Below are 55,916 nucleotides of genomic sequence, written 5' to 3'. Positions count from 1 at the left end.
GCGACAGTTGCTGCAATTGCTGGCAAGCGGTAAAGAAGCGCAGTTCCCGGTGCGTTTTATTGAAGGTTCGCGTCTTACCGAGTGGTTAGCCGAGCTACGTAAAGCGCCATACCTGAAACACACGCTGACCGACGATCAATTTGCCACCGTTGCCGCTGCGCTCAAACTCGATGTCAGCCAACTGGAAGGCAGTTTCTACCCTGATACGTATCTCTACACCGCCAATACCAGCGATGTGGCGCTACTGGAACGTGCCCATGCGCGCATGAACAAGCTGGTTGATGAGATTTGGCAGGGACGCATGGAGAATCTGCCTTACAAGAAAGAGCAGGATATGGTCACCATGGCGTCGATCATTGAGAAAGAGACTGGCGTGAGCGAAGAGCGCGCGCGCGTGGCGTCGGTGTTTATCAATCGCCTGCGTACCGGGATGAAACTGCAAACCGATCCCACGGTGATTTACGGTATGGGCGACAGCTACACCGGCACGCTAACCCGTAAAAATCTGGAAACGCCAACCGACTACAACACCTACACCATTAGCGGTTTGCCGCCGGGACCGATCGCGATGCCGGGCCGTGCTTCACTGGAAGCGGCTGCACATCCGGAAAAAACCAATTACCTCTATTTTGTCGCGGATGGCAAAGGTGGACACACCTTTACCACCAATCTGGCCAGCCACAACAAAGCGGTACAGGTTTACCGGCTGGCAATGAAGGAAAAAAATGAAAAGTAAGTTTATCGTCATTGAAGGCCTGGAAGGTGCAGGCAAAACCACCGCGCGTGATGCGCTGGTTGCCGTGCTGCATGAGCATGGCATTCATGATGTCGTCTTCACGCGCGAGCCGGGCGGTACGCCGCTGGCAGAACAATTGCGCGTGTTGGTCAAGCAGGGCATTGATGGCGAGCAGGTGACCAATAAAGCTGAGCTGCTAATGCTGTACGCGGCACGCGTGCAGCTGGTAGAGAACGTGATCAAACCGGCGCTGGCACGCGGTGCCTGGGTAATCGGCGATCGTCACGATCTCTCTTCGCAAGCCTATCAGGGCGGTGGACGCGGTCTGGATGCGCAGCTGATGACCACGCTGCGCGATGCGGTGCTGGGCGATTTCCGTCCCGATCTCACACTCTATCTCGACGTTACGCCAGAAATTGGCCTGCAACGCGCCCGCGCTCGCGGTGAGTTGGATCGTATCGAGCAAGAGTCGTTGCGATTCTTCAAGCGCACGCGTGAACGCTATCTGGCTTTGGCTGCTCAGGATCCCTCCATCCTGACCATTGATGCGACGCAAAATATTGCAGACGTGACATTGTCACTTCAAGGCGCCTTGCGTAGCTGGTTGGCAGGCCAATCCGCATGAACTGGTATCCGTGGCTGAACCAGCCTTATCGACAAATCATCGCCCGCCATCAAAGCGGCCAGGCGCATCACGCCTTGCTGGTGCAGGCCATTGAGGGCATGGGTGACGATGCGTTGATCTGGGGCGTAAGTCGTTGGTTGATGTGCTTGCAGCCGGAAGGATTAAAAAGCTGCGGCCACTGCCATGGCTGCCAGTTGATGCAGGCGCACACGCACCCGGATTGGTATCGCCTTGAAGCCGAAAAGGGGAAATCCTCACTCGGTATTGATGCGGTGCGCGACGTCACTGAAAAGCTGTATCACTTCGCCCAGCAGGGCGGCGCAAAAATCGTTTGGTTGCCCGATGCGGCGCAGCTCACGGAAGCTGCCGCCAACGCATTATTGAAAACGCTGGAAGAGCCGCCGGCGAATTGCTGGTTTTTCCTCAGCGTGCGCGAACCTTCGCGCCTGCTGGCGACGCTGCGCAGTCGCTGCATGACGTGGCATCTCTCGCCGCCAGAAGAAGCACATAGCCTGCAATGGCTGCAGAAGCAGCAACCGCAGCCGCAAGAGAAGCTGCGCGCCGCCTTACGTTTGAGTAATGGCGCTCCCGCCGCCGCCTTGACGCTGCTGCAGCCCGAGCGCTGGCAGGCGCGTGAAACGCTGTGCGAAACGCTGATCAAAGCGCTTAACGGCGATGTGCTGCAGCTGTTACCCGCGTTGAACAGCGAAGATGTGGCCGTACGTCTCAGCTGGCTGATTTCGCTGCTGGTGGATGCGATGAAAGTGCAACAGGGCGCCAGTCAGTGGCTGAGCAACGGCGATCGTCCGGATGTGGTCACGCAGTTGGCGCAAAGAATGAATAGCAGTGCGCTCAACAGCAGCGCGCAGCAATGGATGCAGTGCCGCGAACAGCTGTTACATGTCGCCGCACTCAACCGAGAATTAATGTTGACCGATCGTTTACTCGCCTGGGGACGTTTACTGACTCCGGCAACGGTCGGCTAAGCGAAAAGAGAGCTCTATGTTTATTGTCGATTCCCACTGCCATCTTGATGGCCTCGATTATGAAAAACACCATCGCGATCTGGATGATGTCATCGCCAAAGCGGCGGCGCGCGATGTGAAGTTTATGCTGGCGATTGCCACCACCTTGCCGGATTACTACAAAATCAAACAGCTAGTAGGCGATCGTGAAAACGTCGCGCTGGCCTGTGGCGTGCATCCGCTCAATCAGGAAGCGCCTTACGACGTCGAAGAGTTCCGCCGTCTGGCTGCCGAAGATCGCGTAGTGGCGCTGGGCGAAACCGGGTTGGATTACTTCTATCAGCAGGAAACCAAAGCGCAGCAGCAAGCCTCGTTTCGTGAGCACATTCGCACTGGTATCGCACTGAATAAACCGATCATTGTGCACACGCGTGATGCGCGTGAAGACACGTTGGCGATTCTGCGCGAAGAGCAGGTGGAGAAGTGCGGCGGCGTGCTGCACTGTTTTACCGAAGATAAAGAAACCGCAGTCAAACTGCTGGATCTCGGTTTCTATATCTCCTTCTCAGGCATTCTGACTTTCCGCAATGCCGAACAGATCCGCGATGCGGCGCGCTATGTGCCGCTTGATCGCATGCTGGTAGAAACCGATTCGCCGTATCTGGCGCCGGTACCACACCGTGGCAAAGAAAATCAGCCAGCGTTTACGCGTGATGTTGCGGATTACATGGCGGTATTAAAAGGCGTGGATATCGAAACCCTCGCCGCTGCCACCACTGAAAACTTCTCCCGCCTGTTCCACATCCCGATGAGTCGTCTCGGCGGCTAACCGCTTTATTTCAAATGCTGTAATTAATCAAAAATCACCCAACTGCACTGCGTCTGACTGGACGCAGGTAGTGATTTATTGCTGTTTATTAGTGCAAGTCAGTAAGAAATGACTGAAAGGAAGGGGTCACACTTAGCGAAATGTGATGGCCGTCAATTTAACAATTAGCGATTTATTTTACTCTTCGTAATAAATCAAAAGACGCTCAGCGTTACCCCGGCGAAGGATCCTCCCCCCAAGCCATGCGCACTGCGCAAAAAATTGCACTCATACTCAGGAGTTTCTATGTTCAAGAACGCATTTGCGAACCTGCAGAAAGTAGGTAAATCGCTGATGTTGCCGGTATCGGTTCTGCCGATTGCCGGTATTTTGTTAGGTGTTGGTTCAGCAAACTTCAGCTGGCTGCCGGAAGTGGTTTCCCACGTCATGGCCGAAGCGGGGGGGGCGGTGTTTGCCAATATGCCGCTGATCTTTGCAATCGGTGTGGCGCTTGGCTTTACCAATAACGATGGCGTGTCTGCGCTGGCGGCTGTGGTTGCTTACGGCATCATGGTGAAAACCATGGCGGTGGTTGCGCCATTGGTACTGCATATGCCTGCCGGAGAAATCGAGGCCAAGCATCTTGCCGATACGGGTGTGCTCGGCGGGATCATTGCTGGCTCCATCGCGGCGTATATGTTTAACCGCTTCTACCGCATCAAACTGCCTGAGTATCTCGGCTTCTTTGCCGGCAAGCGCTTTGTGCCAATCATCTCTGGTCTGGCCGCGATTTTCACCGGTGTGGTGCTGTCATTCATTTGGCCGCCAATCGGTACCGCAATTCAGGACTTCTCACAGTGGGCTGCGTACCAAAACCCCGTCGTCGCCTTTGGCCTTTACGGTCTGATTGAGCGTTCACTGGTGCCGTTTGGTCTGCACCATATCTGGAACGTCCCTTTCCAGATGCAGATTGGTGAGTTCACCAATGCCGCAGGTCAGGTTTTCCACGGTGATATTCCACGTTACATGGCGGGCGACCCAACGGCAGGCAAACTGTCAGGCGGCTTCCTGTTCAAAATGTACGGTCTGCCAGCAGCAGCGATTGCTATTTGGCATACCGCCAAACCAGAAAACCGCGCCAAAGTGGGCGGTATTATGATCTCCGCCGCGCTGACCTCGTTCCTGACCGGTATTACCGAGCCAATCGAGTTCGCTTTCATGTTCGTGGCGCCGATTCTGTATGTGATCCACGCGATTCTGGCGGGCCTGGCCTTCCCAATCTGTATCTTGCTGGGTATGCGTGATGGCACCAGCTTCTCACACGGTCTGATCGACTTTATCGTGCTGAGCGGCAACAGCAGCAAAATCTGGCTGTTCCCGATTGTAGGTATCATCTACGGCCTGATTTACTACACCGTGTTCCGTTTCCTGATTGTGAAACTGAATCTGAAAACCCCTGGCCGTGAGGACACCGCAATGGAGCAGAGCAGCGCAACCGGCAGCGAAATGGCGGGCAAACTGGTTACCGCGTTTGGTGGTAAAGAGAACATCACTAACCTTGATGCCTGTATCACGCGTCTGCGTGTGAGCGTGGCGGATGTCGGCAAGGTTGATCAGGCTGAACTGAAAAGCCTTGGCGCACGTGGTGTGGTAGTAGCAGGTTCAGGCGTTCAGGCGATCTTCGGCACCAAGTCCGATAACTTGAAAACTGAAATGGATGATTATATCCGCAGCATGTAATGGTGTGTTCTAACAGCACGCACATGCGTTGATAGCAGGAAGAGGCGGCAGAGGAGTAAAGCGTCCCGCGACAAGGATGTCGCGGGCCGAGCCCCAGGGACGGTTTATGGCGACTTTACGATCTGACGCCTCTTCCAGCGTAAGCTCTTAAACCCTCAGACGAGGGTTTTTTGCTATAAATAAACCCGCAAATACTCCGTCAAGCACAGCAGCGCCATCGCCTGACCATACGGCATCGAGGTGAGCGGTATCTGACGGTAATACTCCAGATCGCTGCCCATCGCCGTTCCGAACGACACCTGCTTCAGTTCCCCATCCTCATCGATATTACCGATCACGCCACGCAATGCTTTCTCCGCCAGCGGCAAATACGCGGGCGAGAGGTAGTGTTTGCGCACCGCTTTAAGAATGCCATAGGCGAAACCGGCGGTGGCGGAGGCTTCAGGATAGCTGTTGGGATCGTCGAGCAAGGTGTGCCACAAACCGCTGCTGTGCTGACAGGTGCTCAGCGCCTTCACCTGGCTCTCCAGCACCTGCTGCAGGAAACGCCGCGTGGCATGCTGTTCCGGCCAGTTCATCATCTCGAGGAAATCAGGAATAACGATAGTCAGCCAGCTGTTGCCGCGCGCCCAACGTGCGTTGGCGAAGTTGTGCCGCCCATCAAACGTCCAGCCGTGGAACCATAAACCGGTTTGGCGATCCATTAAATATTGGGTATGAATCAGGAACTGATAGCTGGCTTCTTCGACAAACTCCGGACGATCCAGCAGCTGACCAATCTTCGCCAGCGCCATCACGCTCATCATCAAGGTGTCATCCCACAGCTGCTGGGTGTTTTCGTTGTTGTAGACGATGTGCTGCAAGCCGCCTTGTTCGGTACGCGGCATCTCATACATCACCCATTCAGCCCAACGCTCCAGCACCGGCCGCCATGCGGCATTTTGCGTCTCTTCATAGCGATACGCCAGCGTCAGGAACGGACAAACGGTATTGACGTTCTTGGTTGGCGTGCCTTCTGCCAGCCGCGTGCTGAACCAGTCATCGATGATCTTCAGCGTCTCTTGATCGCCGGTTTGCTGATAGTAGTGCAGCATGCCGTACAGGCCGATGCCGTGTGTCCATTCCCAACCGGCCCAGCCTTTGGTATCGATCACGCGGCCATCATCGAGGCGCAGCAAAAACTCACCGCTGTGATCGGTAATATTCACCAGATTATGGGTTAGCCGCTGAATCAACTGCACCAGCTCTGTACGTGGCAACAGATATTCAGGCTGGCGCAGTAACGCGCTGTGCTTCACAGGAAATACAGTCATGGTTCATTCCTATCGTTAATCAGGGTAGAGAGAGAAGGTAAAGATCGTGGCTGAGTCGGCAGCGGCGGTGCGGCCGCCTTGTGACGGTTGAGATACCCGACGTTGTTATTGCCCCACAGATTTTCATACGGCATACCCGCCAGCATTTCGACCACTTCACGCGCTTGCGGCGTAATGCGTTCCGGCACCACGCGTCCGGCTTCGCGCATTTTCAATGTCTCTTCGCGCAACACCGTGTGGGTTTGCAGGTTGAGCTTGAAGCGCAGTGAAATAATGAAGCCGCAGGCCAGCACGCAAAGTGTGCCCACGCTGAGGATCGCCAGAATGGTATGGCCGACAGCCGGGACTTGTGTGGCCTTGCCGGAAGAGAAGCCCGCCAGCTGCAACACGATACCGACGAACATCACCGCACCTGCTTGTGAGGCTTTGCGCGTCAGCGTCATGATGCCGGCAAAAATGCCTTCGCGACGCTGGCCGGTAATCACTTCATCGACGTCAGCGATATAAGTGTAAGTATTCCACGGCACATAGTTGATGCCACCGCGACCAAGACCAGCAAGGCCAGAAATCAGTACCAGCAGGGCGAAGTTGTCGTTCATGCCGGTGTACCACAATCCGGCGTAGGAGAGGGCGCTCAGACCAAACAGCACCACCACCATACGATAGGCAGGCGCAGGTCCTAGTCGGATACACAGCGGAATCATCGCCATCACCGCAATAAACTGCATCACCGCCATGGTGCCCATCAGGTTGGAGGCGATCTGCGCGCTTTGCATCAGCACAAACACCACATACCAGGTAAACACCGCGTTAAACACGTCCTGCGCGATATAGCCGCCGAGATACATGCCAAGATGCTGGCGGAAAATACGAATGCGCAGCGTTGAGGCCAGCTCGGTGTAGAGGCGTTTCAGGCTCTGCAGCAAAGTTAGCTGTGATTTTTCCTGCTCTGCGCGGCGTGATTCGGCAGAGAAATCGTTGGGATCGCGCTCCCAGGTAAACAGCCACACCAGCGTTAACACCAGCGCACAAATCACCGAGAACACCAGGCTGGCGTAGAAGAAGGAGATCGGATTATCTTTGCCAAACCAGCCAATCAGCACGCCCGGCAGGAACGCCGCCAGAATGGCCGACAGCTGCGCCAAACCAATACGCGCGCCAGAGAAACGGGTTTTCTGTTTGAAATCATCGGTCATCTCCGGCACCAGCGTTTCATAGGGCACCAGAATCATGGTGTAGACCATATCGAACAGCAGATAAGTCAGCAGATACCACCAGAAACTCATGTCGCCAACCCACATCAGGCTGTAGCTGAACACGCACGGAATGCCGAGCAGAATGAAGAATTTGCGGCGGCCAAAGCGCTTGCCGAGCCAGGTCGAACCAAAGTTGTCGGTCAGGAAACCCATTAGCGGGCTCACTACCGCATCCAGCACGCGAGCGGCAGCAAAAATAAAGGTCGCCTGAATCGGCGAGAGCCCACAAAAGGTGGTGTAAAAGTAGAGCAGCCAGGCGGCGGTTAACGCCGTGGTGCCTGCACCGAGGAAATCCCCGGACCCATAGGCCAGATAATGGCCCAGGCCAATCTTACGAGAGCGCATGGCAGGTTCTCCTTGAATTAGTCGGTAAACACATCCCTCATCACTCCGTACAACTTGCTCGGATTGGATTGAAAGTAGAGCGGCTTAAGCGTGCAAACCTTCGTGATTTCGCAATGACTTTCTTGTGGATGGCAAAATCACAAAGAAAATGGCGAGATATCTCTAATTTATAAAACAGCGTTTCATTTTTGTGGTTAATGAGATGTTGGAAATGCGAGTTGCAGCACAATGTGTGGCGAAGGGAGAAAACGGCGTAAAGGCAGTCATTTAATACAGGAAATGTGGTCCTGAGGTTGAAAGAAATGGAATTCCTCACGCATACTGCCTGACTGAACTCAGGCTTAAGGAAATGCACCATGGCTGAAGAAACCATTTTCAGTAAAATCATCCGTCGCGAGATCCCCGCCGACGTGGTTTATCAGGACGAACTGGTCACCGCCTTCCGTGATATCGCGCCCAAAGCGCCCACCCATATTCTGATCATCCCCAACGTATTGATTCCCACCGCCAACGATGTGCAAGCCGCACACGAGCAGGCGCTGGGCCGGATGATCACCGTGGCCGCCAAAATTGCCCGTGATGAAGGCATTGCCGAAGATGGCTATCGTCTGATCATGAACTGCAACAGTCATGGCGGTCAGGAGGTTTATCACATCCATATGCATTTGGTCGGCGGTCAGCCGCTGGGCCCAATGTTGGCCATCTAACTCAGGCGGACAAATTGATGCGTCAATGGCTGAGTGGCTTGCTGTTGCTGACCCTTGCAGGTTGCAGCAGCGATAAGCCGATGATTAATACCTCGCAGTCGCTGGTAATGGAATCGTCTGTATTATCCGCGGGCATTATTACCGATGATCCGAAGTTGACCGAGCAAGATGGTCAGCAGCGTGCCATGAGCGTGTTGTACAACCAGCGGGAAACGCCGGTGAAGGTGAACTATCGTTTCTATTGGTACGACGACAAAGGATTGGAAATCACGCCGGAAGAGCCAGCGCAGAGCCAAATTGTCCCGGCGCACGGCAGCGTAGAAGTGGCCTCACAAATGGGCAATCCGACCGCCAGTAAGGTGCGTCTCTATCTTTATCTTTGAGGAGTAAGCTGTGATTCGCAGTGTAAAACGTTCGGGCGCGTTGTTATTTGCGCTAATGCTCACCGGTTGTGTGGTGAAACAACAGACGCCAGCGCCGGTAGAACCCACGCAGCCAACTACGCCAACGCAGCCGGTTGAACCGACGCCGCAGCCGGTGCCGCCGCCAGAAACCGTACCGCAGCCACCGAAGCTGAAAACCATTAACTGGGATGCCAGCGTCCAGCCGTTGGTCGGCAAGATGGTGCAATCTTCAGGCGTGAATCCTGGCAGCGTATTGCTGGTGGACCGCATCAAGAACAGCACCAACGGCGCGTTGCAAACCGATAAAGCTACCGATGCGATTCAGAATGCGCTGGCCAACAACGGCAAGTTCACGCTGATCACTCCGGAACAGCTGGCGCAGGCCAAGCAGACGCTGGGCTTATCGCCGGATGACAGCCTCAACTCGCGCAGTAAAGCGATTGGCCTGGCGCGCAACGTTAACGCGCAGTATGTGCTGTACAGCAATGCGCAGGGCGATGTGAAAGCTCCAACGCTGCAAATGCAGCTGATGCTGGTGCAAACCGGTGAAATCATCTGGTCAGGAAACGGTGTTGCTCAACCCTGATCCTCAGCTGCAAAACCTGATTCAGCAACAATGGCCGACGGCGCAAGCTGCCGGTCATTTTTTCGCGCTGCCGGGACTGAGCGGGCAAAGCGTGCGTGTGCAGATGCCGCAGGGTGCGTTGCTTGCGCGACGTGCGCCGCCGCAGCCGATCCCATTTGTCGATCGCCAGCGCGAATACCGCATCCTGCAGCAGTTCAGGCATGCAGAGCTTGGGCCGCAGCCGCTGGCATGGCGCGATCCCTGGCTGCTGCAAAGCTGGTTGCCGGGAGAAGCACTCAGCTCCGCGCAGTTTAACGCGCAGCGGGAGGCGATTGTGGTGCTGCTGCAGCGCCTGCATCAACAGCCGCTCACCGGCTATCGTTTACGATTAGCGCCGCTGCTGCAGCGCTATTGGCAACTTTGCCAGCAGCGTCACTGGCGCTGGCAGCGTCGTCTGCAACGCTTATTACAGCAGGGCGAACCGCAGCCGCTGCGCCTGGCACCGCTGCATATGGATGTCCACGCCGGTAACCTGATTGCTACGCCTGCCGGTTTGCGCCTGATCGACTGGGAATATGCCGCCGATGGCGACGTGGCGCTGGAGCTGGCGGCGGTCTGTGCGGTTGATGGCGATACGCGTCCAGCGTGGATTGCCGAGTACGCCGCGCGCGCGAAGTTGGATGAGCACGAACTGGCGCGCCAGATACAGCGCTGGCAGCCGTGGCTGCAATTGCTGATGGCCAGCTGGTATCAGCTGCGCGCTGAGCAGAGCCAGGATGACACCTTACAACAGCTGGCGCAGGCCAGTTGGCACGACCTTTAACGTAGGATTTTAATCATGACCATGAACACGCCTGGACCGCTGATGCTCGACGTCGAAAGCTATGAGCTGGACGCCGAAGAACGCGAGATTCTGCAGCATCCGCTGGTAGGCGGACTGATTCTGTTTGCCCGCAACTTCCACGATGTCGACCAACTGGCAGAGCTGGTGCGCCAGATTCGCGCCGCGTCGCGCCATCGTCTGGTGGTCGCGGTGGATCAGGAAGGCGGGCGCGTGCAGCGTTTCCGCGACGGCTTCACGCAGTTGCCGGCCATGCAATCCTTCGCCGCGCTGCACGATCTCAATAGTGCCGGTGAACTGGCGCAGCAGGCGGGCTGGCAGATGGCGTCGGAAATGATCGCCATGGATATCGACATCAGTTTCGCGCCGGTACTCGACATTGGTCACATCAGCGCGGCGATTGGCGATCGTTCGTTCCATGAAGATCCGGCTATCGCACTGCAAGTCGCGCGTCGTTTTATCAACGGCATGCATGAAGCGGGTATGAAAACCACTGGCAAACACTTCCCCGGCCACGGTGCGGTCAGCGCGGATTCGCATAAAGAGACGCCGCGCGACAACCGCGATGCCGCCACGCTACGTCAGCATGACATGGCGATCTTTAAGCAGTTAATCGATGAGCAACTGCTCGATGCGGTGATGCCGGCGCACGTTATCTATACTGAGGTGGATCCGTTGCCCGCCAGCGGTTCACCATATTGGCTGCAAACCGTGTTGCGCAAAGAGCTCAGCTTCCACGGCGTGATTTTCTCCGACGATTTGTCGATGGAAGGTGCCGCCGTGATGGGCAGCTACGCCGAACGCGCACAGCAGTCGCTGAATGCCGGTTGCGATATGATCCTGGTGTGCAATCAGCGCGCCGGCGCGGTGAGCGTACTGGATAACTTGACGCCGATCGGGGCAGAGCGCGTGACGCAGTTATACCATCAAGGGCGTTTTACCCGTCAAAGCCTGCTGGCAAGCGAGCGCTGGCGGCAAAATCAGCGTCAGCTCAGCGCATTGCAAGAGCGCTGGCTGGCGCACAAAGCTTCGGGCAGATAAGCCGCGCTGCCCGGATTTATTCCACGCTGAGGAAAATCATGATCATCTATCTGCACGGTTTTGATTCCAACAGTCCGGGCAACCATGAAAAGGTGCTGCAGCTGCAGTTTATTGACCCGGACGTCAGATTAGTCAGCTACAGCACCCGTCATCCCAAACACGACATGCAGTTTCTGCTGAAAGAGTGCGACAAGCTGCTGCAACAGGGCGACGATGCGCATCCGCTGATTTGCGGGGTTGGGCTGGGCGGTTATTGGGCCGAGCGCATTGGCTTCCTGTGTGGCATGCGTCAGGTGATCTTTAATCCCAATCTGTTCCCATTTGAGAACATGGAAGGCAAAATCGATCGCCCGGAAGAGTATCTCGATATTGCTACCAAGTGCGTGAATGATTTCCGCGAGAAGAACCGCGAAAAGTGTCTGGCGATTTTGTCTCGTCAGGATGAAGCGCTGGATAATCAGCGCAGCGCGGCGTATCTGCAGCCGTTCTATGAAATCATCTGGGATGACGCAGCCAGCCACAAATTCAAGAACATCGCGCCACATCTACAACGCATCAAGGCCTTCAAACTCCTCGCCTGACCATCGGTGCGCCGTGTGACGCGGCGCATAAAATGTGTAACATTCTGATAATGCTGCTGAAAGATTGATGTACATCAATTTTCTTATGTGATGTCGTTGACGCCGTGATATTCTGCCCTCAGCTCGCGATTTAACGTCGCCAACCCTATGTTTATTAAGGTTTTTATTAACCATTGATTAACTATTGGTTTACAACTTTGAGGGGGTCTTTGTTGACTATATCTATGGAAAAAATCGTTATTATCGGCGGTGGTGCTGGCGGCTTAGAGCTGGCAACGCAGCTCGGTCACAAGCTGGGACGCAAGAAGAAGGCCGAGATCATTTTGGTCGATCGTAATCATAGCCATCTGTGGAAACCGCTGCTGCACGAAGTGGCAACCGGTTCGATGGACGAAGGGATTGATGCGCTGAGCTATCTGGCGCACGCGCGCAATCACGGCTTCCAGTTCCAGCTGGGATCGCTTACGCAAATCAACCGTGAAAACAAAACCCTTGAGCTGGCTGAAATTCGCGATGCGGAAGGCGCACTGTTAGTGCCGCAGCGTGAGCTGGCCTACGATCGCCTCGTTATTGCGCTTGGCAGCACCTCAAATGACTTCGGCACGCCGGGCGTGAAAGATCACTGCATCTTCCTTGATAACCCGCATCAGGCGCGTCGTTTCCACAACGAAATGCTCAACCTGTTCCTGCGTTTCTCGGCCAGCGAAGGCAGCCTGGAAAAAGTGAATATTGCGATTGTCGGCGGCGGTGCTACCGGCGTGGAACTCTCTGCTGAGTTGTATAACGCGGTGAAACAGCTGCACAGCTACGGCTACAAAGGTCTGGATAGCAGCTCGCTGAACGTCACGCTGGTGGAAGCCGGTGAACGCATTCTGCCTGCGCTGCCACCGCGTATCTCGGCGGCGGCGCATCAGGAGCTGACCAAACTTGGCGTGCGCGTGTTGACGCAAACCATGGTCACCAGCGCTATCGAAAACGGTTTGAATACCAAAGGCGGCGAATTCATCGAGGCCGATCTGATGGTGTGGGCGGCCGGTATCAAAGCGCCAGATTTCCTGAAAGAGATTGGCGGACTGGAAACCAACCGCATCAATCAGCTGGTGGTGAAAGAGACGCTGCAAACCACGCTGGATGACGACATCTACGCCATTGGTGATTGCGCCTCCTGCGCGCTGCCGGGTGGCGGATTTGTGCCGCCGCGCGCGCAGTCAGCGCATCAGATGGCATCGCGCGCGCTGGAGAACATCCTTGCACAGCGTAAAGATAAACCATTGAAAGCCTATGTTTATAAAGATCACGGCTCGCTGGTATCGCTGTCGCGCTTCAGCACCGTGGGCAGTTTGATGGGTAACCTGATGCGCGGCTCGATGATGGTGGAAGGGCGCATTGCGCGTTTTGTCTACATCTCTCTATATCGTATGCACCAGATTGCGCTCCACGGATACTTCAAGACCGGTCTGATGATGCTGGTCGGCAGTCTTAACCGCGTACTGCGTCCGCGCCTCAAGCTGCACTGATGATTTTCGGGCGGTGAATGCCGCCCCACGCCACGTCAGCTGCCGTAACCCGCTGAAAACTTCACGTTCAGCTTAAGGTTACGGCACTATTTCACCTGCTCTCAGAACTCTCCTAAAAGCTGGCCCTGATGGGTTTCCGCTGCGTTTCCTCCATTAATCTGATGTTGCAATTACGGTCCATCTGTAAAACTTATTACCAACAAACACGGCGCGGCGCGCACGCCGGTTATGCCTCGGCTACATCAGGATTTCGTAGCGGCAGGAATGCGCGGTAACAACCTTCAGGAGGACATTCCTGTGAATAAATCAATGTTAGCGGGTATCGGTATCGGCGTAGCAGCAGCGTTAGGCGTTGCCGCAGTCGCCAGCATGGATGTTTTCGATCGCGGCCCGCAGTATGCACAAGTCCTGTCGGCGACGCCGATTAAAGAGAGCATCAAGCAGCCGCGACAGGAGTGTCGCAATGTGACGCTAACCCATCGTCGTGCGGTCCAGGATGAGAATCGCATTGCCGGTTCGGTGCTGGGCGCGGTAGCCGGCGGCGTGTTGGGCCATCAGTTTGGTGGCGGACGCGGACGCGATGTGGCTACGGTAGCGGGCGCGTTAGCTGGCGGTTACGGTGGTAATCAGGTGCAGGGTGCGCTGCAGGATCGCGACACTTACACTACCAACGAGCAACGTTGCAAAACGGTATACGATAAACAGGAAAAAATGCTGGGTTATGACGTGACCTACAAAATAGGCGACCAGCAGGGCAAAATCCGCATGGAAAATGACCCTGGCACCCGCATTCCGCTGGACCGTAATGGTCAGCTAATCCTGAATTCGAATCAGGCCTAATTGGGCAAAGATGCATCACAGCAGCAGTAACAAAAAAGCGCCGCAAGGCGCTTTTTTCGTATCACACATCATCTCAGCCATAAGGTCGCCATTTATGGCGACCTTCCGAAACACAACATCAAACCCGATTTTTCGCCAGCTCGCTGACAAAATCCTGCACCCATTCCATACGGATTTTCCGGTCCGCCATGTCGCGGGTGAATTTCAGGCGCGTTGGGCCATCCAGTTTCCACTGCTTAGGATCTTTCTGCAGCAGGCCAATCAGCCAGCCCGGATCAACCTGATTCTGCGGCGCAAACTCAAAGAAACCGCCTTTGTCGCTGGCTTCAATCTTACGAATCCCCAACTGGCGCGCCACTAAACGCAGCCCGGCGATATCCAGCAGATTCCGCGCCGCATCCGGCAGTTTGCCGAAGCGGTCAATCATCTCAACCTTCAGCTCCGCCAAATCCTGCTCATCCGCCGCGCTGGCGACGCGCTTGTAGAGCGACAAGCGGGTATTCACGTCCGGGATAAAATCATCCGGCAGCAGGGCAGGCATGCGCAGTTCAATTTCGGTTTGATTGCTGGTGAGATCTTCCAGCGACGGCTCGCGGCCCGCCTTCAGCGCATCGACCGCATTCTCCAGCAGCTCCATATAGAGCGTGAAGCCGATGGTTTCCATCTGGCCGCTCTGATCTTCGCCGAGCAGTTCACCCGCGCCGCGAATCTCCAGATCGTGGGTTGCCAGCGCAAAACCGGCACCAAGATCTTCCAGCGACGCGATAGCTTCCAGACGCTTCTGCGCATCGGTGGTCATCGCTTTTGGATGCGGCGTCAGCAGCCACGCATAGGCCTGATGGTGCGAACGTCCCACACGGCCACGCAGCTGGTGCAGCTGAGCCAGACCAAAGTGGTCGGCGCGTTCAATGATAATGGTGTTGGCGCTGGGAACGTCGATACCGGTTTCGATGATGGTGGTACACACCAGCACGTTAAAGCGCTGATGGTGGAAATCATTCATCACCCGCTCGAGATCGCGTTCGCGCATCTGGCCGTGACCAATGGCAATACGCGCTTCCGGCACCAGATCGGCCAATCGCTGCGCCGCTTTCTCGATGTTTTCGACGTCATTGTAGAGATAGTAAACCTGGCCGCCGCGCAGCACTTCACGCAGGATCGCCTCGCGCACTACCAAGCTGTCGTACTCGCGCACAAAGGTTTTCACCGCCATGCGTCGTGCCGGTGGCGTGGCGATAATCGACAGATCGCGCATGCCGCTCATCGCCATATTCAGGGTACGCGGAATCGGCGTGGCAGTGAGCGTCAGGATATCAACATCGGCACGCATCGCCTTGATGCGCTCTTTGTGGCGCACGCCAAAGCGGTGCTCTTCATCGACAATCAGCAGGCCGAGATCATGCCATTTCAGGTCGTTCGACAACAGTTTATGCGTGCCAATCAGAATATCGACTTTGCCCTCGCGCGCCTGTTCCAGCACCTGACTCTGCTCTTTGGCGGTGCGGAAGCGCGATAGCATCTCAATGCGCACCGGCCAGTTAGCGAAGCGATCGCGGAAGTTGTCGTAATGCTGCTGCGCCAGCAAGGTGGTCGGCACCAGCACCGCGACCTGTTTGGCATTCTCAACCGCGAGGAACGCGGCGCGCATCGCCACTTCGGTTTTACCAAAGCCGACGTCACCGCACACCAGACGATCCATCGCCAGCGGCTGGCACATGTCGCTCAGCACCGCGTTGATCGCCTGACCTTGATCCGGCGTGGTTTCAAACGGGAAGCCTTCGCAGAACAGCTGATACTGTTCGCGATCGTGCTTAAAGGCGAAGCCGGTTTTGGCCGCGCGCTGAGCGTAGATATCCAGCAGCTCGGCCGCTACGTCGCGCACTTTCTCGGCGGCTTTCTGCCGCGCGCGCGACCAGGCATCGCTGCCGAGTTTATGCAGCGGCGCATTCTCATCGGCGCCGCCGGCATAGCGGCTAATCAGATGCAGCGACGAAACCGGCACATACAGCTTGGCGTCGCCCGCATAGGAGAGCATCAAATATTCAGCCACGATGCCGCCGGCTTCCAGCGTGGTCAGGCCGATATAACGCCCAACGCCGTGCTCCAGATGCACTACCGGCTGGCCGGGATGCAGCTCGGCAAGGTTGCGGATCAGCACATCAGGATTGATGGTGCGGCGATTATCCTGGCGACGGCGACTGACGCGCTCGCCAAGCAGATCGCTTTCGCAGATCAACGCCAGCTGGCGTTGCGTGTCGATAAAGCCGCGCTCGCTGGCGCCAATCATCAGGCTATGCGGCTGGTTGGCGGCCTGATCAAAGTGATCGATGGCCTGTGGGCGCAGTTTGATGCGCGTCAGCAGCTCTTGCAGGCTTTCGCGGCGACCTTCACTCTCCACCGAGAAAATGACCTGACCGCTGAATTGTTCAAGGAACTGACGCAGCAGATCGAGTGGCGCTTTGGCCTGCGCCTGCACGGTTAATTCCGGCAGCGGCTGATACCCCAGATTGGTGTTTGCCGCTTTCTCCGGCAGCGTGTCGCTGCTTAGCTGCATGCGCGGCCAGGCTTTCAGTTCGCTCATTAACGTGTCGGGACGCAGCCACAGCGTAACCGGCTCCAGCAACGGACGCATCGGATCGATACGGCGATTCTCAAAGCGCGCGTTGGCGTCTAGCCAGAAGCGCTCGGCGCTTGCCAGCAAATCGCCGCTGTTGAGCAGCAGCGTGTTGGCAGGCAGATAGCTAAACAGCGTTGGCAATTCTTGCTCAAAGAACAGTGGCTGCCAGTATTCGATACCGGCAGGCAACGTGCCTTTGCTCACCTGCTGATAGACGTGCTCCGGCTCGCGTCGTACGTCAAAGGTTTCGCGCCAGCGGCTGCGGAACAGCTCGATGGCGGCTTTATCCGTGGGGAATTCATGCGCCGGCAGCAGGTTAATCGCGTTGACCGCTTCCAGTGTACGCTGAGTATCGACATCAAACAGGCGCAGGCTGTCGATCTCATCATCAAAGAAGTCGATGCGATAAGGTTGATCGCTGCCCATCGGGAACAGATCGAGCAATGCGCCGCGCGTGGCGTATTCGCCGTGCTCCATCACCTGGTCGACATGACGATAACCGGCCTGCTCCAGCTGATCGCGTAGCGCATCGCGCGACAGCTTTTGCCCTTGCTGCATCACCAGCGCATGGCCGTGCAGGAAGCTGTGCGGACATACGCGCTGCATCAGCGTGTTGACCGGCATAATCAGCATGCCGCGCGTTAGGTTGGGCAGCTGATACAGCGTGGAGAGGCGAGCAGAGATAATGTCCTGATGCGGCGAGAAACTGTCGTAGGGCAGGGTTTCCCAGTCAGCGAGGTTAGTGACCGGCAGATCGGTGAACTGGCGTATCTCCTCCTGCAGACGCAAGGCAGATTGCATATCCGGGGTAATCATCAACACCGGACCGCTATGGCGTTCGGTGATGCTGGCACACTCAAGCGCTTGCGCGGCGCCGACGAGCTGGCCGAGCTGGCGATGGTCGCCGGCTTTGACTGGCAGGGTATAACGACTCTGTTCCGACATGGGATCTCGACATTCTCTCCTTGGATTACAGGGCGTCATCATTCCATAATCCGCCCTGAGGATCATCTGTCGTTTCGGAGTTTCTGCCAGGTCTTCATAATGACGACCCTACAAAACCCCCACGAATCACTTACTCGATTGCTGTGTGTAGTGCATACGCGGGCGATCGACATTGGCCCATGACAGCTCTTTCTCCAGATGGTAGCTGTGATTGCCGTCGTCCCACTTCACGTAATAGCCGGTTGGCGCATCTCCCTGTTCAAAAACGTTAACGATCTCGCCTCTGATCTCTCCCGATTTATGCTTCACGATACTGTTCTTAGGGAATTTGAACATGGTGTACTCCTCGTCGCCTACGGTAATTCACCTTTAAGTCTACGCCAGCCGATGACGAATAAACGTACAAATAACATCATTAATTTGTCGCAATTTTATGCATAAGCAGTGGCTGGTACGGTTTTTGACACAACTTTGCCGCAGACTCAGAGGGTTAGAGGTTTCATAAAGGGGACGCCTCCTTTATCATCCCACTACTTATTTTCAGGCAACTGCCAAGACGGATCTCATGTATCAACCAGTCGCGTTATTCATCGGTTTGCGCTACATGCGTGGACGTGCCTCAGACCGCTTTGGTCGCTTCGTCTCCTGGCTCTCAACTATCGGCATCACGCTCGGCGTGCTGGCGCTGGTCACCGTGTTATCGGTGATGAACGGCTTCGAGCGCGAGCTGGAAGGCAATATCCTCGGCCTGATGCCGCAGGCGCTGGTCACCAGCGACAAGGGCAGTATCAACCCAAAGGAATTGCCAGCCGAGGACCTCAAGCTGCAAGGTGTTAAGCGCATCGCTCCACTCACCACCGCCGATGTGGTGCTGCAAAGCGCGCGTAACGTTTCGGTCGGCGTGATGCTCGGCATCAATCCCGACGAACAGGATCCGCTGACGCCATTCCTCGTCAACACTCAACAAAGCGTGCTGCAAGCGGGCCAGTACAACGTCATCCTCGGTGAACAGCTGGCTGCACAGCTGGGCGTGAAGCGCGGCGATCAGCTGCGTTTGATGGTGCCGTCGGTCAGCCAGTTCACGCCAGTGGGGCGCTTGCCGAGCCAGCGTATTTTCACCGTGGCTGGCACGTATGCCGCCAACAGCGAAGTGGATGGCTATCAGATTCTGGTCAATCAGCAGGATGCCTCACGCGTGATGCGCTATCCGCTCGGTAACATCACCGGCTGGCGTTTGTGGCTGGATAAGCCATTAAGCGTTGATGCGCTCAGCCAGCAGAAACTGCCGGATGGACTGGCGTGGAAAGACTGGCGCGAACGCAAGGGCGATCTGTTCCAGGCGGTGCGCATGGAGAAAAACATGATGGGGCTGCTGCTGAGCCTGATCATCGCGGTGGCAGCCTTCAATATCATTACCTCGCTCGGCCTGCTGATCATGGAGAAGCAGGGCGAAGTGGCGATCCTGCAAACATTGGGTTTGACCCGCCGCCAGATTGTCGCGGTATTTATGGTGCAGGGCGCCAGCGCCGGTATTATTGGCGCGCTGCTGGGCACCGTGCTTGGCGTGCTGCTGGCCAGCCAACTGAATAATTTGATGCCGGTAATTGGCCTGTTCCTCGATGGCGCGGCGCTGCCGGTCGACATCAATGTGCTGCAGGTGATCACCATCGCGCTGGTCTCAATGGCCGTTGCGCTGCTCTCTACCCTTTATCCGTCGTGGCGCGCTGCCGCCGTCCAACCCGCTGAGGCTTTACGTTATGAGTAATACTCCTTTGTTGCAGTGTCGTGACCTGTGCAAACGCTATCAGGAAGGCAGCGTGCAGACCGATGTGCTGCGCAATGTAGCTTTCAGCCTGCAGCCGGGTGAACTGACGGCGATTGTCGGCAGCTCCGGTTCGGGTAAAAGTACCTTGCTGCATCTGCTCGGCGGCCTGGATGCGCCCACCTCGGGCGATGTGATTTTTGATGGTAAATCGCTGAATGCGATGTCGTCCGCCGCTAAAGCCGAGCTGCGTAACCGCGAGCTCGGCTTCATCTATCAGTTCCACCACTTGCTGCCGGACTTTAGCGCGCTGGAGAACGTAGCGATGCCGCTGCTGATTGGCAAAATCGGCAAAGCGGAAGCGGAGTCACGCGCGCGTGAAATGCTGGCGGCGGTCGGGCTGGAAAAACGTGCCGCGCATCGGCCTTCTGAATTGTCGGGCGGTGAACGTCAGCGTGTGGCGATTGCGCGCGCGCTGGTGAATCGTCCGCGTCTGGTGATGGCCGATGAACCCACCGGTAACCTCGATGCGCGCAACGCCGACGCGATTTTTGAATTGCTTGGCGAGTTGAACGTCAAGCAGGGCACCGCTTTTCTGGTGGTGACGCACGATCTGCAGCTGGCGAAACGCCTGAGCCGGCAGATGGAGATGCGCGACGGTGAGCTGAGCGACCAACTGACGCTGGGAGTGATCTGATGGCTTCGTCATTATCCCTGCTGCTCGGGCTGCGTTTTAGCCGCGGTCGGCGGCGTGGTGGCATGGTCTCGCTGATCTCCATCATCTCCACCATCGGCATCGCGCTGGGCGTGGCGGTGCTGATCATCGGCCTGAGCGCCATGAACGGCTTTGAGCGTGAGCTGAACAACCGCATTCTGGCGGTGGTTCCGCACGGTGAAATCGAGCCGGTGAATCAGCCGTTCCGCAACTGGCAACCGATGATCGCGCCGATTGAGCAGGTTGCTGGCATTGCCGCCGCCGCGCCCTACATCAACTTCACCGGGCTGATTGAGAGCGGCGCGAAGCTGCAAGCGCTGCAGGTGAAAGGCGTCGATCCGCAGGAGGAAGCGCGTCTTAGCGCCTTGCCGAGCTTTGTTGCCGGTGATGCGTGGTCACAGTTCGCGGCGGGCAAACAGCAAATCATTCTGGGTGGCGGCATCGCCAAATCGCTCAACGTGAAACAGGGCGACTGGATCACAATCATGATCCCGAATAATGATGGCGAGAATAAGCTGCTGCAGCCGAAACGCATTCGTCTGCAGGTTAGTGGCGTGCTGCAACTGAGCGGCATGCTCGATCACAGCCTGGCGCTGGTGCCGCTGGCCGATGCGCAGAAGTATCTGGATATGGGCGACAGCGTCAGCGGTATCGCGCTGAAGATGAATGACCCGTTCCAGGCGCAGAAGCTGGTACGAGACGCCGGTGAAGTGACGCACTCTTACGTCTATATCAAGAGCTGGATTGGCACTTACGGCTACATGTATCGTGACATCCAGATGATTCGCGCCATTATGTATTTAGCCATGGTGCTGGTGATTGGCGTGGCTTGCTTCAACATCGTTTCGACGCTGGTGATGGCGGTGAAAGACAAGAGCAGCGACATCGCGGTGCTGCGTACGCTGGGCGCCAAAGATGGCCTGATTCGCGCCATCTTTATCTGGTACGGCTTGCTGGCGGGCCTGCTTGGCAGCGTCAGCGGCGTGGTGGTCGGCGTGCTGGTGGCGCTGAATCTCACGCCAGTGATGCGCGTGTTTGAGCACCTTACCGGGCATCAACTGCTGGCGGGCGATATCTACTTTATCGATTTCCTGCCGTCCGAACTGCACTGGATTGATGTGATTTCGGTGCTGGGCACCGCGATTGTCCTGAGCCTGATTGCCAGCTGGTATCCGGCCCGACGCGCGAGCCGTATCGATCCGGCCCGCGTGCTCAGCGGTCAGTAAAGATAAAACCCAGCCGCCATGCGGCTGCTATTATCGGGCAGATTAGCCCGAAAAATACCCGACGCGCGGCGATAAACGCCGCAGATAAGGAGCTTTTATGCGCATACCGCGCCGCCGCCTACGACTCGCCCGCGACAAAAAAAACCGCCGCAAGGTGCATCAGCGCTTTCGTCAGCGCATCTTCGAGCGCGATCGCAAAGCTGAACTGGCCGCGCATCCGCAACCGCGCGTGGTGGTGCTGACCGGCGCGGGTATTTCCGCCGAGTCCGGTATTCGCACGTTCCGCGCCGCCGATGGCTTGTGGGAAGAGCACCGCGTGGAAGATGTCGCCACGCCGGAAGGTTTCCAACGCAATCCGGCGCTGGTGCAGGCGTTCTACAATGCGCGTCGTCAGCAGCTGCAACAGCCCGAAATTCAGCCCAACGCCGCGCACAAAGCGCTGGCGGAACTGGAGCAGGTGCTGGGCGATAACTTCCTGCTGGTGACGCAGAATATCGATAACCTGCACGAACGCGCCGGCAGCCAGCGCGTGTTGCATATGCACGGTGAACTGTTGAAAGTGCGCTGCGTCAGCAGCGGACAAGTGCTGGACTGGACCGAAGATTTAACCCCGGACGATCGCTGCACCTGCTGCCAGTTCCCGGCGATGCTGCGCCCGCACATCGTGTGGTTTGGTGAAATGCCGCTGGGGATGGAGGAGATTTATCAGGCGATTGAGCAGGCGAATCTGTTTATTGCCATCGGCACCTCGGGCCACGTTTATCCCGCCGCTGGTTTTGTCCACGAGGCAAAACTGCAGGGCGCGCATACCGTGGAGCTGAACCTGGAACCGAGCCAGGTTGGCAATGAGTTTGCTGAGCGTCATTACGGTTTAGCCAGCGAAGTGGTGCCGGAGTTTGTGCATACGTTTTTGCGTGGGTTGTATAAGTAGTTTAGTGCGCGCTTTCCCTCATCCCAACCTTCTCCCAAAGGGAGAAGGGGCGAAATAGAACCCTCTCCCGCTTGCGGGAGAGGGCAGGGTGAGGGGGAAGTCGCAGAGGACTAACGTCCCGCCTTCAGCTTCTGGAACAGCGTCTCATACTGCACGCTGGCTTCACCGACATCGTTCTGCCACTCGCCGTTTTTAATCACATCCTCAGCAGGATACAGCGAAGGATCGTTGGCCACTTCATTTGGCAATAGCTTCTTCGCCGCCAGGTTTGGCGTGGGATAACCGATGGTTTCCGCCACTTGCGCCGCCACGTCTGGACGCAGCAGGAAGTTAATCAGCTTCAGCGCGCCTTCACGGTTTTTCGCATTGGCCGGAATCGCCAGGTTATCCATCCAGAAAATCCCGCCTTCCTGCGGCCAGATAATCTGCAGCGGCGTGCCCGCCTGGCGCGCAACGTAGGCGGAACCGTTCCAGATCATGCCAACGTTCACTTCGCCTTCCATAAACGGGTTGCCCGGATTATCGGAGTTAAACGCCAGCACGTTCGGCATCAGCTTTTTCAACTCTTCATAAGCAGCTTCGATCTGTTTAGGATCGCGGGTGTTGCCCGAATAACCCAGCTTGCGCAGCGCCATCTGGAACACTTCACGCGCGTCGTCGGTCAGCAGCAGGCTCTGCTTATACTCCGGCTTCCACAAATCGGCCCAGCGGGTAATGCTTTTGGCATCCACCTCGTCGGTGTTGACGCCAATGGCGGTCGCGCCCCAGATATACGGGATCGAGTAATCGTTATTAGGATCGAACGGCTTGTTCAGCAGGTTAGGATCGAGATTTTTGAAGTTGCTGAGCTGGGATTTATCAATCTTTTGCAGCATGCCTTCATTACGCATCTTGGCGACGAAGTAGGTTGAAGGCACCACCAAATCGTAAGCGCCATCTTTCCAGGTCTTCAGCTTGGCATACATGCTTTCATTGGATTCGTAGGTGGAGTAAATCACCTTGATGCCGGTCTCTTTGGTGAACTGCTCCAGCAGTCCCGGCGGCACGTATTCGGTCCAGTTATAGAAGTAGAGCGTTTTGCCGGCATCCGCCTGCGCGCTCTGCATGCCCAATGCCAGCGCCCCAGCCGCCAGCCAATGAGACCACTTTTTCATCGATTATCCTCTATTTGGTTTTATCACGGAGCAACAGCTGACTGAGCGCCACCAACAGTAGCGACAGCAGCAGCAAAATTGTCGCCAGCGCGTTCACTTCCGGTGACACGCCAACTTTAACCATCGAATAGATTTTTAACGGCAAAATTTCGAAGCTCGGGCCGGTAACAAACGACGATACCACGACATCGTCCATCGACAGCGTAAAACTGAGCAGCCAACCCGCTGCGACCGCCGGTAGCGCCAGCGGCAGCAAAATTTTGCGCAGGATGGTGACTTCGCTGGCACCAAGATCTTTGGCGGCTTCCAGCATGCGCACATCAAATCCTTTCAGGCGCGAATAGACGGTGATCACCACAAACGGCAGGCAGAAAGTGATGTGCGAGAACAGCAGCGACCAGAAGCCAAGCGAAATGCCCAGCAGCATGAACAGCACCAGCAGCGAAATCGCCATCACGATATCCGGCGACATCATCACCACAAACAGCATGCCGCTGACGAACGGTTTACCCCGGAAGCGATAGCGATAGAGCGCGACGGCGGTCAGCGAGCCGATAATCGTGGCGCAGCTGGCGGAGAGCACGCCCATCAGCAATGAATGTTGTGCCGCCTGAATCAGGCTGTCGTTGTTCATCAGCAGGCGATACCACTGCGTGCTGAAACCCTGCCAGTTAATGCCGAAACGTGAACTGTTGAAGGAGTTGACGATCAGAATGATGATCGGGATATAAAACCAGGCGTAAATCACGGCCATGAAGCCGCCACGTAACCAGCGCGCCATCATTGCAGTTCCGCCTTGCTGTTCAGCATACGCGCTGCACGCCAGTAAGCCAGCAGCATCAATCCCATCAGCAGCGTCATCACAATGCTGGTGGCGGCACCGAACGGCCAGTCGCGGATATTGAGGAACTGGCTCTTGATCACGTTGCCAATCAACAGGTTTTTCGCGCCGCCCAGCAAATCTGCCACAAAGAACAAACCCATCGCCGGGATAAACACCAGCAGGCAACCGGCGACAATGCCCGGCATGGTCAGCGGCAGAATGATGCGTAAGAAGGTTTTCAGTTTACTGGCGCCGAGATCGCGCGCCGCTTCGAGGCAGGATTTATCCAGTTTTTCCAGGCTGGAGTAGAGCGGCAGCACCATAAACGGCAGCAGAATGTAGATCAGTCCCAGAATCACCGCTTCGGAGGTGTACATGATGCGAAACGGTTTATCGATCACCCCGAGCCACAGCAAAAACTCATTTAGCCAGCCGCGCGTGCTGAGGAAGATTTTCAGGCCGTAGATGCGGATCAGCGAGTTGGTCCAGAACGGCACAATCAGCAGGAACAGCATCAGCGGACGCAGGCGCGCTGGCAGTTTCGTCAGACACCAGGCAAACGGATAACCGAGTAGCAGGCAGCACAGCGTGGCGATCAACGCCATATTCAGCGAGTGCAGCAGCACGTCAGCGTAGAGCGGATCGAGCAGCCGCGTGTAGTTATTGAGGGTGAAGGCCATACTGACAAAATGCGCATCATCGCGCGTCAGGAAGCTGGTGGCGAAGATCATCAGGTTGGGCAGCAGGACAAACAGCGTTAGCCAGCTGACGATTAGCGCGACAATGACTTTCTGCAGGCGGTTACGCATCAACTTCATACGGCAGCACCACCTCCCAGTTGGCGACCCAGCTGACAGACATTTTCTGGTTCAGCGAGTGATCAAAATCGGGATCGTCTTCGTTGAAGAACTCGCTCACCGTCAGCAGCTTGCCGTTCTCCAGCTCAACGGTGGATTCCAGCGTCATGCCTTTATAGTTGCGCTCGCGCACGTAGCCGATCAGGTTGTCGCTGCGGCTGTCGTGATCGATCTCCTCGACGCGCAGATCTTCCGGGCGCAGCAGCACATGCAGCTTATCGCCCGCGCTGACCGGGAAATCACACTGCAGCTCACATTCACGCCCTTCCACCCGCGCGCGGATAGTGGGCGCATGGTCGCTGTTCAGCACCTCGGCATCGAACACGTTTATCTCGCCGATAAAGCGCGCCACAAACAGGTTGGCGGGCTCTTCGTAAATCTCGCGCGGCGTGCCGTCCTGTTCGATACGACCATCGCGCATCACCACGATACGATCGGACATAGTCAGCGCTTCTTCCTGATCGTGGGTGACGAAGACAAAGGTGATGCCGAGCTTACGCTGCAGCGCTTTGAGCTCGTTTTGCATCTGGCGACGCAGCTTGTAATCCAGCGCCGACAGCGACTCATCCAGCAGCAACACTTTCGGACGATTGACCACCGCGCGCGCAATCGCCACGCGCTGTTGCTGACCGCCCGAAAGCTGATGCGGACGGCGATCGGCAAAACTCTCCAGCTGCACCATCGCCAGCGCATCGTTAACGCGCGTGGTGATCTCGGCCACCGGGGTTTTCTGCATGCGCAGGCCAAAGGCGACGTTCTCAAACACCGACATGTGTGGGAACAGCGCGTAGCTTTGAAACACGGTGTTGATGTGGCGATGCTCGGCGGGCAGGTCGGTGATGTCATTATCATCAAGAATGATGTGACCGCGATCGGCCTCTTCCAGCCCGGCAATCAGCCGCAATATGGTGGTTTTTCCGCAGCCGGAAGGGCCAAGCAGCGTGATGAACTCGCCGTGACGGATGGTCAGGTCAAAGTCAGAGATGATGGTTTTGCCATCGAAAGCTTTACTGATGCCAGAAAGCGTAACCAGCGCAGGCGCGCGTGTTTGCGTCATTTTAGTCACTCAGTCTGATGGTGAATCAGGTTACAGCATAGCCGCTGGTGGCCGCTTGCTGTGATGAAGGGCGCGATGATACCGCAAAAATGTGTCAATGCCATGTTTTGCCACGGATTTACCTTGAAAACGCTGAAAAATGCCGGAGTATGCATAACGGAAAAGTCGGACAGGTGAGCGTGAGCGAATTTTCAGCGCAATTCACGTTGAGAGAGCTAACCTGAAGGATAATGATTTGACGCAACATGGTGCCATCAGGCCACCATGATAATGACGCAGGTTCTTTAGAGGGATGACAGATGGATCAATTACTTGAGCGTTTTCTCAGTTATGTCGCAGTAGAAACTCAGTCAAAACCTCAGGCACGTCAGGTGCCAAGCAGCGAAGGGCAGTGGACGCTGGCGCGTCAATTACAGGAAGAACTCATTGCGCTGGGCTTTGTTGATGTTTCGCTGAGCGATCATTGCTGTGTGATGGGCACTTTACCGGCTAACGTCGATTGGGCCACGCCGGTGATCGGCTTTATTTCGCATATGGATACCTCACCGGATTTCACTGCCAAAAACGTCAATCCGCAGATTATTGAAAACTACCGCGGTGGTGATATCGCGCTGGGTAACGGTGATGAAGTTTTGTCACCGGTGATGTTCCCGATTTTGCATAAGTTGATTGGCCATACGCTGATCACCACCGATGGCAAAACCCTGCTCGGCGCGGATGATAAAGCCGGTATCGCCGAGATCATGACCGCGATGGCGCGTCTGGCAAAAAGTGATACGCCGCACGGCGCGATTCGCGTGGCCTTCACGCCGGATGAAGAGATTGGTCGCGGTGCATCGCACTTCGACGTCGAAGGCTTTGCCGCCGATTGGGCCTATACCGTGGATGGCAGCGATCTCGGCGAGTTTGAGTTCGAGAACTTCAATGCCGCCACCGCGATGGTCAAAATCACCGGTAACAACGTGCATCCGGGCAGCGCCAAAAATGTGATGGTCAATGCGCTGGATCTGGCGATGCGCTTCCACGCGGAATTGCCGGCCAAAGAGAAGCCGCAGTATACCGACGGCTACGAGGGCTTCTTCCATCTGCACACCATCAAAGGCACGGTTGAACATGCCGAGCTAATGTATCTAATCCGTGATTTTGATGCCGACAGCTATGAACAGCGTAAACAACTGCTGGAAGAGATTGGCCAGCGCGTTAGCAAAGGGCTGCAGAGCGAGTGTTCGGTGAAGGTGGAGATCAGCGATAGCTATCGCAACATGCGCGAGAAGGTTGAACCGCATCCGCACATTATTGAGTTAGCGCTACAGGCGATGCGCGATTGTGGCATTGAACCGAACGTCAAACCGATTCGCGGCGGCACCGACGGCTCTGCGCTGTCGTGGAAAGGATTGCCGTGCCCGAACCTGTTCACCGGCGGCTACAACTATCACGGCAAGCACGAGTTCGCCTCTCTTAATGTGATGGCGCAGTCGGTAGATGTGATTGTGCGTTTGGCTGAGCTGGCGGGGCAGAAGAAGAGCTAGGATGGTGGATGGTGCGGGCTGATGCCCTCACCTCGGTCCTCTCCCACGGGGAGAGGAAGACGCTGCCTTATGCAGGCAACGAAGCAACATGTGGCAGCGTTTCCCTCTCCCTGTGGGAGAGGGTCAGGGTGAGGGCACCAGCCCGCAGAGAACCTTACTCGCCGAAGAACCAATATCCGCTATTCACCAACGCCGCCAGCTGCGCCAGCAGTGAAGGGTCGTCCAGCGCATCGCCGAAATCTTCCAGCGTCAGCACGTGATTGTGTGCCAATGCCGCCAGCACATGCGGATGGCTGCTGGTGATCGATTCCCCGTTCACAAACACCACATCTCCGATGGTCAATACACGCAGACCGCCGAGACGCGTCAGCGCATCGCCTTGCTGCAGTGCATCGTAAATCTCATCAGGTTGATACGGCGGCTCCGGCGGCGCGACGTCCAGCTCATGACGTGACTGAGAAATAAACTCGCCAAACCACTGATTAAACTGCTCTGGCTGGTTGATCACATCCATCATCACTTTGCGGATGCCTTCCAGTTCTGATGGCAGGATCTGCGATGGGCATTCACGCGATGGCACATCAGGATCGCTGTAGCGATAGCTGCCCAATTCGTTGGCCAGCATGTGATCGGCAAAACCGCTGATCAGCTCGCGACCGTTCGGTGCGCGGAAGCCGACCGAATAGTTGATGGCGTTTTCCAGCGAATAGCCTTCATGCGGGAATCCAGGCGGAATATAGAGAATATCGCCGGGCTCCATCTCTTCATCGATGATGGCGTCGAACGGCTCAACCTGCAGCAGATCCGGATGCGGGCAGTGCTGTTTCAACGGCACCTTTTCACCCACGCGCCAGCGACGACGGCCGGTGCCCTGAATGATAAACACATCGTACTGATCGAAATGCGGGCCCACGCCGCCGCCTGGCACGGCAAAAGAGATCATCAGATCGTCAACGCGCCAGTCGGGCAGGAAACGGAACGGGCGCATCAGCGCGGCAGAAGGTTCATGCCAATGGTTGACCGCCTGCACCAGCAGCGACCAGTTGCTCTCACCGAGATGATCGTAGCTCTCAAACGGCCCGTGGCTGACTTGCCATTTGCCTTCGTTATGGCTGACAAGTCGGCTATCCACCTCATTCTCCATTGCCAGACCGGCCAGCTCATCAGGAGAAATAGGATCGACGAAGTTTTTAAATCCACGTTTAAGCACCACCGGGCGTTTCTGCCAGTAGCGCTGAATAAAGTCGGGCCAGTTGATATCGAGCTGATAGTCCATAGGGTGAGTCCGTTTGCTGCAAAGAATGATGGCAAGTATAACAGCCCGCGTCCCTTTCTACTCGCGGTGATGCTCGACTTCCTGGCGCTGGAAAATCACCTCCATGCGCGCGCCGCCGAGCGGGCTGGTGGTGGCAATCACCTGACCGGCGTACTGTTCGAGGATGTCGCGCACCACGGCTAAGCCCAATCCCTGGCCGGGGCGCAAGGTGTCGGCGCGCTGACCGCGCACGAAGATCAGATCGCGTTTGCTTTCCGGGATGCCGGGGCCGTCATCATCAATAAACAGATGCAAGGTGTTGTCGGTTTGGCGCGCGGTGACTTCAATAAATTCGAGGCAATATTTGCAGGCGTTATCCAGTACGTTGCCCAGCACTTCCATAAAGTCATTTTTATCGCCGATAAAGGTCAGTTCCGGCGAGATATCCAGCGTGATCGCCACGCCTTTACGTTGATAGACCTTATTCAATGCCGAACACAGGCTGTCGAGCAGCGCCGACACCGAATGCAAATCGCGCTGCAGAGGATTGTGATCGGCCTGCATGCTGGCGCGATGGAGGTAATAACCAATCTGCTGTGAGATGCGGCTGATCTGCTCCAGCATCACCGGTTCGGCCTGCTCAATGGTTAACTCTTTACCATTGCGTAACGATCGCAGCGTACTTTGCAGCACCGCCAGCGGAGTTTTCAAGCTGTGGGTGACATCCGAAAGTGTGGTGCGATAGCGCGTGTAGCGCTGGCGTTCATTGGTCAGCAGCAGGTTGAGATTGCGTACCAGGCTGCGTAGCTCCTGCGGCGGATTGTCATCGAGATTCTCGCGCTGGCCGGTTTCCAGCTCGCGCACTTGCGAAGTGAGATCGCCAATCGGCCGCAGACTCCAGTGCGCCGCCAACCACAGCAGCGGAATCACCAGTAGCAGATTCGCCGCCAGCACATAGCTGAACCACGACCACACCACATCGGAATGCTGCAACTCTTGCGGAATCGAATCGACCACCACAATGGTTAACGCCGGTAAGTTGGTGGTGGCATCGTAGCGATTGACGGCGACCGAATGGGTAAAGGTGTCATTGCTGTCGCTATCCAGCGCGTGTAGCCGCTCTTTCGCCTGCGAGTTATTGCCCATCGCCGCCATGCTGGTGCGATTGCTGGTGTCGATTTCGTAGAAGTCGGGCTTGAGCAGCCATTCACGACGAATCTTTTTGCGGATGTCTGGCACATCGCGCTGTTGCCACAGCAGTTTGCCGTGTTCATCGTAGATAAAGACCAGCGTGGGGAAATTGAGCGTCATACGCTCGGGCTGACCAATGGTGAGCTGATTGTCGTGCCACTGCGCCAGCGTAAAGAACAGGTTGCTCTCGCCGCGCATTACGCGATAGGTATTTTTATCGAAGCTGACAACGTAGCCGACCACGGCGACCATGCCGTAGGAGAGTGACAAAAACAGTACAATCGCGGCCGTCGCCAACAGGAAACGGGCGCGAAGTGAGAAGGGGCGTAAGCGTTGTAACCACGTCATAAATCAGAGATCAAAGCGATAGCCCTGGCCGCGCACGGTGTTGATCACTTCGGTCGGATAGAGTGAGAGAATTTTTTTGCGCAGACGGCCCATCAGCACGTCAATGGTGTGGCTTTCGCGCAGTTCGGCGTCCGGATAGAGCTGCAGCATCAGTGAATCTTTGCTTACCACTTTACCGGCGTTACGAATCAGGGTTTCGACAATGGTGTACTCGAAGGCGGTCAGTTTTACCGGTTCGTCTTGCACCGTCAGTTCACGGCGAGAGAGATCGACCTGGAACGGCGGCATAGAGATAATTTGCGATGCATGACCGCTGTTGCGACGCATCAGCGCCTGCAAACGTGCAGCCACTTCTTCAATGTGGAACGGCTTGGTCACGTAGTCGTCGGCACCGGCTTCCAGCGCTTCCACTTTGGCCTGCCAGCCTTCGCGAGCGGTTAACACCAGTATCGGTTGGCGTACAGCATCGGTGCGCCAGCGGCGAATCAGCGACATGCCATCTTCGTCCGGCAAACCGAGATCGACCAGCGCGATGTCAGGGACATGTTCTTGCAGGAAATAATCCGCTTCTTTGGCATCTTCTGCGGCATCGACCTGATGGCCCATGTCACGCAGCTGCACGGCGAGGTGATGGCGCAGCAGCGCATTATCTTCCACAACCAGTACACGCATAGTATTTCCTTAGCTTCCAACGTAGTGATGATGGAAAGAGTATATGCGAAGCCAACTAAACCATAGAACAACCAGGCGCGCTAAGCGCGCCTGGTTAATGCATTACTTCAAGTCATCAACCATCTGAATCGCACGGCCGAGGTAGTTGGCTGGCGTCATCTGCTTCAGGCGCACTTTTTCCTCTTCCGGCAGCGCGAGGCTATCGATAAAGGTCTGCATGCCTGCGGCATCAACGCGTTTACCACGCGTCAGCTCTTTCAGCTTCTCGTACGGTTTTTCAATGCCGTAACGACGCATCACGGTTTGGATCGGCTCTGCCAGCACTTCCCAGTTGTGATCCAGTTCGTCCAGCAGACGATCGCGGTTCACTTCCAACTTAGAGATGCCTTTCAGTGTGGCCTGATAGGCGATCAACGCATAACCGATGCCCACGCCAAGATTACGCAGCACGGTGGAGTCGGTCAGGTCGCGCTGCCAGCGTGAAACCGGCAGTTTGCTCGCCAGATGCTGCATCATCGCGTTCGCCAGGCCGAGGTTGCCTTCGGAGTTTTCGAAGTCAATCGGGTTCACTTTGTGCGGCATAGTAGACGAACCGATTTCACCGGCGATGGTTTTCTGCTTGAAGTGATTGAGGGCGACGTAGCCCCAGATATCACGATCAAAGTCGATCAGAATGGTGTTGAAACGCGCGATGCAATCAAACAGTTCAGCGATGTAATCGTGCGGTTCGATCTGCGTGGTATACGGGTTCCAGGTGATGCCCAGCGAGGTGACGAACTGCTCGCTCAGCTGGTGCCAGTCCACTTCCGGATAAGCCGAGATGTGAGCGTTATAGTTGCCGACCGCGCCGTTGATTTTACCCAGCACTTCAATCTTGCTCAGCTGACGCAACTGGCGCTCCAGACGATACGCCACGTTCGCCATCTCTTTACCCATGGTCGACGGCGTTGCTGGCTGGCCGTGGGTGCGCGACAGCAGCGGAATGTCACGGTATTCGTGCGCCAGACCTTTAACGGCATCGATCAGTTTGTTCCAGAACGGCACGATCACATCACGACGTGCGGTTTCCAGCATCAGCGCGTGCGACAGGTTATTGATATCTTCGGAGGTGCAGGCGAAGTGGATGAATTCAGACACCGCATGCAGCGCAGGGACATCGGCCACTTTTTCTTTCAGGAAATATTCCACGGCTTTGACGTCGTGGTTGGTGGTGCGCTCGATGGTTTTGATACGCGCCGCGTCTTCTTCGCTGAAATTGGCGACAATGGCATCAAGGAAAGCGTTTGCGTCGGCATCAAATGCAGGAACTTCCTTGATCTCTACAGTCGTAGCCAGTTTTTGTAACCAGCGAACCTCAACCTCAACGCGGAATTTCAGCAAACCAAACTCGCTGAAAATGGCGCGCAGTGGGCTGACTTTATCGCCGTAACGACCATCGACAGGTGAAACGGCGGTCAGAGAGGATAATTCCATCAGTGCAACTCCTGAATCGTTTAACAATTATGCCGGGGCGGCGCTTAATACGCCGGGCCCAGACGGGATAAAATGGTTTTGGCTTCGCTCAGCAAGCGCTGGCGCGAGAACATCAGCTGCAGGCGGCCACCGCCAACCTGCTGCCACAACACCGCAGAGCGAATACCGGCCAGCAGGGCGGCGCGCACTTTACTCTGCACTTGTGAATTCTGTAATACCTGCGGCGAACCGGTCACCTGAATGCGCGGACCCAGTGGGCTAATCACATCGACATAAATGCCCGCCATCGCGCTGGTGATGGTGTCCGATTCCAGCTCGTAATGCGCCAGTTGACGGTCAAGCTGGCCGATGCGCTGTGCCAGCGTGTTCATCGCCGTTTTATTGCCGTGCAGCTTACGCTCCAGCACCATCATGCTTAAGGTGTAGCGCGTCAGTTCTGCGCTGGCGCCCTGACGATTGCTGCTGTTCAGCACCGCCATTAAAGTCTCTAATCCAACCTTCAAATTGGCTTCGTCGTTGCCAAACACCGCCAGCGTTGAACCGGGATTGAGATCGATCAGGCTGCGCAGCGACACGTTCAGTGCCGCGTTATTGCAATGTCCCTGCTGCGCGAGCTGTTGCACCACATGGGCGGCCTGACATACGCCCGCCAGCGCCAGTGTAATCTCATAATAGTTCTTAGCCACGCTTAACTCCTGTCATCGCGTCGGGCAGCGCCGACCTTAGGCTTCTGCCAGAGGCAGGCGTTGTTCGATAATGCCGCCGCCGAGGCACACTTCACCGAGATAAAACACGGCAGATTGACCTGGCGTGACGGCCGCAACCGGCTCGTCAAAACGGACTTCAATACGGTCGTCGCCGTGCGGAATGATTTCACACGGAATGTCGGTCTGGCGATAGCGGGTTTTCACCGTGCAGCGCAGCGGGGCGGTAATCGGCTGGCGATCGACCCAGTGCAGCTGTTGGGCAATCAAACCTACAGACATCAGGCGCGGATGCTCGCCGCCTTGCGCCACGATCAAGCGATTGCGCGCCACATCTTTGTCGACCACATACCAGGGATCGTCGTTGCTCTCTTTACGACCGCCAATACCGAGGCCTTTACGCTGGCCGAGCGTGTGGTACATCAAGCCCTGATGTTCACCGACGATTTCGCCGTCAACGGTTTCGATTTCACCCGGCTGGGCAGGCAGATAACGGCCAAGGAAATCACGGAACTTGCGCTCGCCGATAAAGCAGATGCCGGTGGAATCTTTCTTCTTGGCGGTGATCAGATCCAACTGCTCAGCGATGCGGCGCACTTCCGGCTTATCCAGTTCGCCAACCGGGAACAGGCTTTGCGCAATCTGCTGGTGGCTGAGCGTGTAAAGGAAATAGCTTTGATCTTTGTTGCCGTCGAGGCCGCGCAGCAGGCGGCTTTGACCGTCCACATCCTGGCGGCGCACGTAGTGGCCGGTGGCGATGAAATCTGCGCCGAGATCGTCCGCCGCGAACTCAAGGAAGGCTTTGAACTTGATCTCTTTGTTACACAGGATGTCGGGATTCGGCGTGCGACCGGCTTTGTACTCTTCCAGGAAGTGCTCGAACACGTTATCCCAGTACTCAGCGGCGAAGTTGATTTTGTGCAGTTTTATGCCGAGTTTGTCACACACGGCTTGTGCGTCAGCCAGATCATCGGCGGCGGTGCAATACTCCTCGCCATCGTCTTCCTCCCAGTTCTTCATGAACAGGCCTTCAACCTGGTAGCCCTGCTGCTGCAGTAACCAGGCGGAAACGGAAGAATCGACGCCGCCGGACATTCCGACGATCACTTTTTTCTGGCTGTTGTCAGACATGACGCACTCTTAAATTACGATAAAAACAGGCGGCGCATTCTATCATGCAGAAGCGGGGCGCGCACCCTCATGAAACGGCCACTGGAACGGCGCGACCAGATGCAGCGGATAACGTTCGCCTTGTTGCCACAGCCGCACGCTCTCTGCCACTAGCGGTGAACGCAGGCGATTTGCCGTCAGAATCTGCTCTGGCGGCAGCCACCAGCAGCAATCGATGTCGCGATCGTGCGGCGAGGTTTCAACTTTTTCGGCCAGATCGAGGCCAAACAGGAAACGCACAAAAGGTGTATCGTCCGGGGCAATCCACTGTTGCACGCCGAGGAAATATTCGGGATGGGCGTCGATGCCGGTCTCTTCAAACAGTTCACGCTTCGCGGCTTCGAGCAGGGTTTCATTGGCCTCAAGATGCCCGGCGGGCTGATTCCAGGTAATACGACCGTGCACGCGCTCTTCGACTACCAGCAAATGTCCCTGTGCCTGCACAATGCAGGCGACCGTTACATGAGGTTTAAACATCCTTCCTCCGAAATTGTTAACTAAAAGTTATTAAATGGCTGCGCTGATATCGCGCCATTCACCCGGCGGCAAATCGCCTAGCTGATGTTCGCCCATCGCAAAGCGAATCAGGCGCAACGTCGGAAAACCGATGTGGGCCGTCATGCGCCGTACCTGGCGATTTCGGCCCTCAAACAGGGTGATTTTCAGCCAGCTGGTGGGGATTGCTTTGCGCTCGCGAATCGGCGGCTGGCGCGGCCATAGCCACTCTGGCTCGTCCACTAACTCAATGCCTGCCGGCAACGTTGGGCCATCGTTCAGCGTCACGCCAATGCGTAACAGGGATAAATCCGATTCCTGCGGCGCACCTTCCACCTGCACGAAATAGACCTTTCCGGTGCGCTTGCCGGGCTGCGTCAGCGCGGCCTGCAGCGCGCCATCGTTGGTCAAAATCATCAATCCTTCGCTGTCGCGATCGAGGCGGCCTGCAGCATAAACATCGCCTACCGGCACAAAATCTTTCAGCGTTCGGCGTCCGGCTTCATCACTGAATTGCGGCAAAACATCGAAGGGTTTGTTAAAGAGTATGACGCGTCTTGGGCCTTTCGGACGGGTATCACGGCGCACGGGCTTACGTGCTGGGGCGTTCGCACGCTTATCTTGGTGAATTCGTTGAGAAGTTTTTCGCATGGGCTTTGCAGTCAGAAACATTCGGCGCATTATAGCGCGAAACTACGGTGATTGGCGTAGCGGAAATAATCAAGTAGTATTGACCCGCATCTTACAAATCATTAACAAAAAATCGCTCGAAGGAGAGGTTGATGGAAAGTAAAGTAGTTGTTCCGGCGGAAGGTCAAAAAATCACCCTGGCTCAGGGAAAACTTACAGTTCCGAATAACCCGATTATTCCTTACATTGAAGGTGACGGTATCGGTGTTGATGTTTCCCCGGTAATGTTGAAAGTGGTTGATGCCGCTGTGAAGAAAGCCTACAACGGCGAGCGTAAAATTTCCTGGATGGAAATTTATACTGGTGAAAAATCAGTAGAACTTTACGGCCAGGACGTCTGGCTGCCGCAGGAAACCCTCGATTTAATCAAAGAATATCGCGTTGCCATCAAAGGCCCACTGACTACGCCCGTTGGCGGCGGTATTCGTTCTCTGAACGTTGCGCTGCGTCAGGAGCTGGATCTGTACGTGTGTCTGCGTCCGGTTCGCTACTACAAAGGCACCCCAAGCCCGGTTAAACGCCCTGAAGAAACCGACATGGTGATCTTCCGTGAAAACTCAGAAGATATCTATGCCGGTATTGAGTGGAAAGCGGGCACGCCAGAAGCGGATAAAGTGATCAAGTTCCTGCGCGAAGAGATGGGCGTGAAGAAAATTCGCTTCCCTGAGCAGTGCGGTATCGGCGTTAAGCCATGCTCGGAAGAGGGTACCAAACGTTTGGTACGCGCAGCAGTGGAATACACCATCACCAACGATCGTGATTCTCTGACCCTGGTTCACAAAGGCAACATCATGAAGTTCACCGAAGGTTCTTTCAAAGACTGGGGCTACCAGTTGGTGAAAGAAGAGTTCGGCGGCGAGCTGATCGATGGCGGCCCGTGGATGAAGTTCAAGAACCCGAACACCGGTAAAGAGATCATCGTTAAAGACGTGATCGCGGATGCCTTCCTGCAGCAGATTCTGTTGCGTCCAGCTGAATACGACGTGATCGCCTGTATGAACCTGAACGGTGACTACATCTCTGATGCCCTGGCGGCACAGGTTGGCGGTATCGGTATCGCACCTGGTGCAAACATCGGTGACGAATGTGCCCTGTTCGAAGCAACGCACGGTACAGCACCTAAATATGCAGGTCAGGATAAAGTGAACCCTGGTTCAGTAATCCTGTCAGCAGAAATGATGCTGCGTCACCTGGAGTGGTTCGAAGCGGCTGACCTGATCGTTAAAGGTGTTGAAGGCGCTATCGCTAACAAAACCGTGACCTACGATTTCGAACGTCTGATGGACGGCGCTAAACTGCTGAAATGTTCAGAGTTTGGTGACGCGATCATCAACAACATGTAATTTGCCACTCCGGCAGAAAGCATAACGGGAGCCAATGGCTCCCGTTTTTCATTTAAAATAGTATGAGATTCACAGTTCATATAAAATTTTAATCATTTGATTTTTTTATATATCGCGGCCTGTGCTTGGTCTCTATATAGATTCTTCCAATATATTCCCCTAATACACCGATTCCTATCAACTGAATGCCGCCTAAGAAAAGAATTGATACCAGTAATGACGGATAGCCTGCTACAGAGTTACCCCATACTAACTTGTCAATAATCATCCATGTTCCATAAAGGAAAGATAAGAGAGCTACAAAAAAACCTATATAAGTCCATATTCTCAATGGAAATGTTGAGAAGCTGGTCAGTCCTTCCAGCGCTAAGTTCCAAAGGTGCCAGCCGTTGAACTTCGCTTGTCCTGCAATGCGAACGGAACGACTATATTCTACAATAGCGGCATCACCCTCCACCCAATTTAAAATCCCTTTCATAAATAGATTTCGTTCCTGCAATAGCTTGATGTTTTCGACTGTATCCCGCGACAGTAAACGGAAGTCTCCAACATTTTCTTCAAGCTTTGGTGAGCTAATTTTATTGTGAAGCTTATAAAACAAGGTAGCTGTTTTGCGTTTAAACTGACTATCGCTGCTTCTGTCGACGCGCTTTGCTAACACAATTGGCCAACCCTCCTGCCATTTGCTGATGAGCAAGGGAATGACGTCAATGGGATCCTGAAGGTCAACGTCCACAGGGATTACTGCATCACCGGTAGCATGTTCAAGTCCTGCGAGCAGGGCGGCTTCTTTGCCAAAGTTTCGAATAAAATTAATGATTAATACTGATTCGTCAACAGCCACGAGAGACTTAATGACCTGCTCTGTTTTGTCAGTGCTGCCATCATTAATAAAGATGATCTCTAGATTATATGCAGAGAGTTTTTCTTTGACCGCACGATAAAATATCGGTATTGCGTCTTCTTCATTGAAGACGGGAACGACCAGAGAAATTTTCAATTTTTCACCCTAAAAACAATAAAGTTTGAATAGATGAAGCCGAGAATCAGGCTTAATACCGAGAACGACGTAAGCGTAATGATCGGATTACTCTGCATATGATCGGCCAAGCCACCAATGCCTGCGGCCATGGTACCCATAAAACAGACAAAGATAATATAGCGAGTGGGCGTGGCTTCAGCTTTGAACGTCCAGCGTGCATTAGCAAAGAAAGAGAATGTTACAGCAACAGCGAAAGCAACCAGATTAGCTAACCATTGAGGCATGTTTTGAGCATATAGCGCTGCGAACACCCCCCAGTGAATCAAAGTATTAATGATGCCAACTGAAAAAAAGCGGGAAAATAATTTTATCATATTGAAATATATACGATATGGCACCTTTGTTCAAAGTAGCTGGAAATTAAAAATTCAAATATAAGACAACTATAGTTGGAAAATATCCGTTTCACTCTTCCAGCCGTAAAAAATAATAGTTTTTACACAAGTGTAAAAATGGGAGCTATTAGCTCCCATTTTTACGGTTTTGTTTAGTCGACTTGCTGCTCACTGGGTTTTACCAGCTGAGCCCGTTCCTGCGAGAGCCGCCAAAAATCGCTGCCGCCCGGCTGCTGATACATCCGCAGCGAGAAGTGACTGACAATCGCGTAGATATACTCAAAAATGGCTGATTGAGAATCCTCGTAATCCACCCACAGCACTGACGAGGTGAAGCAATAAACTTCCACCGGCAAGCCCTCTGGCGAGGGCTTCATGGCGCGCACCACGATATACATATCTTTCTTGATATCGTCGCGCTGTGACAGCCACGCCGTCAGGTACTTACGAAACACCGTCAGATTGGTGATGCCGTTTTCGGCAAACCAGCGTTCGCCCACTGCATTGCTGTCGCGACCATCCATCAGCGCCGAAAGTTGCTCACTGACACCGCGAATTTGGCTCATCTGCTGCACCATATCGTGATCGAGAAAGCGAATCGACATTTGATCAAGATGGAAACTGCGCATAATGCGTCGCGCGCCGGAGGAGAACATCGCCTGCCAGTTGGTGTAGGTTTCAGTGAGGAAATTTTTGGTTGGGATGCGCGAAAGCGTATTGTCCCAGTTGCGAATGGTGATGGTATGCAGCGCGATATCGATCACTTCGCCGCTGATACCGTTATCCGGCATCTCAATCCAGTCACCGAGTTGCAACACATCGTTTGAGGACACCTGAATATTGGCCACCAGCGACATCAGCGTGTGCTGGAACACCAACATCAACACCGCGGCTACCGCTCCCAAACTCGAGATAATAATTACTGGCGATTTATTCGACATAATCGCCAGAATCATGATCGCCGAAATAATGTGCACCAGAATCTTGCCGACCTGAATATAACCTTTGATCGAGTGATTCTTGCGTTTGGCTTTTTTCGAATAGGAGTTATTAACGATCTCCAGCACTTCGGTAAAAAACAGCGATAAATAGACGAAGAACAGAATACCGCAGATGGTCTTTATCGCGATCAACAGATGTTCTGGTAAATCTGGCATAAATTGCAGCAGATAATAAACCGTGATCACCGGGATAAAGTTAGAGAGCTTCTCCGACAGCCTGACGTCTTTATCCAGCGGCACCTGATTCTTGTGCGTGCTGAAGAACACCTTCCTCACCACCTTTACAATAAAGAATTTACAGATCAGGTGGGCGATCATGCCGGCAAACATCAGTAATACCAGACTAAAAGCGGCCGACAGCACCGTGTTGCTCTCAATAAAACCTTGAATCTTGCTTAAATAATTCATTTCAACCACATGTCGGACAGTGTTGGCGGGAATTCAAACATAAATGCACCAATGGCGATATGCCACGCGTGCGCAATAGTCTACACCATCGCTTGTTTACATTCCCTTTCGCAGAAGTTTGAATCAGTTAACATTAACGTGCTGACGGCGGTGTGCATTAAAGACTAAACCGCTATCTTCAGCGCTTACGATTGAGGAGGTGGTATGAAAGGTGTAATCAAGTTCGTTAAAGGCTGGCTACTGTTTTCCCTGTTGTGGGGCATCTTTATGTGGTTTGTTTCGTGGCAGGCGCAGGGCAAAGAGATCGGCATGGTGATCGTGATGAGCTTGTATGCGGGATTAATTTACCAGGCGCTGATGACCATGGTTGCACGATACAAAGCACGGCGCGCGCAAGTTTGATTGCACACAACTGCCCACATAGCTTTGCGGGACGTTGACGCTGATTTGCACTTTTTCCGGCAATCTGAGTCAACTTAGATCAGTCTGCTGGAAATAAATAATGGGAAAGAAGAGTGTAGCGGCGTGGTTTTTCCTACTACTTTCATTGGGTGCCTGTGCGCAACTGCCAGCGGGCGAGGTTAACTTGCCGACACAACACGAGCGTCATTTGAAGGGAGGCAGCAGCGTGGCGGATGTTGCCGAAACGCCGGATGAACATATCAAAGAGCGGACTGAGGATGTGGGACACCATCAATAGAAATCGGGGCCAACTCGGCCCCGTTTCAACGGATTACTTACGTCCGAGCAGAAAACCCACAATCACACCAATGCTGGCTGCTACTGCCAGGCCGGTCGCGGGATTATCGCGCACCGATTTCACCACACAATCCGCTGCATCCTGAACTGCATAGCTGGCTTGAGCCGGGTAACGACGCGCTGCGCCTTTGGCTTGCTGACGGCGTGAACCGGTAAATTCGCCAAATTTTTCCTGAACGGCACCCGCCGCTTCATTCAATTTTGCTTCCGCTTTGTCGCTCATAATTACTCCCTGATCGTGGTGAATGTCCTGTAAAGCGTAGTCAGAGAAACTGTATGCAGCAAATGACGCAGCGGTAAAGGTTGTAACAGCAGTTTGCAGTGAGCAAAAATTCTGCGCGCAGCAGAAAGGCGGGAACGCAATAGTCTGAACTTAGGGCTTTCCGCGATAAGCCGGATACCAGCTCACAAGGAAGTGACGTAGATGATCAAAACACCATTCGGCATCTTCAGCTTGCTGGCAGTAATAGCGCAAAGTCACTTTTTCATAGCGCATGTGGCGCTGCTGCAGCGGTGACCAACCCCAATCGAGTACGGCGCGCGCGTAGTTGATCAGCGTGCCACTATGCATGTTATGTTGCTTCTCCTGCCGGCTGAGGTAGATTTCAAACGCCTGATCGAGGCTTTGTGTCTCTTCAGTGTTAAAGCCTGCAGTTGTCGGACGAAATGCCACATCGATAAACCCGCACACGCCGTCGTCACGCTGCTGCCAGTCGCAGGCCAGCGTCATAAACAAGCCCTCCTGCAGATTGACCTCTTCCAGCAGACGCCGCATATTTTCGGAATGTTTACCGGCGGTGATCTCATCAATACGATCGGTCTCCAGCGTCAGGTCGAATCCACAAGGATTCACCGAGCCATCCGCATTAGTACTGGCCGGGAAGGGGAAATCGATGTAACCGTTGTTATCCAGACTCTTTTCCATCAGGCAGGTCCGCAGCGTGAGATGGTCAGACAATAAACCATCTCGCACTGCGACGCACGGCTTATGGGCACGTCCAGGTGATCATGGTGTTCTGATAGGGATTGATCAGGCGGAACTGTTTATCCGACAGCCGTTGCGCGTAGAGGCCCTCAGCGGTGATGGCCGAAGGCACGTACTGGAAGCGATCGGTGGAGTGCAACGTACCACTTTGCACCTTCACGCCATCGCGCGAAACGGCGAAGGCGTTCACCAAATCAAAGATGCGTGCCTGCGTATTGCCCATCGATTGTCCATAAATCGTCGACACTTCGCCTGGACAGTCGACACCTTTCGGTGCGGAACTGCAGCCAGCTAAAACTAAAAGGGTGAGTACAACCGTGATTCGCCACATGAGCACCTGCTTCATTCCCTGGTTTGCAATGGCACGCCAATGCGTACTGATAAGTGGATCATAGCAGGTCTGACGCTGCTTCCCATTTGTCATTTGTATAATCGTTAAGCGGAAGGAATGTAAAGGGGTGACTTTACTAGCAGAGAAACGGTATTCTTGCCAGCGTTGCGCACCAGGTAAGCAAAACAAGGGTAAATTAATGAAAGAAGAAGAAGCGAGTTTAATGATTCTTCAGCACGCGATTGACAAATTAGAAGCCGACAAAAAGAAGCAGGTAATGAACTGCGTAGCGGCCATTCAGGAAGTGATGCAGCGTTTTGAAGCCGAAGAGGCCGGGCTGGCATTGATGTTAGTCGCGGCGCAAGTGGCCGCTGAGTAGTACTTGCTCCTGCGAAATCTCGCCACGTTTGATGTATCAGGCTTTGCTGCTGTTAGATAACGTTCATGGAATGCAGTAGCAAAGCCCATCTCTCAACGTAATCATCATTTAACCTCAGCGGAGAACCCAATGAAGGCGATAGTTATGGCCGTTGGCGTGCTGGCTTGTCAGATTGCCCCCGCCTGGAGCGAAACCGAATACCAAATTACCTGTCCCGGCCGTCCCACCATGACGGTATCGCGTGCCGAGTATGGTTTGAGTACCTTAATGTGGCCATCGCGTCACTTCCAGATCGCTGCCGGGCAGCAGCGCACCAGCCTGAAAGGCGGTGACAAAGTTGCCATCACCCGTTTTCGTAATGGCGATCAGTTAATCGTGAATAAAAAGAACGATGAAACATTCTTCGTCTACGCCAACAGCAACAAGCTGTTGCCCTGCAGCCGTACCGATAAGCGCGATGCACAGATTCTGTCGCTGGAACGCTACGACGACAGCGCGCGCCCAAACTCGTGAGTTAATATCCTGGTTTGATCAGTTGCCGCTGGCGCAAATCCAGCGGTGACTGTTCCGCCTCATCGATGGCTGCCAGCCAGCTCTGCAAATTCACCTTGGCCCACGACAGATGTCCGCGCGTGGTGCTCATCAACACCACATCGGGACGCAATGAGCGATAAAGCTCCAGCGACTGCTGCAGTTCGGTGGGATTGCTGTCTGGCATCAGCACGCTGATCCAGCGGTTATAGTCGCGGGTCAACGTATCGCCGACAAACAGATAAGTCTGGCCGAGCGGCGAGTGATAGAGGTAGCTGCTGCTGCCAGGCGTATGTCCGGGCGTCGGCAACAGGTGAAAATCGCCGAAGTGCGTCTCTTGCTGGGTAAAGGTTTCGTCAGGTTCAATCACTAAACTTACCGGCCCCAGCGAACGACTGTGGCAATAGAGCGCGCTATTAAAGCGCTGCTGAATGGCGATCGCGCCCGGCGCGGCTTCATGCCAGTGGGTCAAATAGTGGCGAATCACGCCGCCGGCATCGTTGAGGAATTCATGATCGAGCGGATGCTCCACGCGACCAATCAATAAATTGCCGCGGGGGTGGCACAGCATAAAGCCATGCATCATTAGATCACTTGCCGTCTCTTCAGCGGGGAATTCTGGCGTGGAGATCCACAAATCGTCATACAGTGGCTTCATTGTCGGTCTCCTGCGGCAACACGTTAGCGCAATGTCGGGTGGCCGGTGAAGGCGAACTGTGCTTCTCCCTTCTCAATCTGCAACGTGGCGCTGGCACCCAGCGGCAGCGTCACGGTATCGGCATCGTGTCCAAAAGCCAGATCGGTGATCACCGGAATCTGAAACTCGTCACGGATGCGCTGCCACACGGTGGCAAAATCAAAACCGTTATCATACGCCGACAGCGAAGTGCTGGTGAAGCTGCCGGTAATAATCGCTTGCTGTCGCGATAAAATGCCACTCTGCTGCAGCTGAATCAGCATGCGCTCGATGCGGAACGGATGTTCGTTCACATCTTCAATTACCAGAATGCCACCTTCAATTTGTGGCATCCACGGCGTACCAATCAGTGAGCAGATCATCGCTAAATTGCCGCCCCATAAGGTGCCTTGCCAGCGGCCATGATCCGGGCTTGTGCTCGGCCAGCTTAGATTGACTGTAGGTGAAGTTAGCGTTTGCCAAAAGTGCGACTCGGTAAAATCAGATAATGCCTCTGCACCGAAGTTACCGGCCAGCATCGGACCGCTAAAGGTAATCAGGCCGATTTGCGCCAGTAACGCCAGCTGCAGCGCGGTGAAATCGCTGTGGCCGCACAGCGCCACTGGTTGATTGAGCAATCGACGTTGCAGACCCACGTAATCGATCTTATCTAGCAAGCGTGAAGCGCCATAGCCGCCACGCACCGCCAGCACGATATCAGGCAGCGCCTCCAGCGTAGCCAGCGCATTGATATCATTCAGCCGCTGCGCATCCTCACCAGCAAAGCGTTGAAAGCGGCGGGTGATAGCGGAGAGATTCTCAAGATGATGGCCTGCGGCCTGTAAACGATGCACTGCGCGTTGGGCGGCATCCTGATTGTGGCAATAGCCGGAAGGAGCGATAAGACGTAGCGTGCGGGGAGTAACCATAACTTCCATCCTGCTGTAGAGTGGCCTGCCGATGATGACGAAATGCGTTATCGAAGTCACGGTAGCATAAGGTTTTTAACCGATTTAGGATAAACGGTAATTTTGCATCGCGCTGCGCCAGGTATGATAGCTTGCGCCAACCCTATTGCGGAACCAAAAATCAGTGAAAATTCGCCTACTTATGCTTTCTGCACTGCTGCTTGCTGGCTGTTCAAGCGAGCCGGAAAAACCGGCACTGCCCGAGAAGAATACGCCTTTGACCCAGGCACCGCCGTCGAAAGTGAATGATGCATGGTCAATGTTTACCGAAGATGCCGCCAGTCATTATGGCGTTGATGAGAAGTTAATCAGCGCCATTATTAGTGTCGAATCCGGAGGCAATCCCACCGTGGTGAGCCGTTCCAATGCGGTCGGTCTGATGCAAATTAAGGCTTCGACGGCAGGCCGCGAAGTGTATCGCACGCAGGGCCGTCACGGTCAGCCATCCTCTTCCGAGCTGCGCGATCCGGCGAAGAACATCGATATCGGCGCCGCCTACCTGAAAATTTTGCAGGACTCCGCATTAGCCGGGATTCGCGATCCGCTGACGCTGCGTTACGCCACTATCGTGTCCTACGCCAACGGTGCCGGTGCCTTGCTGCGTACCTTCTCGCGTGACCGCGATCGTGCGATTGCGATGATCAACGCCATGACGCCAGACGAATTTTACCAGCACGTACAGAACAAGCATCCGGCGGCGCAGGCCCCGCGTTATTTGTGGAAAGTCACCACCGCCTACCGCACCATCGGTTGATGACGTAGGGTCGCCATTCATGGCGACCTTGCCAATACCCCACCAAACTAACCCTCTACCAATAATCTCGCCGTCGGATAATCCACAATCAACACCTGCACATAACCGCCGCGCAACGCCCCGCGAATCGCCTGCGCTTTCTCTTTGCCACCCGCTAACGCCACCACCTGCGGACAGCGTTTTACCTGCGCCAGCTCCATGCCAATCACCGGATCTTCCTCTGCGCTCAGCACCGGCTGACCATCAGCATCGAAATAGTGCAGGCAGATATCGCCCACTGCGCCGCGCTCGGCCAGCGTTTGCAGCATCTCACCGTCGTAATAGTTGCCGGAGTTGCGCAGCAGGGCGGAAGGCTCGAGATCACCAATGCCGACAATCGCCAGATCCACCTGATCAAACTTTTCCAGTACCACCGCGACATCGGGATTTACCGACAAACGCTGGCGATCCTGCACTGAATGCTCAATCGACTGCGACGGCAGCAGCCACGCCGGGCAATCCAGCAGCGCCGCCAGATTCTGCGTCAAAATCGTGGCCTGCACGTTGCCGTTGGCGCCCACGCCGCCCAGCAGCTGAATCACCCCTTTGCATGGCGCGCTCAGCGGATGCAGCGCATCCACCATCGCGCGAATCGTGCCGCTCCAGGATGAAATGCCAATCAGCTCATCGGCGCGTACTCGTGTTTCCAGATAGTGCGCGGCGGCGGAACCAATCGCCTGTTTAATCTGCAACGCCGACGCCTGGTCCGGCACATCCACCACAATCACCTGCGGCAGTTGGTACAGCTGCTCAATGGCTTTTTCCAGCTCAGGGAACACATTGGCCGGCGGCACTACGCTGATCTTCACCACACCTTCTTTCACGCTGCGATTGAGGATGCGCGACACAAAGGATTGCGACAGCTTCAGCAGCTGCGCAATGTCGGACTGCTTCCTGCCTTCCACATAATAAAGCGTGGCGATTTTCACCATCAGCCGCTGTTCATCCTGTTTTGCCATGGTTTTTTCTCTCTCTTAACCTGCCTGGTATTGTTAATCAGCCTGTCATAAATAACAACGCAGAACATTTTGTGATCGTTTTCGCTTTTTGAGGATCGGGCAATGGACGTGCTCAGAAAGCCAGCGCATAGTCATTATGCATATAAAATCGCAATTGAATATATATTCAATCGGAGATAACAAATGAAAGCCTCTGTCCTCAAAGTCTCTCTACTTGCTTCAATCATGATGATCTCGGCGGCGTCGCTGGCGGCGGATAAGGGGTTGCTGGCCATCATTACGCCATCACATGACAACCCGTTCTTTAAAGCGGAAGCCGATGGCGCGCAGGAAAAAGCCAAAGCGCTCGGTTACACCACGCTGGTGGCCTCACACGACGATGACGTGAATAAGCAAAACCAGCTGATCGAAACCGCCATCGCGCGCAAAGCCAAAGCCATCATCCTCGATAATGCCGGTGCGGATGCTACGGTTGGCCCGGTGCAAAAAGCCAAAGATGCCGGTATTCCTACCTTCCTGATTGACCGCGAAATCAACAAAACCGGCATTGCCGTGGCGCAAATTGTCTCCAACAACTACCAAGGCGCACAGCTCGGTGCCGAGAAGTTCGCCAAGCTGCTGAACGGTAAAGGGGATTACGTCGAGCTGCTGGGTAAAGAGTCGGATACCAATGCGGGCGTGCGTTCGCAGGGCTATCACGACGTGCTGGATGATTATCCCGATCTAAAAATGGTGGCGCAGCAGAGTGCCAACTGGAGCCAGACCGAAGCCTTCAGCCGCATGGAAACCATCCTGCAGAAGAACCCGAATATCGTTGGCGTGATCTCCGGTAACGACACCATGGCGCTGGGTGCGGAAGCGGCGCTGAAAGCGGCGGGCAAAACCAATGTGATTGTGGTCGGCTTCGACGGCAGCGATTACACCCGCGACTCCATCCTTAATAAAGGCAACATCAAAGCCACCGTGCTGCAGCCGGGCTGGGATCAGGCGCAGATGGCCGTTGAGCAGGTGGATTACTACCTGAAGAACGGCAAAGCGCAGAAAGAGGAGAAGCAGCTGATGGATTGCGTGCTGATTGACGACAGCAACGCCGCGAAGCTGAAAACCTTCAAGCTGGCGCAATAACATGGAGGTCGGCATGAAGGGGAAAGCGCTGAGCGGCATGCTGGTGGCGCTGCTGACGCTGATGTTAGCCGCCTGCACCGTGGTGGATCTGGATGCCGACGGCAAACCCATCATGCCGAAAGATCCCAACGCCAAACCGGGCTACAGCGATCAAACGCCGCAGCAGATTGCGGAATCAAGCTGGGCCAGCCGCGTGCAGCAACCGGCTGAGAAGCAGGCGCTGAGCTGGGCAGATATGGAAACCAAAAGCCATACCGTCAAAGCCGGCGGCAGCGAAAGCGTGTTTGTGCGCGCTGCGGGCACGGTGACGGCATTTGATAACAGCAACGATCGGGAACGCAGCCTCACCATGACCATCAACGGCAAACCGGTAAAAGTGTCGATTGGTCCGGTGCTGCGCGGCAACGCCATACGCGATGCGGCCGGTTTCCGCTTTGAAGAGTTCACCAATCAGGTGCAATACGCGCAACTCACCAAAGCACTGAATCGCCATGCGGTGAAACAGCTGCCAGCGGTGGATGCCAGCTGGGTGGGCAAACCGGCGCAAGCGCTGCTTGCCGTCAGCATGGGCGCGGGCACAGTGGAAGATGTGGTGGCGGTGCAGCTGCAGCAGGGGAATCCAAAATGAGCGATGAGATCATTCTGCAAGCCAATCAGATGTCGATGCTGTTCCCCGGCACCTTAGCGCTGGATCGTGTGGATTACCGCGTGTGGCGCGGCAAAGTCAACGTCATCATCGGCGAGAACGGCGCGGGGAAATCGACGCTAATGAAGATCCTCGCCGGCGTGCAGCAGCCGACCAGCGGTGAGATGTTCCTCAACGACACAAAAGTGGCGTTTCACAGCACACGAGACGCCGCGCGCCACGGCATCGGTATGGTGCATCAGGAACTCAATCTGTTTGAGAATCTCAGCGTGGCGGAGAACATTTTCCTCGGCCGCGAAATTCAGAGTGGCATTCGGCCCATCAATGAAGCCGAGCAGAAACGCCGCACCGCCGCCTTGATGCAGCGCCTCGATCAGCCGATTTCACCGGATGAGAAGGTGGGCAGCCTGAAGGTTGGCCAGCAGCAGCTGGTGGAGATCGCCAAAGCGCTGGCGGAGGACGCCGACATTCTGATCCTCGATGAACCGACCTCGGCGCTGAGCAAAACCGAAGTGGAGATCCTGTTTCGGGTGATCCGCGAACTGACGCGTCAGGGCGTTTCTATCATCTATATCTCGCATCGGCTCGAAGAACTGATGGCGATTGGCGATGTGATCACCATTCTGCGCGACGGGCGTTTTCAAGCCGAAGCGCAGGTCAGCGATATCGACGTGCCGTGGATCGTACGCGAAATGCTGGGCAGCGAACCGGTGGGCACCTTTCTGCCGCCGGATCGCCAGTTCGGTGCGCCGGTGCTGGAAGCCGAACACATCACCTGCGTCAGTCCGAACGGCAACATGCTGGTGGATGATGTCAGCTTCCAGGTGCGTTCCGGTGAAATCGTCGGCATTTACGGGTTGATGGGCGCGGGGCGCACCGAGCTGTTTGAGTGTTTGCTCGGCACGCAGCGTAACTATCTCGGCAAGCTGTGGCTCGACAGCAAACCGTTGCCGACGCGTCTGCCGACCGCTGAACGCATTCGCATGGGCATGAGTCTGGTGCCGGAAGATCGCAAACGCTCGGGCATTTTTCCCATCTCATCGGTGGCGAGCAATCTCACCATTGCCAGCCTGTGGCGACGTCTGTCGCATCGCACGGTGATTTCAGAGCAGGCGGAACGCGAAGTGGTGACCAGCACCGTCGGCAATCTGGCGATCAAAATCTCCTCGCCGGATGTTGCCATCAGCGCGCTGAGCGGCGGCAATCAGCAAAAGGTGGTGATTGGTCGTTCGCTGCTGACCAATCCGCGCTTGCTGCTGCTGGATGAACCGAGCCGTGGCATCGATGTCGGCGCCAAAGGCGAAGTGTTCCGCATGATGGTGAAGCTGTCGGAGCAGGGCATTGCGGTGGTGTTTTCCACCTCTGATTTGAAAGAGATCATGGCCGTTGCCGATCGCATCATTGTGATGTCCGGCGGCAAATTGACTGCTGACCTGCCGCGCGCTGAAGCGGAAGAGGCGGCGCTGGTTAAAGCAAGCGCACAAGGGTTCTGATATGAAAAACAACGGCGCGCTCGCGCTCGCATCGCCAGCTAAAGCGTTCAACTCACGCGAAAGCCTGATATTGCTGCTGCTCAAACTGCGCACCTTTATTGCGCTGTTTCTGATTGTTGGCTTCTTTGCTATTACGGTGCCCGATTTCCTCGCGGTGGGCAGTATGGTGATCATGGTAAAACACATCGCCATTAACGCCTTCCTCGCGCTCGGCATCACATTTGTCATCATCACGGCGGGCATCGATCTCTCCATCGGTGCCACGCTCGGCCTGTGCGGCATGATCGCCGGTTGGCTGATCACCAAAGGCATTGTGCTGCCGATGTTTGGTATCGCCATCTTCCCCAGCGTGTGGCTGATCGTACCGATTGTGTTGCTGATTGGCGGCCTGATTGGCGCGGCAAACGGCTGGATCATCACGCGCTATAACGTGGCACCGTTCATCTGCACGCTCGGTACCATGTACATCCTGCGCGGCACGGCAATGCTCACGTCGGGCGGCGAAACCTTCCCCGGTTTGCAGGGCAATGAAATGCTCGGCAATACCGGATTCGACAAGATAGGCGCGGGCTATTTTCTCGGTTTGCCGTGGGCCATCTGGATGATGGTGCTACTGGCGCTGGTGATTGCCTATGTCGCACGCCGTCTGCCGTTTGGTCGTCAGGTTTACGCGATTGGCGATAACGAACGCGCCGCTGAACTTTCGGGCGTGAAAGTGAAGTCGGTGAAAATCTGGGTGTATGCCATCTCCGGTTTCTGCGCGGCGATTGCCGGCATCGTGGTCTCGTCTCAGCTGGTGGCCAGTCATCCGGCGAACGGAACCTCCTTTGAAATGAACGCGATTGCCGCAGTGGTGCTGGGCGGCACCTCGCTGGCCGGAGGACGCGGCACCATTCTCGGCACGCTGATTGGTGCCTTCGTGATTGGCTTCCTCGCTGATGGTTTGATCATGATGGGCGTGAGTGAGTTCTGGCAAATGGTGATCAAAGGCATCGTGATTATCGTGGCGGTGATCATCGACCAAATGCAGAGTCGCATGCAGCAGAAAGCGGCGGTGGTGGCGCAGAAAGCGCTGATTGAGGAGGGCGGTAGCCCGGCAAAAGGTTAATCGGTTGGGTGCAGGCGCTGATTGTCTGCACCTTTTTTTCTCCATCAAGAATAAATATTCATCCATGCTTTAAAATTCAGAGGTGTCTATGAATCCTTTCAAATATTCGGTAGCGGATCTGGCAGCGAAAGCGCGCGCCGTGCGTCGCCGCATCATTCAGCTCAATGCGGGCAGCCCGGCGGGCGGGCATACCGGTGCCGATCTCTCACAGGTTGAGATCCTCACCGCACTCTATTTCCGCATTCTTAACTGCGCGCCGGATCGCACCAACGATCCGCAACGCGACATCTATATCCAGTCGAAAGGCCATGCGGTGGGCGGTTATTACTGCGTGCTGGCAGAAGCGGGTTATTTCCCGACCGAATGGCTGCCGACCTATCAGCATTCGGATTCACATCTGCCCGGCCATCCGGTGCGCCAAAAAACGCCAGGCGTTGAGCTGAATACCGGCGCGCTGGGCCATGGTTTACCGGTGGCAGTCGGCATTGCGCTGGCGGCGAAGAAAGATAACAGCGACCGACGTATTTTTGTCGTTACCGGCGACGGTGAGCTGGCGGAAGGCAGCAACTGGGAGGCGGCGCTGGTGGCGGCGCATTACGGCCTCGATAACCTGGTGATCATCAACGACAAGAACAAGCTGCAGCTGGCGGGGCATACGCGCGACATCATGAACACCGATCCGTTGCCGGATAAATGGCGCGCCTTTGGTCTGGCGGTGAGCGAGTGCAACGGCAATGACATGGCGGCGGTGGTGGAAGCCATCGAAAACCTGCCGCGTAACAGCGGCAAGCCACAGGTGATTGTGGCGCACACCGAAAAAGGCTTCGGCATCTCCTTTATTCAGGGCAAACCGGAGTGGCATCACCGCGTGCCGAAAGGGGAAGAGATTGAGTTGGCACTGGAGGAGTTGAAAGATGAGTAATGCAAAACACCTGGCGACGGTAATGGTCGAGGCATTTATTGATGCGGTTAATCGCGGCGTCGATTTAGTGCCGGTGGTGGCCGATTCCACCTCAACCGCCAAAATTGCGCCCTTTATCAAAGCCTTTCCCGACCGGCTGATTAACGTCGGTATCGCCGAACAAACGCTGGTGGGCACCGCCGCCGGCCTGGCGATTGGCGGTAAAGTGGCCGTAACCTGTAACGCTGCGCCGTTCCTGGTTTCCCGCGCCAATGAGCAGGTTAAAGTCGACGTCTGCTACAACAACACTAACGTCAAACTGTTTGGCCTGAATGCCGGTGCCAGCTACGGCCCGCTCGCCAGCACCCATCACAGCATCGACGACATTGCGGTGATGCGCGGCTTCGGCAACATCGAAATTTACGCGCCATCCTGCCCGCTGGAGTGCCGCCAGATTATTGAGTATGCGCTGGCGCATGTCGGGCCGGTGTATATCCGTCTGGACGGTAAAGATCTGCCGCAGCTGCACGATGAGAACTATCAATTCCGTCCCGGGCAAATCGACGTTTTACGTGAAGGTCATGACATTGTGCTGGTGGCGATGGGCTCGACAGTTCACGAGGTGGTTCACGCCGCCGAGCAACTGCATGAGCAAGGCATTACAGCAGGTGTGATCAGCATTCCATCGATTCGACCTTGTGATACCCAACAGCTGCGCGAGCTGTTAAATCACTATCCAGCGGTCATTACCGTGGAAGAACACAACGTCAACGGCGGCGTCGGCAGCCTGGTGGCAGAAGTGCTGGCGGAAGGCGGCTGTGGCATCCCGCTGCTGCGTTTGGGTATCCCCGATGGCGAATACGCGATTGCGGGCGATCGCGCCTCAACCCGTGCCCGACATGGCATTGATGCCGCCAGCGTAGTGAAGAGTGCAGCGCGCATCTGTGCAGGAGCGTAAAGATGGCAGGTTCGGTGATACTGGCAATTGATGAAGGCACCACCAACGCAAAAGCGATAGCGGTCGATCGTGCCGGGAAGGTGGTGGCGCGCGGCAGCCAGCCGCTGACGCTGGAACATCCGCAGCCTGGCCTGGCGGAGCAGGATCCACTGGCGATTTGGCAGGCGGTGAAACAAGCGGTGAGCGATTGTCTGGCGCAGTGTGCGGGTGCGCAAGTTGCGGCCGTGGCGATCAGCAACCAGCGCGAATCGGTGCTGATCTGGCAGCGCCATAACGGTCAGCCGCTGACGCCGCTGGTTAGCTGGCAGGATCGCCGCTCGGAGGCGTTTTGCCGCGATTTGCGTGTGGCGGGTAAAGCGCCGCGCATCACCGGGCTTACCGGGTTGGCCGTCGATCCGATGTTTCCAGCCGGTAAGCTCACCGGCATGCTCGCCGCGCTGCCGAACGGATTTTCTCGTGCGCAGGCCGGTGAACTCTGTATCGGCACCGTGGATAGCTGGCTGAACTGGCAACTGAGCGGCGGCGAAAGCTTTGTCACCGATCATGCCAATGCGGCGCGCACCCAGCTTTACAACCTGCACAGCGGCGACTGGGATGATGAACTGCTGGCGCTGTTCCATATTCCCCGCGCGGCGCTGCCGCAGATTGTGCCCTCGGCTAGTGCGCAAGGTGTGGTGACACGTAACGATATGCTCGGTTTAGTGCCTGGCACACCGATTTTGTCGCGCATCGGCGATTCGCACGCCGCGCTGCAAGCGCAGCGCAGTGGCAGCGAAGAGGTGGTCAAAGCCACGTACGGCACCGGTTCGTCACTGATGATGTCGATGGCAACGCCGCTACTGACGGAAAATGGCCTTAGCACCACGGTGGCGTGGCACGACGGCACGTTGCGCTATGCCTTTGAAGGCAACATTACCCACACCGGTTCCGGCGCGGCGTGGCTGGGCCGCATGCTGGGCATCAAGGATCCGCGAGAACTCACCGCGCTGGCGCAGTGCAGCGAACACAATCAGGGCATCTATTTTGTACCGGCGCTCTCTGGCCTCGGCGCGCCCTGGTGGGACTTGAAAGCGCGCGGCATGGTGTGTGGTTTGACCGATGCGGCAACGCCGGAAGTGCTGGCGCGCGTGGCGCTGGAATCGATCACTTTCCAGATCGCCGACGTGTTTTTCGCCATGGAGCAGGCCAGCGGTGTGCAACTTCCTGCGCTGTGCGTGGATGGCAGTGCCACGGAAAACAGCTGGTTGATGCAGATGCAGGCCGATGTGCTACAGCGGCCACTGAAACGCGTACCGACGGCAGAAGTTTCAGCCCTGGGCGCCGCGCTATTAGCGGGCCGCAGCTTAGGCTGGTGGCAGCAGGGCAGTGAGATGCAGGCGTTACAGGGCGGCAGCGTGATTACGCCGCGTGAAGATCAGGCGAAAAGCATGCAGGAGAATTATCACGGCTGGCTGGATGCGGTGGCGCGTTGCCGTTATCAGCCGCATTGATGGGTGCGGTTTTGTGCAAATCTGGGGGAGTGGTCGCCATGAATGGCGACCCTACGAATGATGGACTTACTGGAAACGGTTGGCCTTATCGCGCGCCAGACGTTCCAGCGCAAAAATCACCTGCTGCAGCTGGCGTTCCTGAATCGGCTCGATGGCGGTAAAGCGGAAGCTGAGGCGCGGAGTGGCGCGGGTTTCATTCTTGCTGGTCACCACGGTGCGTTCACCAATGTGCAGCAGCTGTGCTGTCACCTCGAAGTGACCGTATTCAGCCAAATCCACGCGCAGCTTTTTAAAGGTATCGCCGCGATTAAGGCCTTCTGGCAGCGCTTCGTCCAGCAGCACGCCCACGCCACCCAATGACAGGTCCTGCAGGCGGAAGCGCGCAGTGCTGCCATCCGGCCACTGGCTGTGGCAATAAAAAACCGGCTCCAGCGGCGCATTGACGCGGAAGAACTCACGGCGTTGAATCTGCCACACCAGTTCGGGTAGCGATGCAGCAAAAGCGGGCAAGCCTTCAAATTCGATGCGCTGTAAACCGATTAAGCTACATTCGACTTTGGCACCGTGCGTTTCGGCAAAGATATTCACTTCACCACTTTGTAGCGCTAAATCGTTATCCAGCGCATTGCTGCCAAGGTCAAAGATCACCTGATCTTCATCGGCTGACAGCATGCGGCTGATAAACTGACCGCGCGAAAAATTCACCATCAACGGGGTTTGAGAACGCAACAGATCCTTCATCACGCCCAAAACCGCTAACGTGCCTCGCTTGAGGTATTGTTCTTTATCGGCTTCTCCCACGTCCTGCTCCACTTATCCGATTGTTATTTTCACGACTGACAATGCTGTTCGTCAGTTATCGGCATGGCTGCGCTAACCTTTAGTTAGCTAACGATTATTTACTGCGGCAAGTTGCGAGGCAGATCATAAAATCCCGTCTATACTAGAGGCGGTGAACACATTGATTAATAACGTAAGGAGCAGTACATGGGTATTCTTTCATGGATTATTTTTGGTCTGATTGCCGGGATTATCGCGAAGTGGATTATGCCGGGTAAAGATGGCGGCGGTTTTATCATCACCGTGGTTCTGGGTGTGGTAGGTGCGGTTGTCGGTGGCTGGATCAGTACCCTGTTTGGTTTCGGTAAAGTTGACGGTTTCAACTTCGGTAGCTTCGTGGTGGCCGTGATCGGTGCCATTGTGGTGCTGTGGATTTACCGTAAAGTACGAAGTTAACAGCATAGCGATTTGATGAAATCCGCCATCCCGTAAAAGGATGGCGGATTTTTTTATGCCTGATTAAAAGTCGTAGCCCACCGTAGCCATGACCGTACGCTCGGCACCGCGATAGCAGTAACCGGTGCCATAACAGGCGGCCAGATACTTTTTATCGGTCAGGTTGTTGGCATTCACCTGCAGCCAGGCGCCTTTCAGCTGTGAGTTCCATGCGCCAAGATCGGCGCGAACCGACGCATCAAACAGCGTTACCGATGGCAGACGCGTGGTGTTCTCGTTATCCGCCCACTGTTTGCCGATATAGCGCACACCGGCGCCAGCGCTCAAGCCGTAGTCAAACTGATAATGTCCCCACAACGATGCCATGCTATTCGGCGTGACATATGGCGTATGGCCATCGTTACCGTCCACCGAATCTTTGAAGCGCAGATGATTCAGCGTGTAGCCGGCGATGGTGCTGAAACGTTGCGTCAGCTGATTACGCGCTTCCAACTCGATGCCCTGCGAATGCACTTTGCCCGACGGCGTGTAAGTGCCGTCCAGCACGTTAC

Annotated in this window: 59 protein-coding genes (2 of these 59 cut by a window edge); 32 read left to right on the top strand and 27 right to left on the bottom strand. The window is 55.5% G+C overall.

The window, feature by feature from the left end:
* The 5 genes from mltG to ptsG form a co-directional block, all read left to right on the top strand.
* Positions 1-736, top strand: partial view of an endolytic transglycosylase MltG gene (mltG, locus tag PanJK_RS02775; protein ID WP_265297082.1) — the 3' portion only. Its footprint begins 284 nt before the window's first position; 736 of the gene's 1,020 nt are visible here — the last part of the coding sequence; its start codon lies beyond the left edge, outside the window; the stop codon is at positions 734-736.
* The gene (gene tmk, locus PanJK_RS02770; RefSeq protein WP_265297081.1) at positions 726-1,361 is read left to right on the top strand and encodes a dTMP kinase; all 636 of its coding nucleotides are present in this window, start codon (positions 726-728) and stop codon (positions 1,359-1,361) included. Before mltG ends, tmk begins: the two co-directional genes overlap by 11 nt.
* Positions 1,358-2,347: a DNA polymerase III subunit delta' gene (gene holB / locus PanJK_RS02765; RefSeq protein ID WP_265297080.1), complete on the top strand. Its 990-nt coding sequence runs from the start codon at positions 1,358-1,360 to the stop codon at positions 2,345-2,347. The genes tmk and holB overlap by 4 nt, the downstream gene beginning before the upstream one ends.
* A gap of 16 nt (positions 2,348-2,363) precedes the next feature.
* Positions 2,364-3,155 (top strand): metal-dependent hydrolase, encoded by a 792-nt coding sequence (locus tag PanJK_RS02760; RefSeq protein ID WP_265297079.1) that lies wholly within the window; start codon positions 2,364-2,366, stop codon positions 3,153-3,155.
* Positions 3,156-3,440: 285 nt separating this feature from the next.
* Entirely contained in the window at positions 3,441-4,874 is a 1,434-nt protein-coding gene (gene ptsG / locus PanJK_RS02755) for a PTS glucose transporter subunit IIBC (protein ID WP_265297078.1), read from the top strand.
* Between the two features lie 173 nt (positions 4,875-5,047).
* Here ptsG and PanJK_RS02750 read toward each other — a convergent pair whose 3' ends face one another.
* Both PanJK_RS02750 and PanJK_RS02745 read right to left on the bottom strand, forming a co-directional pair.
* Positions 5,048-6,187 carry a glycoside hydrolase family 105 protein gene (locus PanJK_RS02750; RefSeq protein WP_265297077.1) on the bottom strand — a complete coding sequence of 380 codons (1,140 nt, stop codon included), beginning with the start codon at positions 6,185-6,187 and terminating at the stop codon, positions 5,048-5,050.
* Positions 6,184-7,788 (bottom strand): MFS transporter, encoded by a 1,605-nt coding sequence (locus tag PanJK_RS02745; protein WP_256696206.1) that lies wholly within the window; start codon positions 7,786-7,788, stop codon positions 6,184-6,186. Before PanJK_RS02745 ends, PanJK_RS02750 begins: the two co-directional genes overlap by 4 nt.
* Positions 7,789-8,144: 356 nt before the next feature.
* Between PanJK_RS02745 and hinT the strand changes: the two genes are divergently transcribed.
* The 8 genes from hinT to PanJK_RS02705 all read left to right on the top strand — a co-directional run bounded on the left by hinT (position 8,145) and on the right by PanJK_RS02705 (position 14,284).
* A complete protein-coding gene (gene hinT / locus PanJK_RS02740) occupies positions 8,145-8,495 on the top strand; it encodes a purine nucleoside phosphoramidase (protein ID WP_007885755.1) in 351 nt (116 codons plus the stop codon).
* Positions 8,496-8,512: 17 nt separating this feature from the next.
* Positions 8,513-8,878, top strand: coding sequence for a YcfL family protein (locus PanJK_RS02735; protein WP_256696208.1), 366 nt, complete (start codon positions 8,513-8,515; stop codon positions 8,876-8,878).
* A gap of 10 nt (positions 8,879-8,888) precedes the next feature.
* Complete coding sequence (gene lpoB, locus PanJK_RS02730) at positions 8,889-9,485, top strand: penicillin-binding protein activator LpoB (protein ID WP_008103041.1); 597 nt, start codon at positions 8,889-8,891, stop codon at positions 9,483-9,485.
* Entirely contained in the window at positions 9,445-10,287 is an 843-nt protein-coding gene (gene thiK, locus PanJK_RS02725) for a thiamine kinase (RefSeq protein ID WP_414858923.1), read from the top strand. The genes lpoB and thiK overlap by 41 nt, the downstream gene beginning before the upstream one ends.
* A 15-nt stretch (positions 10,288-10,302) precedes the next feature.
* A complete protein-coding gene (gene nagZ, locus PanJK_RS02720) occupies positions 10,303-11,346 on the top strand; it encodes a beta-N-acetylhexosaminidase (protein WP_265297076.1) in 1,044 nt (347 codons plus the stop codon).
* A gap of 38 nt (positions 11,347-11,384) precedes the next feature.
* Complete coding sequence (ycfP, locus tag PanJK_RS02715; protein ID WP_256696210.1) at positions 11,385-11,927, top strand: alpha/beta hydrolase YcfP; 543 nt, start codon at positions 11,385-11,387, stop codon at positions 11,925-11,927.
* Between the two features lie 224 nt (positions 11,928-12,151).
* On the top strand, positions 12,152-13,444 hold the full coding sequence (locus tag PanJK_RS02710) for an NAD(P)/FAD-dependent oxidoreductase (protein ID WP_414858922.1): 1,293 nt from the start codon (positions 12,152-12,154) through the stop codon (positions 13,442-13,444).
* A 297-nt stretch (positions 13,445-13,741) separates the two neighbouring features.
* A complete protein-coding gene (locus tag PanJK_RS02705; RefSeq protein ID WP_097097555.1) occupies positions 13,742-14,284 on the top strand; it encodes a glycine zipper 2TM domain-containing protein in 543 nt (180 codons plus the stop codon).
* Positions 14,285-14,402: 118 nt separating this feature from the next.
* Here the strand turns inward: PanJK_RS02705 and mfd are convergent, their stop codons facing one another.
* Positions 14,403-17,846: a transcription-repair coupling factor gene (gene mfd / locus PanJK_RS02700; RefSeq protein WP_265297073.1), complete on the bottom strand. Its 3,444-nt coding sequence runs from the start codon at positions 17,844-17,846 to the stop codon at positions 14,403-14,405.
* Between the two features lie 126 nt (positions 17,847-17,972).
* A complete protein-coding gene (locus PanJK_RS02695) occupies positions 17,973-18,182 on the bottom strand; it encodes a hypothetical protein (RefSeq protein ID WP_064740896.1) in 210 nt (69 codons plus the stop codon).
* 229 nt (positions 18,183-18,411) lie between these two features.
* On the opposite strand from PanJK_RS02695, the gene lolC reads away from it, so the two are divergent.
* The 4 genes from lolC to cobB all read left to right on the top strand — a co-directional run bounded on the left by lolC (position 18,412) and on the right by cobB (position 22,480).
* A complete protein-coding gene (gene lolC / locus PanJK_RS02690; protein ID WP_256696212.1) occupies positions 18,412-19,611 on the top strand; it encodes a lipoprotein-releasing ABC transporter permease subunit LolC in 1,200 nt (399 codons plus the stop codon).
* On the top strand, positions 19,604-20,305 hold the full coding sequence (gene lolD / locus PanJK_RS02685) for a lipoprotein-releasing ABC transporter ATP-binding protein LolD (protein WP_008103026.1): 702 nt from the start codon (positions 19,604-19,606) through the stop codon (positions 20,303-20,305). The genes lolC and lolD overlap by 8 nt, the downstream gene beginning before the upstream one ends.
* Positions 20,305-21,549: a lipoprotein-releasing ABC transporter permease subunit LolE gene (gene lolE, locus PanJK_RS02680; protein WP_265297071.1), complete on the top strand. Its 1,245-nt coding sequence runs from the start codon at positions 20,305-20,307 to the stop codon at positions 21,547-21,549. The genes lolD and lolE overlap by 1 nt, the downstream gene beginning before the upstream one ends.
* A 97-nt stretch (positions 21,550-21,646) precedes the next feature.
* A complete protein-coding gene (gene cobB / locus PanJK_RS02675; protein WP_008103022.1) occupies positions 21,647-22,480 on the top strand; it encodes a Sir2 family NAD+-dependent deacetylase in 834 nt (277 codons plus the stop codon).
* 110 nt (positions 22,481-22,590) lie between these two features.
* Here cobB and potD read toward each other — a convergent pair whose 3' ends face one another.
* Genes potD through potA form a run of 4 tightly spaced genes read right to left on the bottom strand, consistent with a single transcriptional unit; the run spans position 22,591 to position 26,371 of the window.
* Positions 22,591-23,634 carry a spermidine/putrescine ABC transporter substrate-binding protein PotD gene (gene potD / locus PanJK_RS02670; protein WP_265297069.1) on the bottom strand — a complete coding sequence of 348 codons (1,044 nt, stop codon included), beginning with the start codon at positions 23,632-23,634 and terminating at the stop codon, positions 22,591-22,593.
* Between the two features lie 10 nt (positions 23,635-23,644).
* Entirely contained in the window at positions 23,645-24,418 is a 774-nt protein-coding gene (gene potC, locus PanJK_RS02665) for a spermidine/putrescine ABC transporter permease PotC (protein WP_154152656.1), read from the bottom strand.
* Complete coding sequence (gene potB, locus PanJK_RS02660) at positions 24,415-25,275, bottom strand: spermidine/putrescine ABC transporter permease PotB (protein WP_265297068.1); 861 nt, start codon at positions 25,273-25,275, stop codon at positions 24,415-24,417. The genes potC and potB overlap by 4 nt, the downstream gene beginning before the upstream one ends.
* The gene (potA, locus tag PanJK_RS02655) at positions 25,259-26,371 is read right to left on the bottom strand and encodes a spermidine/putrescine ABC transporter ATP-binding protein PotA (protein ID WP_265297067.1); all 1,113 of its coding nucleotides are present in this window, start codon (positions 26,369-26,371) and stop codon (positions 25,259-25,261) included. The genes potB and potA overlap by 17 nt, the downstream gene beginning before the upstream one ends.
* A gap of 299 nt (positions 26,372-26,670) precedes the next feature.
* On the opposite strand from potA, the gene pepT reads away from it, so the two are divergent.
* Entirely contained in the window at positions 26,671-27,900 is a 1,230-nt protein-coding gene (pepT, locus tag PanJK_RS02650; protein WP_265297066.1) for a peptidase T, read from the top strand.
* 154 nt (positions 27,901-28,054) lie between these two features.
* Here the strand turns inward: pepT and PanJK_RS02645 are convergent, their stop codons facing one another.
* The 8 genes from PanJK_RS02645 to rluE all read right to left on the bottom strand — a co-directional run bounded on the left by PanJK_RS02645 (position 28,055) and on the right by rluE (position 35,889).
* Positions 28,055-29,176, bottom strand: a complete 1,122-nt coding sequence (locus PanJK_RS02645) for a cupin domain-containing protein (RefSeq protein ID WP_008103010.1) — start codon at positions 29,174-29,176, stop codon at positions 28,055-28,057.
* A 57-nt stretch (positions 29,177-29,233) separates the two neighbouring features.
* On the bottom strand, positions 29,234-30,694 hold the full coding sequence (gene phoQ, locus PanJK_RS02640) for a two-component system sensor histidine kinase PhoQ (protein WP_256696217.1): 1,461 nt from the start codon (positions 30,692-30,694) through the stop codon (positions 29,234-29,236).
* 3 nt (positions 30,695-30,697) lie between these two features.
* Positions 30,698-31,366: a two-component system response regulator PhoP gene (gene phoP / locus PanJK_RS02635; RefSeq protein WP_256696218.1), complete on the bottom strand. Its 669-nt coding sequence runs from the start codon at positions 31,364-31,366 to the stop codon at positions 30,698-30,700.
* A gap of 102 nt (positions 31,367-31,468) precedes the next feature.
* Positions 31,469-32,839 (bottom strand): adenylosuccinate lyase, encoded by a 1,371-nt coding sequence (gene purB, locus PanJK_RS02630; protein ID WP_265297065.1) that lies wholly within the window; start codon positions 32,837-32,839, stop codon positions 31,469-31,471.
* A 44-nt stretch (positions 32,840-32,883) separates the two neighbouring features.
* A complete protein-coding gene (hflD, locus tag PanJK_RS02625) occupies positions 32,884-33,525 on the bottom strand; it encodes a high frequency lysogenization protein HflD (RefSeq protein WP_176970282.1) in 642 nt (213 codons plus the stop codon).
* Positions 33,526-33,561: 36 nt separating this feature from the next.
* On the bottom strand, positions 33,562-34,674 hold the full coding sequence (gene mnmA / locus PanJK_RS02620; protein ID WP_008103001.1) for a tRNA 2-thiouridine(34) synthase MnmA: 1,113 nt from the start codon (positions 34,672-34,674) through the stop codon (positions 33,562-33,564).
* Between the two features lie 42 nt (positions 34,675-34,716).
* A complete protein-coding gene (locus PanJK_RS02615; RefSeq protein ID WP_265297064.1) occupies positions 34,717-35,190 on the bottom strand; it encodes an NUDIX domain-containing protein in 474 nt (157 codons plus the stop codon).
* 30 nt (positions 35,191-35,220) lie between these two features.
* On the bottom strand, positions 35,221-35,889 hold the full coding sequence (rluE, locus tag PanJK_RS02610; RefSeq protein ID WP_409455806.1) for a 23S rRNA pseudouridine(2457) synthase RluE: 669 nt from the start codon (positions 35,887-35,889) through the stop codon (positions 35,221-35,223).
* 101 nt (positions 35,890-35,990) lie between these two features.
* Between rluE and icd the strand changes: the two genes are divergently transcribed.
* Positions 35,991-37,241: an NADP-dependent isocitrate dehydrogenase gene (icd, locus tag PanJK_RS02605; RefSeq protein WP_008108175.1), complete on the top strand. Its 1,251-nt coding sequence runs from the start codon at positions 35,991-35,993 to the stop codon at positions 37,239-37,241.
* A gap of 88 nt (positions 37,242-37,329) precedes the next feature.
* Here the strand turns inward: icd and PanJK_RS02600 are convergent, their stop codons facing one another.
* The 3 genes from PanJK_RS02600 to PanJK_RS02590 all read right to left on the bottom strand — a co-directional run bounded on the left by PanJK_RS02600 (position 37,330) and on the right by PanJK_RS02590 (position 40,027).
* Complete coding sequence (locus PanJK_RS02600; RefSeq protein WP_256696221.1) at positions 37,330-38,241, bottom strand: glycosyltransferase family 2 protein; 912 nt, start codon at positions 38,239-38,241, stop codon at positions 37,330-37,332.
* Positions 38,238-38,597, bottom strand: coding sequence for a GtrA family protein (locus PanJK_RS02595; RefSeq protein WP_256696222.1), 360 nt, complete (start codon positions 38,595-38,597; stop codon positions 38,238-38,240). Before PanJK_RS02595 ends, PanJK_RS02600 begins: the two co-directional genes overlap by 4 nt.
* A gap of 173 nt (positions 38,598-38,770) precedes the next feature.
* A complete protein-coding gene (locus PanJK_RS02590) occupies positions 38,771-40,027 on the bottom strand; it encodes a mechanosensitive ion channel family protein (protein ID WP_265297062.1) in 1,257 nt (418 codons plus the stop codon).
* Between the two features lie 204 nt (positions 40,028-40,231).
* Here PanJK_RS02590 and PanJK_RS02585 point away from each other — a divergent pair, with 204 nt between their 5' ends.
* Positions 40,232-40,429, top strand: a complete 198-nt coding sequence (locus tag PanJK_RS02585) for a DUF6404 family protein (RefSeq protein WP_256696224.1) — start codon at positions 40,232-40,234, stop codon at positions 40,427-40,429.
* A 100-nt stretch (positions 40,430-40,529) separates the two neighbouring features.
* The gene (locus PanJK_RS02580; RefSeq protein WP_256696225.1) at positions 40,530-40,727 is read left to right on the top strand and encodes a hypothetical protein; all 198 of its coding nucleotides are present in this window, start codon (positions 40,530-40,532) and stop codon (positions 40,725-40,727) included.
* Between the two features lie 33 nt (positions 40,728-40,760).
* Here the strand turns inward: PanJK_RS02580 and PanJK_RS02575 are convergent, their stop codons facing one another.
* The 3 genes from PanJK_RS02575 to PanJK_RS02565 all read right to left on the bottom strand — a co-directional run bounded on the left by PanJK_RS02575 (position 40,761) and on the right by PanJK_RS02565 (position 42,102).
* Positions 40,761-41,009 carry a CsbD family protein gene (locus tag PanJK_RS02575; RefSeq protein WP_007891510.1) on the bottom strand — a complete coding sequence of 83 codons (249 nt, stop codon included), beginning with the start codon at positions 41,007-41,009 and terminating at the stop codon, positions 40,761-40,763.
* A 150-nt stretch (positions 41,010-41,159) separates the two neighbouring features.
* Positions 41,160-41,711 (bottom strand): hypothetical protein, encoded by a 552-nt coding sequence (locus tag PanJK_RS02570; protein WP_265297061.1) that lies wholly within the window; start codon positions 41,709-41,711, stop codon positions 41,160-41,162.
* A 61-nt stretch (positions 41,712-41,772) separates the two neighbouring features.
* Entirely contained in the window at positions 41,773-42,102 is a 330-nt protein-coding gene (locus PanJK_RS02565; protein ID WP_265297060.1) for a hypothetical protein, read from the bottom strand.
* A 199-nt stretch (positions 42,103-42,301) separates the two neighbouring features.
* On the opposite strand from PanJK_RS02565, the gene PanJK_RS02560 reads away from it, so the two are divergent.
* Both PanJK_RS02560 and PanJK_RS02555 read left to right on the top strand, forming a co-directional pair.
* Positions 42,302-42,481: a hypothetical protein gene (locus tag PanJK_RS02560; RefSeq protein ID WP_008108187.1), complete on the top strand. Its 180-nt coding sequence runs from the start codon at positions 42,302-42,304 to the stop codon at positions 42,479-42,481.
* 129 nt (positions 42,482-42,610) lie between these two features.
* Positions 42,611-42,994, top strand: a complete 384-nt coding sequence (locus PanJK_RS02555; RefSeq protein WP_265297059.1) for a hypothetical protein — start codon at positions 42,611-42,613, stop codon at positions 42,992-42,994.
* Position 42,995: 1 nt separating this feature from the next.
* Here PanJK_RS02555 and PanJK_RS02550 read toward each other — a convergent pair whose 3' ends face one another.
* Complete coding sequence (locus PanJK_RS02550) at positions 42,996-43,670, bottom strand: MBL fold metallo-hydrolase (protein ID WP_256696229.1); 675 nt, start codon at positions 43,668-43,670, stop codon at positions 42,996-42,998.
* A gap of 23 nt (positions 43,671-43,693) precedes the next feature.
* Entirely contained in the window at positions 43,694-44,617 is a 924-nt protein-coding gene (gene ldcA, locus PanJK_RS02545; protein ID WP_265297058.1) for a muramoyltetrapeptide carboxypeptidase, read from the bottom strand.
* A gap of 163 nt (positions 44,618-44,780) precedes the next feature.
* Between ldcA and emtA the strand changes: the two genes are divergently transcribed.
* The gene (gene emtA / locus PanJK_RS02540; protein ID WP_265297057.1) at positions 44,781-45,410 is read left to right on the top strand and encodes a membrane-bound lytic murein transglycosylase EmtA; all 630 of its coding nucleotides are present in this window, start codon (positions 44,781-44,783) and stop codon (positions 45,408-45,410) included.
* Positions 45,411-45,457: 47 nt separating this feature from the next.
* Here the strand turns inward: emtA and PanJK_RS02535 are convergent, their stop codons facing one another.
* Entirely contained in the window at positions 45,458-46,408 is a 951-nt protein-coding gene (locus PanJK_RS02535) for a sugar-binding transcriptional regulator (RefSeq protein WP_061716794.1), read from the bottom strand.
* 183 nt (positions 46,409-46,591) lie between these two features.
* Here PanJK_RS02535 and PanJK_RS02530 point away from each other — a divergent pair, with 183 nt between their 5' ends.
* The 7 genes from PanJK_RS02530 (at position 46,592) to PanJK_RS02500 (ending at position 54,129) form a co-directional block, all read left to right on the top strand.
* On the top strand, positions 46,592-47,533 hold the full coding sequence (locus PanJK_RS02530; RefSeq protein ID WP_110865953.1) for a D-ribose ABC transporter substrate-binding protein: 942 nt from the start codon (positions 46,592-46,594) through the stop codon (positions 47,531-47,533).
* Between the two features lie 13 nt (positions 47,534-47,546).
* Positions 47,547-48,161 carry a DUF2291 family protein gene (locus tag PanJK_RS02525; protein WP_256696233.1) on the top strand — a complete coding sequence of 205 codons (615 nt, stop codon included), beginning with the start codon at positions 47,547-47,549 and terminating at the stop codon, positions 48,159-48,161.
* Positions 48,158-49,672, top strand: a complete 1,515-nt coding sequence (locus PanJK_RS02520; RefSeq protein ID WP_265297056.1) for a sugar ABC transporter ATP-binding protein — start codon at positions 48,158-48,160, stop codon at positions 49,670-49,672. Before PanJK_RS02525 ends, PanJK_RS02520 begins: the two co-directional genes overlap by 4 nt.
* A gap of 1 nt (position 49,673) precedes the next feature.
* Positions 49,674-50,780, top strand: a complete 1,107-nt coding sequence (locus tag PanJK_RS02515) for an ABC transporter permease (protein ID WP_008108196.1) — start codon at positions 49,674-49,676, stop codon at positions 50,778-50,780.
* 88 nt (positions 50,781-50,868) lie between these two features.
* Positions 50,869-51,702 (top strand): transketolase, encoded by an 834-nt coding sequence (locus PanJK_RS02510; protein ID WP_256696236.1) that lies wholly within the window; start codon positions 50,869-50,871, stop codon positions 51,700-51,702.
* Positions 51,695-52,639, top strand: coding sequence for a transketolase family protein (locus tag PanJK_RS02505; protein WP_101760785.1), 945 nt, complete (start codon positions 51,695-51,697; stop codon positions 52,637-52,639). Before PanJK_RS02510 ends, PanJK_RS02505 begins: the two co-directional genes overlap by 8 nt.
* A gap of 2 nt (positions 52,640-52,641) precedes the next feature.
* Positions 52,642-54,129 (top strand): FGGY family carbohydrate kinase, encoded by a 1,488-nt coding sequence (locus PanJK_RS02500; protein ID WP_265297054.1) that lies wholly within the window; start codon positions 52,642-52,644, stop codon positions 54,127-54,129.
* A gap of 66 nt (positions 54,130-54,195) precedes the next feature.
* On the opposite strand, the gene PanJK_RS02495 is transcribed toward PanJK_RS02500, so the two are convergent.
* Positions 54,196-54,930, bottom strand: coding sequence for a flagellar brake protein (locus PanJK_RS02495; RefSeq protein ID WP_256696238.1), 735 nt, complete (start codon positions 54,928-54,930; stop codon positions 54,196-54,198).
* 186 nt (positions 54,931-55,116) lie between these two features.
* Between PanJK_RS02495 and PanJK_RS02490 the strand changes: the two genes are divergently transcribed.
* Positions 55,117-55,365, top strand: coding sequence for a GlsB/YeaQ/YmgE family stress response membrane protein (locus PanJK_RS02490; RefSeq protein ID WP_008102737.1), 249 nt, complete (start codon positions 55,117-55,119; stop codon positions 55,363-55,365).
* 63 nt (positions 55,366-55,428) lie between these two features.
* On the opposite strand, the gene PanJK_RS02485 is transcribed toward PanJK_RS02490, so the two are convergent.
* Positions 55,429-55,916, bottom strand: the final stretch of a protein-coding gene (locus tag PanJK_RS02485) for a TonB-dependent siderophore receptor (protein WP_265297053.1). The gene runs 1,612 nt beyond the window's last position; the window shows 488 of its 2,100 coding nt (coding positions 1,613-2,100); its start codon lies beyond the right edge, outside the window; the stop codon is at positions 55,429-55,431.

Origin of the sequence: Pantoea sp. JK (genome assembly GCF_026130245.1) — a bacterium.
GTDB classification, from domain to species: domain Bacteria; phylum Pseudomonadota; class Gammaproteobacteria; order Enterobacterales; family Enterobacteriaceae; genus Pantoea; species Pantoea trifolii.
This window is presented reverse-complemented; position numbering and strand designations above follow the sequence as displayed.

Excerpts from the sequence above, each read along its gene's own strand:
- cobB (WP_008103022.1), top strand. The coding sequence starts at position 21,647 with ATGCGCATACCGCGCCGCCGCCTACGACTCGCCCGCGACAAAAAAAAC.
- nagZ (WP_265297076.1), top strand. The coding sequence starts at position 10,303 with ATGACCATGAACACGCCTGGACCGCTGATGCTCGACGTCGAAAGCTAT.
- PanJK_RS02565 (WP_265297060.1), bottom strand. The coding sequence starts at position 42,102 with ATGTGGCGAATCACGGTTGTACTCACCCTTTTAGTTTTAGCTGGCTGC.
- hinT (WP_007885755.1), top strand. The coding sequence starts at position 8,145 with ATGGCTGAAGAAACCATTTTCAGTAAAATCATCCGTCGCGAGATCCCC.
- PanJK_RS02550 (WP_256696229.1), bottom strand. The coding sequence starts at position 43,670 with ATGAAGCCACTGTATGACGATTTGTGGATCTCCACGCCAGAATTCCCC.
- PanJK_RS02515 (WP_008108196.1), top strand. The coding sequence starts at position 49,674 with ATGAAAAACAACGGCGCGCTCGCGCTCGCATCGCCAGCTAAAGCGTTC.
- PanJK_RS02570 (WP_265297061.1), bottom strand. The coding sequence starts at position 41,711 with ATGGAAAAGAGTCTGGATAACAACGGTTACATCGATTTCCCCTTCCCG.
- ldcA (WP_265297058.1), bottom strand. The coding sequence starts at position 44,617 with ATGGTTACTCCCCGCACGCTACGTCTTATCGCTCCTTCCGGCTATTGC.
- ycfP (WP_256696210.1), top strand. The coding sequence starts at position 11,385 with ATGATCATCTATCTGCACGGTTTTGATTCCAACAGTCCGGGCAACCAT.
- PanJK_RS02760 (WP_265297079.1), top strand. The coding sequence starts at position 2,364 with ATGTTTATTGTCGATTCCCACTGCCATCTTGATGGCCTCGATTATGAA.
- PanJK_RS02750 (WP_265297077.1), bottom strand. The coding sequence starts at position 6,187 with ATGACTGTATTTCCTGTGAAGCACAGCGCGTTACTGCGCCAGCCTGAA.
- PanJK_RS02585 (WP_256696224.1), top strand. The coding sequence starts at position 40,232 with ATGAAAGGTGTAATCAAGTTCGTTAAAGGCTGGCTACTGTTTTCCCTG.
- PanJK_RS02710 (WP_414858922.1), top strand. The coding sequence starts at position 12,152 with ATGGAAAAAATCGTTATTATCGGCGGTGGTGCTGGCGGCTTAGAGCTG.
- potC (WP_154152656.1), bottom strand. The coding sequence starts at position 24,418 with ATGATGGCGCGCTGGTTACGTGGCGGCTTCATGGCCGTGATTTACGCC.
- PanJK_RS02560 (WP_008108187.1), top strand. The coding sequence starts at position 42,302 with ATGAAAGAAGAAGAAGCGAGTTTAATGATTCTTCAGCACGCGATTGAC.
- PanJK_RS02615 (WP_265297064.1), bottom strand. The coding sequence starts at position 35,190 with ATGTTTAAACCTCATGTAACGGTCGCCTGCATTGTGCAGGCACAGGGA.
- PanJK_RS02530 (WP_110865953.1), top strand. The coding sequence starts at position 46,592 with ATGAAAGCCTCTGTCCTCAAAGTCTCTCTACTTGCTTCAATCATGATG.
- tmk (WP_265297081.1), top strand. The coding sequence starts at position 726 with ATGAAAAGTAAGTTTATCGTCATTGAAGGCCTGGAAGGTGCAGGCAAA.
- mnmA (WP_008103001.1), bottom strand. The coding sequence starts at position 34,674 with ATGTCTGACAACAGCCAGAAAAAAGTGATCGTCGGAATGTCCGGCGGC.
- potD (WP_265297069.1), bottom strand. The coding sequence starts at position 23,634 with ATGAAAAAGTGGTCTCATTGGCTGGCGGCTGGGGCGCTGGCATTGGGC.
- PanJK_RS02580 (WP_256696225.1), top strand. The coding sequence starts at position 40,530 with ATGGGAAAGAAGAGTGTAGCGGCGTGGTTTTTCCTACTACTTTCATTG.
- ptsG (WP_265297078.1), top strand. The coding sequence starts at position 3,441 with ATGTTCAAGAACGCATTTGCGAACCTGCAGAAAGTAGGTAAATCGCTG.
- PanJK_RS02555 (WP_265297059.1), top strand. The coding sequence starts at position 42,611 with ATGAAGGCGATAGTTATGGCCGTTGGCGTGCTGGCTTGTCAGATTGCC.
- PanJK_RS02505 (WP_101760785.1), top strand. The coding sequence starts at position 51,695 with ATGAGTAATGCAAAACACCTGGCGACGGTAATGGTCGAGGCATTTATT.
- purB (WP_265297065.1), bottom strand. The coding sequence starts at position 32,839 with ATGGAATTATCCTCTCTGACCGCCGTTTCACCTGTCGATGGTCGTTAC.
- lolC (WP_256696212.1), top strand. The coding sequence starts at position 18,412 with ATGTATCAACCAGTCGCGTTATTCATCGGTTTGCGCTACATGCGTGGA.
- PanJK_RS02525 (WP_256696233.1), top strand. The coding sequence starts at position 47,547 with ATGAAGGGGAAAGCGCTGAGCGGCATGCTGGTGGCGCTGCTGACGCTG.
- lolD (WP_008103026.1), top strand. The coding sequence starts at position 19,604 with ATGAGTAATACTCCTTTGTTGCAGTGTCGTGACCTGTGCAAACGCTAT.
- PanJK_RS02735 (WP_256696208.1), top strand. The coding sequence starts at position 8,513 with ATGCGTCAATGGCTGAGTGGCTTGCTGTTGCTGACCCTTGCAGGTTGC.
- PanJK_RS02590 (WP_265297062.1), bottom strand. The coding sequence starts at position 40,027 with ATGAATTATTTAAGCAAGATTCAAGGTTTTATTGAGAGCAACACGGTG.
- phoP (WP_256696218.1), bottom strand. The coding sequence starts at position 31,366 with ATGCGTGTACTGGTTGTGGAAGATAATGCGCTGCTGCGCCATCACCTC.
- PanJK_RS02645 (WP_008103010.1), bottom strand. The coding sequence starts at position 29,176 with ATGGACTATCAGCTCGATATCAACTGGCCCGACTTTATTCAGCGCTAC.
- rluE (WP_409455806.1), bottom strand. The coding sequence starts at position 35,889 with ATGCGCCGAATGTTTCTGACTGCAAAGCCCATGCGAAAAACTTCTCAA.
- PanJK_RS02510 (WP_256696236.1), top strand. The coding sequence starts at position 50,869 with ATGAATCCTTTCAAATATTCGGTAGCGGATCTGGCAGCGAAAGCGCGC.
- PanJK_RS02575 (WP_007891510.1), bottom strand. The coding sequence starts at position 41,009 with ATGAGCGACAAAGCGGAAGCAAAATTGAATGAAGCGGCGGGTGCCGTT.
- mfd (WP_265297073.1), bottom strand. The coding sequence starts at position 17,846 with ATGTCGGAACAGAGTCGTTATACCCTGCCAGTCAAAGCCGGCGACCAT.
- PanJK_RS02490 (WP_008102737.1), top strand. The coding sequence starts at position 55,117 with ATGGGTATTCTTTCATGGATTATTTTTGGTCTGATTGCCGGGATTATC.
- PanJK_RS02500 (WP_265297054.1), top strand. The coding sequence starts at position 52,642 with ATGGCAGGTTCGGTGATACTGGCAATTGATGAAGGCACCACCAACGCA.
- icd (WP_008108175.1), top strand. The coding sequence starts at position 35,991 with ATGGAAAGTAAAGTAGTTGTTCCGGCGGAAGGTCAAAAAATCACCCTG.
- lolE (WP_265297071.1), top strand. The coding sequence starts at position 20,305 with ATGGCTTCGTCATTATCCCTGCTGCTCGGGCTGCGTTTTAGCCGCGGT.
- holB (WP_265297080.1), top strand. The coding sequence starts at position 1,358 with ATGAACTGGTATCCGTGGCTGAACCAGCCTTATCGACAAATCATCGCC.
- PanJK_RS02520 (WP_265297056.1), top strand. The coding sequence starts at position 48,158 with ATGAGCGATGAGATCATTCTGCAAGCCAATCAGATGTCGATGCTGTTC.
- pepT (WP_265297066.1), top strand. The coding sequence starts at position 26,671 with ATGGATCAATTACTTGAGCGTTTTCTCAGTTATGTCGCAGTAGAAACT.
- potB (WP_265297068.1), bottom strand. The coding sequence starts at position 25,275 with ATGAAGTTGATGCGTAACCGCCTGCAGAAAGTCATTGTCGCGCTAATC.
- potA (WP_265297067.1), bottom strand. The coding sequence starts at position 26,371 with ATGACGCAAACACGCGCGCCTGCGCTGGTTACGCTTTCTGGCATCAGT.
- phoQ (WP_256696217.1), bottom strand. The coding sequence starts at position 30,694 with ATGACGTGGTTACAACGCTTACGCCCCTTCTCACTTCGCGCCCGTTTC.
- PanJK_RS02745 (WP_256696206.1), bottom strand. The coding sequence starts at position 7,788 with ATGCGCTCTCGTAAGATTGGCCTGGGCCATTATCTGGCCTATGGGTCC.
- PanJK_RS02535 (WP_061716794.1), bottom strand. The coding sequence starts at position 46,408 with ATGGCAAAACAGGATGAACAGCGGCTGATGGTGAAAATCGCCACGCTT.
- PanJK_RS02695 (WP_064740896.1), bottom strand. The coding sequence starts at position 18,182 with ATGTTCAAATTCCCTAAGAACAGTATCGTGAAGCATAAATCGGGAGAG.
- PanJK_RS02595 (WP_256696222.1), bottom strand. The coding sequence starts at position 38,597 with ATGATAAAATTATTTTCCCGCTTTTTTTCAGTTGGCATCATTAATACT.